The sequence below is a fragment of the Pseudophaeobacter sp. 1A09344 genome, from assembly GCF_041008745.1.
Lineage (GTDB): Bacteria > Pseudomonadota > Alphaproteobacteria > Rhodobacterales > Rhodobacteraceae > Phycobacter > Phycobacter gallaeciensis_A.
The window spans coordinates 54337-110705 of sequence record NZ_JAXGFS010000007.1 but is presented as its reverse complement, the minus strand read 5'-3'; the positions used below and the strand labels follow the sequence as shown (position 1 = coordinate 110705).

Annotated in this window: 58 protein-coding genes (2 of these 58 only partly in view); 16 read left to right on the top strand and 42 right to left on the bottom strand. The window is 61.3% G+C overall.

Features of this window, described 5'->3' with window-relative positions; genetic code table 11:
- From SM765_RS13645 to SM765_RS13625, 5 genes are all read right to left on the bottom strand, one after another.
- Positions 1 to 417 carry the beginning of a pyridoxal phosphate-dependent decarboxylase family protein gene (locus SM765_RS13645; RefSeq protein ID WP_274838226.1) on the bottom strand. 1008 nt of this gene lie to the left of the window's left edge, so the window shows 417 of its 1425 coding nt (coding positions 1-417); it begins with the start codon at positions 415 to 417; its stop codon lies beyond the left edge, outside the window.
- A gap of 104 nt (positions 418 to 521) precedes the next feature.
- Complete coding sequence (gene hpaD / locus SM765_RS13640) at positions 522 to 1502, bottom strand: 3,4-dihydroxyphenylacetate 2,3-dioxygenase (RefSeq protein ID WP_274838227.1); 981 nt, start codon at positions 1500 to 1502, stop codon at positions 522 to 524.
- Positions 1503 to 1527: 25 nt separating this feature from the next.
- Complete coding sequence (hpaD, locus tag SM765_RS13635) at positions 1528 to 2379, bottom strand: 3,4-dihydroxyphenylacetate 2,3-dioxygenase (protein ID WP_274838228.1); 852 nt, start codon at positions 2377 to 2379, stop codon at positions 1528 to 1530.
- Between the two features lie 42 nt (positions 2380 to 2421).
- Complete coding sequence (hpaE, locus tag SM765_RS13630; RefSeq protein ID WP_274838229.1) at positions 2422 to 3930, bottom strand: 5-carboxymethyl-2-hydroxymuconate semialdehyde dehydrogenase; 1509 nt, start codon at positions 3928 to 3930, stop codon at positions 2422 to 2424.
- Positions 3930 to 4322: a 5-carboxymethyl-2-hydroxymuconate isomerase gene (locus SM765_RS13625; protein ID WP_274838230.1), complete on the bottom strand. Its 393-nt coding sequence runs from the start codon at positions 4320 to 4322 to the stop codon at positions 3930 to 3932. Before SM765_RS13625 ends, hpaE begins: the two co-directional genes overlap by 1 nt.
- Before the next feature lie 119 nt (positions 4323 to 4441).
- Between SM765_RS13625 and hpaR the strand changes: the two genes are divergently transcribed.
- Positions 4442 to 4876 (top strand): homoprotocatechuate degradation operon regulator HpaR, encoded by a 435-nt coding sequence (gene hpaR / locus SM765_RS13620; RefSeq protein ID WP_065271606.1) that lies wholly within the window; start codon positions 4442 to 4444, stop codon positions 4874 to 4876.
- 27 nt (positions 4877 to 4903) lie between these two features.
- Here the strand turns inward: hpaR and SM765_RS13615 are convergent, their stop codons facing one another.
- Together SM765_RS13615 and SM765_RS13610 are read right to left on the bottom strand one after the other, a co-directional pair.
- A complete protein-coding gene (locus SM765_RS13615; protein ID WP_274838231.1) occupies positions 4904 to 6160 on the bottom strand; it encodes a glycerate kinase type-2 family protein in 1257 nt (418 codons plus the stop codon).
- 93 nt (positions 6161 to 6253) lie between these two features.
- Positions 6254 to 7804 carry a sulfatase-like hydrolase/transferase gene (locus SM765_RS13610; protein ID WP_368981547.1) on the bottom strand — a complete coding sequence of 517 codons (1551 nt, stop codon included), beginning with the start codon at positions 7802 to 7804 and terminating at the stop codon, positions 6254 to 6256.
- Between the two features lie 187 nt (positions 7805 to 7991).
- On the opposite strand from SM765_RS13610, the gene SM765_RS13605 reads away from it, so the two are divergent.
- From SM765_RS13605 to SM765_RS13570, 8 genes are all read left to right on the top strand, one after another.
- A complete protein-coding gene (locus tag SM765_RS13605; RefSeq protein WP_274833303.1) occupies positions 7992 to 8792 on the top strand; it encodes a DeoR/GlpR family DNA-binding transcription regulator in 801 nt (266 codons plus the stop codon).
- A 15-nt stretch (positions 8793 to 8807) separates the two neighbouring features.
- The gene (locus SM765_RS13600; RefSeq protein WP_274835539.1) at positions 8808 to 10484 is read left to right on the top strand and encodes a Na/Pi cotransporter family protein; all 1677 of its coding nucleotides are present in this window, start codon (positions 8808 to 8810) and stop codon (positions 10482 to 10484) included.
- Positions 10485 to 10542: 58 nt separating this feature from the next.
- On the top strand, positions 10543 to 11394 hold the full coding sequence (locus tag SM765_RS13595) for a DMT family transporter (RefSeq protein ID WP_065271602.1): 852 nt from the start codon (positions 10543 to 10545) through the stop codon (positions 11392 to 11394).
- Positions 11395 to 11684: 290 nt separating this feature from the next.
- On the top strand, positions 11685 to 12809 hold the full coding sequence (locus tag SM765_RS13590) for an extracellular solute-binding protein (protein ID WP_065271601.1): 1125 nt from the start codon (positions 11685 to 11687) through the stop codon (positions 12807 to 12809).
- 151 nt (positions 12810 to 12960) lie between these two features.
- Positions 12961 to 14073 (top strand): ABC transporter ATP-binding protein, encoded by a 1113-nt coding sequence (locus SM765_RS13585; RefSeq protein WP_274838233.1) that lies wholly within the window; start codon positions 12961 to 12963, stop codon positions 14071 to 14073.
- A 12-nt stretch (positions 14074 to 14085) separates the two neighbouring features.
- Entirely contained in the window at positions 14086 to 15006 is a 921-nt protein-coding gene (locus SM765_RS13580) for an ABC transporter permease (RefSeq protein WP_065271599.1), read from the top strand.
- Complete coding sequence (locus tag SM765_RS13575; RefSeq protein WP_274835537.1) at positions 15003 to 16283, top strand: ABC transporter permease; 1281 nt, start codon at positions 15003 to 15005, stop codon at positions 16281 to 16283. Before SM765_RS13580 ends, SM765_RS13575 begins: the two co-directional genes overlap by 4 nt.
- A gap of 152 nt (positions 16284 to 16435) precedes the next feature.
- Positions 16436 to 17395, top strand: coding sequence for a cation efflux transmembrane domain-containing protein (locus tag SM765_RS13570; protein ID WP_274835535.1), 960 nt, complete (start codon positions 16436 to 16438; stop codon positions 17393 to 17395).
- Positions 17396 to 17468: 73 nt separating this feature from the next.
- Here SM765_RS13570 and SM765_RS13565 read toward each other — a convergent pair whose 3' ends face one another.
- The 12 genes from SM765_RS13565 to dctP all read right to left on the bottom strand — a co-directional run bounded on the left by SM765_RS13565 (position 17469) and on the right by dctP (position 30440).
- Positions 17469 to 18242 carry a DeoR/GlpR family DNA-binding transcription regulator gene (locus SM765_RS13565; RefSeq protein ID WP_274833307.1) on the bottom strand — a complete coding sequence of 258 codons (774 nt, stop codon included), beginning with the start codon at positions 18240 to 18242 and terminating at the stop codon, positions 17469 to 17471.
- 48 nt (positions 18243 to 18290) lie between these two features.
- Entirely contained in the window at positions 18291 to 19184 is an 894-nt protein-coding gene (locus SM765_RS13560) for an HAD-IIA family hydrolase (RefSeq protein WP_274838234.1), read from the bottom strand.
- Positions 19181 to 20083 carry a glycerophosphodiester phosphodiesterase family protein gene (locus SM765_RS13555; RefSeq protein WP_274838236.1) on the bottom strand — a complete coding sequence of 301 codons (903 nt, stop codon included), beginning with the start codon at positions 20081 to 20083 and terminating at the stop codon, positions 19181 to 19183. Before SM765_RS13555 ends, SM765_RS13560 begins: the two co-directional genes overlap by 4 nt.
- 9 nt (positions 20084 to 20092) lie before the next feature.
- Positions 20093 to 21172, bottom strand: a complete 1080-nt coding sequence (locus SM765_RS13550) for a sn-glycerol-3-phosphate import ATP-binding protein UgpC (RefSeq protein ID WP_274838237.1) — start codon at positions 21170 to 21172, stop codon at positions 20093 to 20095.
- Positions 21173 to 22021, bottom strand: coding sequence for a sn-glycerol-3-phosphate ABC transporter permease UgpE (ugpE, locus tag SM765_RS13545; protein ID WP_274838238.1), 849 nt, complete (start codon positions 22019 to 22021; stop codon positions 21173 to 21175).
- Positions 22021 to 22902: a sn-glycerol-3-phosphate ABC transporter permease UgpA gene (gene ugpA / locus SM765_RS13540; RefSeq protein ID WP_065271591.1), complete on the bottom strand. Its 882-nt coding sequence runs from the start codon at positions 22900 to 22902 to the stop codon at positions 22021 to 22023. The genes ugpE and ugpA overlap by 1 nt, the downstream gene beginning before the upstream one ends.
- A gap of 81 nt (positions 22903 to 22983) precedes the next feature.
- Positions 22984 to 24297: a sn-glycerol-3-phosphate ABC transporter substrate-binding protein UgpB gene (ugpB, locus tag SM765_RS13535; protein ID WP_065273600.1), complete on the bottom strand. Its 1314-nt coding sequence runs from the start codon at positions 24295 to 24297 to the stop codon at positions 22984 to 22986.
- A gap of 447 nt (positions 24298 to 24744) precedes the next feature.
- Positions 24745 to 26262 carry a malonate--CoA ligase gene (locus SM765_RS13530; RefSeq protein ID WP_274833310.1) on the bottom strand — a complete coding sequence of 506 codons (1518 nt, stop codon included), beginning with the start codon at positions 26260 to 26262 and terminating at the stop codon, positions 24745 to 24747.
- Positions 26263 to 26265: 3 nt separating this feature from the next.
- Positions 26266 to 27522 carry a malonyl-CoA decarboxylase gene (locus SM765_RS13525; protein ID WP_274835530.1) on the bottom strand — a complete coding sequence of 419 codons (1257 nt, stop codon included), beginning with the start codon at positions 27520 to 27522 and terminating at the stop codon, positions 26266 to 26268.
- Positions 27519 to 28835 carry a TRAP transporter large permease gene (locus tag SM765_RS13520; protein WP_065271588.1) on the bottom strand — a complete coding sequence of 439 codons (1317 nt, stop codon included), beginning with the start codon at positions 28833 to 28835 and terminating at the stop codon, positions 27519 to 27521. Before SM765_RS13520 ends, SM765_RS13525 begins: the two co-directional genes overlap by 4 nt.
- Positions 28836 to 28838: 3 nt before the next feature.
- Positions 28839 to 29384 (bottom strand): TRAP transporter small permease, encoded by a 546-nt coding sequence (locus tag SM765_RS13515; RefSeq protein ID WP_065271587.1) that lies wholly within the window; start codon positions 29382 to 29384, stop codon positions 28839 to 28841.
- 69 nt (positions 29385 to 29453) lie between these two features.
- On the bottom strand, positions 29454 to 30440 hold the full coding sequence (gene dctP, locus SM765_RS13510; RefSeq protein WP_065271586.1) for a TRAP transporter substrate-binding protein DctP: 987 nt from the start codon (positions 30438 to 30440) through the stop codon (positions 29454 to 29456).
- 136 nt (positions 30441 to 30576) lie between these two features.
- Between dctP and SM765_RS13505 the strand changes: the two genes are divergently transcribed.
- Entirely contained in the window at positions 30577 to 31233 is a 657-nt protein-coding gene (locus SM765_RS13505) for a GntR family transcriptional regulator (RefSeq protein ID WP_274838239.1), read from the top strand.
- Between the two features lie 16 nt (positions 31234 to 31249).
- On the opposite strand, the gene speB is transcribed toward SM765_RS13505, so the two are convergent.
- From speB to hmgA, 10 genes are all read right to left on the bottom strand, one after another.
- Positions 31250 to 32206 (bottom strand): agmatinase, encoded by a 957-nt coding sequence (speB, locus tag SM765_RS13500; RefSeq protein ID WP_274830335.1) that lies wholly within the window; start codon positions 32204 to 32206, stop codon positions 31250 to 31252.
- Between the two features lie 52 nt (positions 32207 to 32258).
- On the bottom strand, positions 32259 to 32900 hold the full coding sequence (maiA, locus tag SM765_RS13495) for a maleylacetoacetate isomerase (RefSeq protein WP_274838240.1): 642 nt from the start codon (positions 32898 to 32900) through the stop codon (positions 32259 to 32261).
- 81 nt (positions 32901 to 32981) lie between these two features.
- On the bottom strand, positions 32982 to 33524 hold the full coding sequence (locus SM765_RS13490; RefSeq protein ID WP_274838241.1) for a VOC family protein: 543 nt from the start codon (positions 33522 to 33524) through the stop codon (positions 32982 to 32984).
- A complete protein-coding gene (locus SM765_RS13485) occupies positions 33521 to 33733 on the bottom strand; it encodes a DUF2783 domain-containing protein (RefSeq protein WP_065271581.1) in 213 nt (70 codons plus the stop codon). Before SM765_RS13485 ends, SM765_RS13490 begins: the two co-directional genes overlap by 4 nt.
- 5 nt (positions 33734 to 33738) lie before the next feature.
- Complete coding sequence (locus tag SM765_RS13480; protein ID WP_274838242.1) at positions 33739 to 35352, bottom strand: FAD-dependent oxidoreductase; 1614 nt, start codon at positions 35350 to 35352, stop codon at positions 33739 to 33741.
- 152 nt (positions 35353 to 35504) lie between these two features.
- Complete coding sequence (locus SM765_RS13475) at positions 35505 to 35759, bottom strand: hypothetical protein (protein WP_274838243.1); 255 nt, start codon at positions 35757 to 35759, stop codon at positions 35505 to 35507.
- A gap of 5 nt (positions 35760 to 35764) precedes the next feature.
- Positions 35765 to 36715, bottom strand: a complete 951-nt coding sequence (locus SM765_RS13470; RefSeq protein ID WP_274838244.1) for an MBL fold metallo-hydrolase — start codon at positions 36713 to 36715, stop codon at positions 35765 to 35767.
- 4 nt (positions 36716 to 36719) lie between these two features.
- Complete coding sequence (locus SM765_RS13465; RefSeq protein ID WP_274838245.1) at positions 36720 to 37076, bottom strand: VOC family protein; 357 nt, start codon at positions 37074 to 37076, stop codon at positions 36720 to 36722.
- Between the two features lie 3 nt (positions 37077 to 37079).
- Positions 37080 to 38336 carry a fumarylacetoacetase gene (gene fahA, locus SM765_RS13460; RefSeq protein ID WP_274838246.1) on the bottom strand — a complete coding sequence of 419 codons (1257 nt, stop codon included), beginning with the start codon at positions 38334 to 38336 and terminating at the stop codon, positions 37080 to 37082.
- A 68-nt stretch (positions 38337 to 38404) separates the two neighbouring features.
- A complete protein-coding gene (gene hmgA / locus SM765_RS13455) occupies positions 38405 to 39760 on the bottom strand; it encodes a homogentisate 1,2-dioxygenase (protein WP_274830328.1) in 1356 nt (451 codons plus the stop codon).
- A 71-nt stretch (positions 39761 to 39831) separates the two neighbouring features.
- On the opposite strand from hmgA, the gene SM765_RS13450 reads away from it, so the two are divergent.
- Both SM765_RS13450 and SM765_RS13445 read left to right on the top strand, forming a co-directional pair.
- Entirely contained in the window at positions 39832 to 40272 is a 441-nt protein-coding gene (locus SM765_RS13450; protein WP_065273598.1) for a MarR family winged helix-turn-helix transcriptional regulator, read from the top strand.
- Between the two features lie 89 nt (positions 40273 to 40361).
- Complete coding sequence (locus tag SM765_RS13445) at positions 40362 to 41588, top strand: adenylate/guanylate cyclase domain-containing protein (protein ID WP_274830327.1); 1227 nt, start codon at positions 40362 to 40364, stop codon at positions 41586 to 41588.
- A gap of 42 nt (positions 41589 to 41630) precedes the next feature.
- Here the strand turns inward: SM765_RS13445 and SM765_RS13440 are convergent, their stop codons facing one another.
- From SM765_RS13440 to rplS, 4 genes are all read right to left on the bottom strand, one after another.
- Positions 41631 to 42440: a division plane positioning ATPase MipZ gene (locus SM765_RS13440; RefSeq protein ID WP_065271575.1), complete on the bottom strand. Its 810-nt coding sequence runs from the start codon at positions 42438 to 42440 to the stop codon at positions 41631 to 41633.
- A 193-nt stretch (positions 42441 to 42633) separates the two neighbouring features.
- Positions 42634 to 44274 carry a tetratricopeptide repeat-containing sulfotransferase family protein gene (locus tag SM765_RS13435; RefSeq protein WP_274838247.1) on the bottom strand — a complete coding sequence of 547 codons (1641 nt, stop codon included), beginning with the start codon at positions 44272 to 44274 and terminating at the stop codon, positions 42634 to 42636.
- Positions 44275 to 44541: 267 nt separating this feature from the next.
- Complete coding sequence (rpmE, locus tag SM765_RS13430) at positions 44542 to 44763, bottom strand: 50S ribosomal protein L31 (RefSeq protein WP_065271573.1); 222 nt, start codon at positions 44761 to 44763, stop codon at positions 44542 to 44544.
- Between the two features lie 11 nt (positions 44764 to 44774).
- Entirely contained in the window at positions 44775 to 45146 is a 372-nt protein-coding gene (gene rplS, locus SM765_RS13425; RefSeq protein WP_065273597.1) for a 50S ribosomal protein L19, read from the bottom strand.
- A gap of 403 nt (positions 45147 to 45549) precedes the next feature.
- On the opposite strand from rplS, the gene SM765_RS13420 reads away from it, so the two are divergent.
- Positions 45550 to 47637: a coiled-coil domain-containing protein gene (locus SM765_RS13420; protein WP_274838248.1), complete on the top strand. Its 2088-nt coding sequence runs from the start codon at positions 45550 to 45552 to the stop codon at positions 47635 to 47637.
- Positions 47638 to 47676: 39 nt separating this feature from the next.
- Here SM765_RS13420 and trmD read toward each other — a convergent pair whose 3' ends face one another.
- Positions 47677 to 48474, bottom strand: a complete 798-nt coding sequence (gene trmD / locus SM765_RS13415) for a tRNA (guanosine(37)-N1)-methyltransferase TrmD (protein ID WP_274838249.1) — start codon at positions 48472 to 48474, stop codon at positions 47677 to 47679.
- A gap of 55 nt (positions 48475 to 48529) precedes the next feature.
- On the opposite strand from trmD, the gene SM765_RS13410 reads away from it, so the two are divergent.
- Positions 48530 to 49585 carry an aminoglycoside phosphotransferase family protein gene (locus SM765_RS13410; protein ID WP_274838250.1) on the top strand — a complete coding sequence of 352 codons (1056 nt, stop codon included), beginning with the start codon at positions 48530 to 48532 and terminating at the stop codon, positions 49583 to 49585.
- Positions 49586 to 49616: 31 nt separating this feature from the next.
- On the opposite strand, the gene rimM is transcribed toward SM765_RS13410, so the two are convergent.
- The 7 genes from rimM to ffh form a co-directional block, all read right to left on the bottom strand.
- Positions 49617 to 50120 (bottom strand): ribosome maturation factor RimM, encoded by a 504-nt coding sequence (gene rimM / locus SM765_RS13405; RefSeq protein ID WP_274838251.1) that lies wholly within the window; start codon positions 50118 to 50120, stop codon positions 49617 to 49619.
- A 129-nt stretch (positions 50121 to 50249) separates the two neighbouring features.
- Positions 50250 to 50906 (bottom strand): 5,6-dimethylbenzimidazole synthase, encoded by a 657-nt coding sequence (gene bluB, locus SM765_RS13400; protein ID WP_274838252.1) that lies wholly within the window; start codon positions 50904 to 50906, stop codon positions 50250 to 50252.
- Positions 50907 to 50910: 4 nt separating this feature from the next.
- On the bottom strand, positions 50911 to 51288 hold the full coding sequence (gene rpsP / locus SM765_RS13395) for a 30S ribosomal protein S16 (protein WP_065271568.1): 378 nt from the start codon (positions 51286 to 51288) through the stop codon (positions 50911 to 50913).
- Between the two features lie 58 nt (positions 51289 to 51346).
- Positions 51347 to 51646, bottom strand: coding sequence for a chorismate mutase (locus tag SM765_RS13390; protein ID WP_065271567.1), 300 nt, complete (start codon positions 51644 to 51646; stop codon positions 51347 to 51349).
- A gap of 1 nt (position 51647) precedes the next feature.
- Positions 51648 to 52250: a GNAT family N-acetyltransferase gene (locus tag SM765_RS13385; RefSeq protein ID WP_274838253.1), complete on the bottom strand. Its 603-nt coding sequence runs from the start codon at positions 52248 to 52250 to the stop codon at positions 51648 to 51650.
- Positions 52250 to 52795: a GNAT family N-acetyltransferase gene (locus tag SM765_RS13380; protein ID WP_274830319.1), complete on the bottom strand. Its 546-nt coding sequence runs from the start codon at positions 52793 to 52795 to the stop codon at positions 52250 to 52252. Before SM765_RS13380 ends, SM765_RS13385 begins: the two co-directional genes overlap by 1 nt.
- A 6-nt stretch (positions 52796 to 52801) precedes the next feature.
- On the bottom strand, positions 52802 to 54340 hold the full coding sequence (gene ffh, locus SM765_RS13375; RefSeq protein ID WP_274830318.1) for a signal recognition particle protein: 1539 nt from the start codon (positions 54338 to 54340) through the stop codon (positions 52802 to 52804).
- Between the two features lie 315 nt (positions 54341 to 54655).
- Here ffh and SM765_RS13370 point away from each other — a divergent pair, with 315 nt between their 5' ends.
- Positions 54656 to 55195 carry a prolyl-tRNA synthetase associated domain-containing protein gene (locus tag SM765_RS13370; RefSeq protein WP_274835517.1) on the top strand — a complete coding sequence of 180 codons (540 nt, stop codon included), beginning with the start codon at positions 54656 to 54658 and terminating at the stop codon, positions 55193 to 55195.
- 49 nt (positions 55196 to 55244) lie between these two features.
- Positions 55245 to 55694 carry a ribose 5-phosphate isomerase B gene (gene rpiB, locus SM765_RS13365; RefSeq protein WP_368981546.1) on the top strand — a complete coding sequence of 150 codons (450 nt, stop codon included), beginning with the start codon at positions 55245 to 55247 and terminating at the stop codon, positions 55692 to 55694.
- A gap of 98 nt (positions 55695 to 55792) precedes the next feature.
- Here the strand turns inward: rpiB and SM765_RS13360 are convergent, their stop codons facing one another.
- Positions 55793 to 56369, bottom strand: the 3' portion of a protein-coding gene (locus SM765_RS13360) for an FMN-dependent NADH-azoreductase (protein WP_065271562.1). Its footprint extends 5 nt past the window's final position; the window shows 577 of its 582 coding nt (coding positions 6-582); the start codon falls outside the window, past its right edge; its stop codon occupies positions 55793 to 55795.

Here is a 56369-nt window from a genome sequence, read left to right as displayed (position 1 = left end):
GCTGTCCTGAATGACGCCTTGATACGGCTCTGGCAGGTCCAGCGCCTGACGCAGCCAATCCATCATCCGGGTTTCCATCTCGGTCGCCGCCGGAGAGGTCTGCCAGAGCATGCATTGCGGCGCGATGGCAGAAACGAGGAACTCCGCCAATACCGAGGGCGCCGCGGCATTCGAGGTGAAATAGGCAAAGAAGCGCGGGTGCTGCCAATGGGTGATGCCGGGCATCACGATCTCTTCGAAGTCGGCAAAGATCTCTTCCATGCCGATCCCAGCCTCGGGCGGGCGGCTGGGCAGAGCGTTCAGCACTTCGCCCGGCTCGGTGCGGGCGCGCACGGGTTTTTCGCCCACGGTCAGGTGATAGTCCTGTGCCCAGTCGGCGACCTTGCGGCCCCAGTCTGAGAATTCATCCCATTTCATAAGTTAAGCTCCAATGTACGGGCCTTGGCCCGGACCGCGCCTGACCTTCCCTCTGGGAGGGCGCCTCTCGCCTCCCCAAGGTCAGACGCTGTCCTGATGTTGTTCTACGGTGCAATGATCGGCTGCGCGGTCAGGGCGCTGGGCTGTGGCTCTACCCCTTCAAAACTTGACCCTTCCTCGAACCAGCTGCGCGGCGCGGGGGCGCCCCAGAGGGTCTGACGCTGCGGATCCGTAAGCGACCATTTGATCGGCTCAAGGTCGGGATCGCAAGTCTGGTAATCCGAGCAATAGATCTCGATCCGGTGCCCGTCCGGGTCGCGCACATAGAGGAAAAACGCATTGGAGATCCCGTGCCGTCCGGGGCCACGCTCGATATTGTCCACGTAACCGGTGGTCGCCATCAGGTCGAGTAGGTCGATGATGGCCAGCGGGTTCGGCACCCAAAAGGCGGTGTGATGCAGGCGCGGGCCAAGACCATTGGTAAAGGCCACGTCATGCACGCCGCCCTTGCGGTGCATCCAGGCGGCCCAGACCTTCCCGCTGTCGTCATCTTCGGTGTATTCGGTGACGCGGAATCCGATCTCGTTGTAGAAGGCAACGCTGGCATCCACATCGGCCGAGAACATGTTGAAATGGTCGATGCGGAGCGGTTTTACCCCGTTATAGAGCCTGTATTTCTGGTGGATCGGCTCCAGCCGGTCCATCTTGACGTAGAACTCCAGCGGAATGCCCCAGGGATCGCGGGTGCGCAATGTGCGGCCCATATGCGGGCGCTCCACCCATTCCACAGGCAGGCCCTTGGCGGCGAAGAAATCCGCAGCCTTGTCCAGATCCGGCTCGTCAAACAGCTTGAACCCCAGAACGGCTACCGATGCGCTGTCTGCCTGCACCAGCACGATACAGTGATGACCGCGTTCCTCCATCGCGCGCAGATAGATGCGGGCGTCATCCTCATGCGTCACCTGAAGGCCCAGCGTGTCCACGTAAAAGGCGCGGCTGGCGGCAAGGTCCGTCACCGCATATTCCACATGGCTGAGGCGGACGATGTTGAAGGGCGGGTAGAGTACGGGGGCGGGAACGGGCATCTGTGCCTCCTTGTTGATCCGGCGTTCAGACCGGGAAAATCACGTTTGTCTGGCCGGTGCCGGAGCTGGGGAAATAGGGCGTCACCACCTCGCATTTGCCATCATAGGCATCCCATCCCAGCGCGCCATAGAGCATCGCCGTGTCATGCATCGAGCCTTCACCGCAGCAGAATTGCGCATATTCGCTGAGCATTTTCAGGAAGGTCGCGTGATCGCCGTTCTTCCACATCTCCAGCACATGCAGGTCCATCTGGCGGTTGAACTCCGAACTGATGGTGAAGGTGCCATTGTTGGCGGCGTAGTCCTTGTTGGCCCAAATCTTGTGGGACAAGGAGCCGGAGGCAACCAGCAACACCTTGCTGTTTGAGGCTTCAACGGCGGCGCGGATGGCTTCGCCCACGATACGGCTTTCGTCATGGCCATGAACCGTGGCCCAGGCCGCGACAGAGACGACCTTCATGTCGTGCTCGCGGCTCATGAACCGCATCGGGACAAGGGTTCCGTATTCCAGCTCCAGACTGTCCAGATGATGCGCCAGCGTATAGGCGCCCCGGTCCGAGGCTTCTTTCGCGATGGCATCACCCAGCTCGGGGTTGCCGTCATAGCCGTAAGGCAGATCCTGGATGAACTGCGGGAACTCGTTCGAGGTAAAAAGCCCCTCGAAGCGTTTGTTGGCGTTGATGTGAAAGCCCGCGTTGATCACCCAATGGGTGTCGCAGATCACCACCGTATCAGCGCCAAGCGCCTTGGCCCGGCGGGCGATCTCATAGTGCCCGTCGATGGCGGGCTGGCGGGTGCCTTTGATGGGGCCCTCCTGCTCGGACATGAGCATGGTGGGCACGTGGGTCATCTTGGCGGCAAGAACGATCTCTCCCATGGGTCTCCTCCCGAAAGGTTGCGCGCGTTTCCGAAAGGGTGATCAGGCGCCGAGGCGCGCGATCTTGTGCTGGCCGGTGGCGAAACCGATGTGCTTCTGCTCCATGTAGAACTCGAAACTCCAGTCGCCGCCGTCGCGGCCGATGCCGGAGGCCTTGACCCCGCCAAAGGGGGTGGGCAGGTGGCGCACGTTTTCGCTGTTCACCCAGATCATCCCAGCTTCAAGCCGGTCGGTAAAACGCAGCGCGCGCGTCAGATCGTTGGTCCAGACATAGCCGGTCAGCCCGTAGGGCGTGTCATTGGCGATCTCGAGCGCCTCTTCCTCGGTGTTGAAGGGGATTGAGGTCAGCACCGGGCCAAAGATCTCCTCGCGCGCGATGCGCATCTGGTTGTCGGCGCCGGTGAACAGGGTGGGGCGCACGAAATAACCTTCGTCGCCTACGGTCTCACCCCCTGCAGCAACTGTGGCGCCATCTTCGCGGGCGATGCCGAAATAGGAGGTTACCTTGTCGAAATGCTCCTTGCTGATCAGCGGACCGATTTCGGTGGTGGGGTCGAGCGGATGGCCCACCTTGATGCGATTGACGCGCTCCACCAGCTTGGCCTCGAATTCGTCGCGGATGCTGTCCTGCACCAGAAGGCGCGAGGAAGAGGTGCAGCGTTCGCCGTTGATCGAATAGATCATGAAGATCACCGCATCCAGCGCGCGGTCCAGATCGGCGTCGTCAAAGACGATGACCGGGTTCTTGCCGCCCAGCTCCAGATGCACCCGCTTCAGCGTATCGGCACCCTGCTTGGTGATGAGGCTCCCGGTGCGGCTTTCGCCGACAAAGGCGATGGCCTTGATATCGGGATGTTCGGTCAGGCGCTTGCCCGCGTCTTCGCCATAGCCATTGACGGTGTTGAGGACACCCGGCGGCAGGCCTGCCTCTTCGGCGATTTCGACCAGCAGGCGCGCGGTCAGGGGCGAATCCTCGGCCGGTTTGTGAACCACGGTGCAGCCCGCCGCCAAGGCAGGCGCGATCTTCCATGTGGACAGCATGAAGGGCGTGTTCCACGGCGTGATCACCCCCACCGGGCCAATCGGCACGCGGGTGGTGATATTCATCAGGGTCGGTGATTTCAGGTGCTGGCCATCGCGGGCCTGCACCACCTGATCGGCGAAATAGCGAAAGTTCTCAGCCCCGCGCAGGGCGGCCTTGGACATGAACCGCAGGGCCTGGCCGGTGTCCCAGCATTCGCAGAGCGCGATTTCCTCGGCGCGGGCCTCGATTGCATCGGCAATGCGCAAGAGGATCTTGCGCCGCTCGGTGGCGGGCATGTCGCGCCAGACCGGAAAGGCTGCCTTGGCAGCGGCAGCGGCTTGGTCCACGTCCGCCTCAGAGCCGCGCGCCACATCGCAGATCACGCTCTTGTCCACCGGAGAGGTCGACTGGAACACACCGCCGGATCCGGCGATATCCTGCCCGGCAATGCGGTTCTGGATACCGGTGTCCTTGAAACGCGCCAGATAGCCGCTGAGTTTCTCGATATTGCTGGCCAGATCGCTCATCACTGCTCTGCCTTCTTCATATGGTCGCGGATGGTGCCGCATTTGGGGGAAAGATCGGGGGCGATGTCGCGCATCTCAAACGACAGCGCGAGGGAGTGGGCCTGCATGGCGGGTTCCAGATAACGCCGCGCGGCCTCAAAAATCTCCGTCGTGGCCCGTTTACGGGTGTCCAGATCGCGGCCGCCGCGCAGGCGGACTGCAATGTCCACATACCCGTGCTGCGGATCGCCATCGGCAATCGAGACATGGGTCGCGGCAAAGGCGCGCACCCGGATCCCGGCAAGGGGCAGCACGCCGGTGTCCGCCGCCGCAAGGCGCAGCCGGTTGCACAGACCGGCAATATCCGCATAGCCTGCGACATTCGGGGAATAGTCCACCGTGATATGGGGCACTGATCCGTGCTCCTCCCTAGATCATTAACATGTGTAGCAAAATCCGCGCCGGTGGTCAACTGTGCGGGATATCGTCCATTCCAATTGCGTTTTGCCTGATTTTGAGGTGATAAACGCACATGACAAAAGCACTGCCATCCACCGACCGTTCGCTGCCGATTGCCTTGTTGCGGGCGCGTGAGCGGGTCATGGGCCCGATTCGAGCGCTCCTGAGCGACGTGAACCTCACTGAACAGCAGTGGCGGGTGCTGCGCGTGGTGCAGGAAAGCGGGCCTACAGACCCGACCCAGATTTCGGAAGAGGCCTGCCTGCTGCTGCCTAGCCTGACCCGCATTCTGCAAAAGCTTGAGGAAAAACAGTTGATCAGCCGCAGCCGCGACGAGAGCGACCGGCGCCGTCAGGTGATCACGATCACCGCAGCAGGAGAGCAGATCATCGATGACAATATCGGTGCCAGCATGGAACTGGCCGCCCGGACCCGGAACAAAATGGGTGAGGAGCGTTATGAGGCACTGCTCGACTTGCTGAACGATCTGGACAAGATCGACCTCTAGGGCGTCGTTAGGCCTTTGGGCCGAGGCTTAATCGGGCAGGCGCAGGAAGACCTGGACATCGGCGACATTGGTGCCGGTGCCGCCGGTCATCAGCAATGCATCTGCGGATTTGAGCGCGGCGTAGCTGTCGTTATTGGCCAGAAGCGCCTTGGGGTCCTGCCCGGCGTCCCGGATGGCCTGCCAGGTGCCGGGGCCGACAAGTCCGCCTGCTGCATCGGTCGGGCCATCGCGCCCATCGGTACCGCCCGAGAGGAACAGCCAGTTGCCAGAGAGCTGCGCGGCGCCCAGCTGCGCCACCCGCAGCGCGAGTTCTTGGTTGCGCCCGCCCAAGCCGTCACCGGCCAGCCGCACTGTGGTTTCCCCGCCAAAGATCATTGCGACGGGCAGGTCAGTTGCCGCCATTTGCGCGGCCGCGATAACGGTTTCGGCGGCTTCCGCCACATCTCCGGTCAGATGATCGCTGACGATCTCTGCCTGCCACCCCTCTGCTGCCTGTTTCATGGCGGCTAGGCTATGCCGGTTCGATCCGATCAGGATATTCTCAGCCTCTGGCAGGTTGGCAGGCGTTTCGGGAGCAGACAGATGCGCCTGTACCGCTGCAGGGCAATCCGTCCAGATGCCCGCCCGTTCCAGCACCGCGCGAGCGTCGCTCCGGGTGCCGATGGGGGACGCAGTCGGACCGGATGCAATGGCGCGCAGGTCGTCGCCAATAACATCCGACAGTAAGTAGGCCGTGACCGGGGCGGGTGCCGCATGGCGCAATAGCCCGCCGCCCTTCAGGTCTGACAGCTGCTGGCGGACCAGGTTCATCTCGTTGATCTCAAGCCCCGAGGCCAGCAGCAGACGCCCGACCTCTGCCTTGTCCGCGAGGGTCAGACCCGGTGCAGGCGCCACCATCAGGGCGGAACCGCCGCCCGACATGAGGGCAATCACCCGATCCTGTGGGGTGGTGCCTGCAAGAAAGTCGATCACCGCGCGGCCCGCTGCGGCGCTGGCCTCATCCGGGACGGGATGGCTGCCCGCCAGCACGCGCGCCCCGGGCAGATCGCAGATGTTTTCCGGGTTGGTCACCACAAGCGCCGCCCGGGGCTGCTGAATATGCTCCAGCGCCTCGCGCATCATCGGGATAGCGGCCTTGCCCACGGCGAGGATCAGGGTGCGCCCGCCCTCGGGGCAGGGCGGCAGCGGATGCGCGGTAATCTGACGGCGTAGGGCGAGCGCTGGATCGGCGCGTTCCACGGCGGCAGAGAATAGTTCCAGGGCGGTGTCACGGAGGTCGGTCATGGGCATCATCCCTGTCAGATCGCGGCATCCGGGCGGCACCGGGATGTTATCGCTAAATTCGCAAAATCTTCTGCCCGATAGATGCGGGCAGCGTCAACCGCCGGGGCGCTGACGCCGGTGCGCGCGCGGCCCGTTGGTGGTGATCTCGTGCAGCGACAACGTGTGGTCGGCGTTCTTCATCCGGTGGCGCAGCATGGTGCGGGTCAGCCGCGCCAGATCTGCCTGCAGGGCGGGATCCCCGGCGACATTTTCCATTTCCCCTGCGCCCTGGTGATCAAACAAGATGGGCGGCAGGTCGGCTGCGAACTCGACCAGGGTGAACCGCTCATCGCGCAGGATCGCGAGAGAGGCCTCCGATGGCCGGATGCCAAAGGCGCCTGCGCCGGTGGTGGCGGGGTCTGCGAAGTCCAGTTCGGAATAGGAATAGCGGCGCCAGTCCGTGGGTGCCTCACCCTGCAGCAGCGGCAACAGGGAGGTGCCGTCCATCGCATTCGGGATCTCCTGTCCGACCCAGTCCAGAATGGTGGGGGTCAGGTCGATCGACTCGGTGATCTCCTGCACCCTGCTCCCAGCGCGCGCGCCATTGCCCGGTAGGCGCACGATCAGCGGCGTCTGGTAGGCTGCGTCATAGACCGAGAACTTGCCCCAACTGTGGTGGTCGCCCAGCATCTCGCCATGATCGGCGCTGATGATGACAAGGGTGTTGTCCTCCTGGCCGCTGTCCTTCAGGAACTGCAGGACCCGTCCGATATGGGCGTCCACCTCGCTTGCCAGCCCCAGGTAGATCGCGCGCAGTGTCTGTACCACGTCGTCATCGTCGCCCAGATCGGGAAAGCCCAGCACGGTGGAGGCGGGCGTCACCGCATCGATGGCAGGGCCGAAAAACGGATGCAAGGCGCGCTCGGCCTCTGCATCGGCCAGCCGGTTGGGCAGGGGTAGCGCGGCGGGATCGTACATATCGTTATAGGGCGCAGGCGCCACCAGCGGCGGGTGCGGACGGATATAGGTCAGATGCGCGAACCAGCTTTGATCGCCATAGGCGGGCATGGTGGCCAGAAACCGGTCGGTCAGAAAGGCGGTGTCGCTGTCCTCGGCCCGGTAGGGGGCCGGATCGTTGAGGCGGGGCGCGCCGCCAGTGGGCGAGACGGGTTTGTAGAGATCCCAGTAGTCGTCAAAGGTGTAGCCCCTGTTCATCAGGTGGGAGCGCCACGGGTAGGACATTTCGAGCCGCATCTCCAACATCTCGTGGAAATCGGCCATGTGGTATTCATAGGTCTGCACCGCCGGGTCGTTCGGGTGATGCACCCGAGGATCGCGGGAGGTGTCGGTATAGCCGAACAGCATCGGCAGATAGCCTGCCTTGCGCATTTCTCCGGCCAGCGTCGGCGCATCGTGGCGCAGCGGCGTGCCATTGCGGACCGAGCGGTGGTTCATCGCGTATTGCCCGGTAAGGATCGAGGCGCGCGAAGGGCCGCAGGGGTTCACCACCGTGTAATTGCGCTCGAAGGTGACGGCGGTTTCCATGAAGGCGCGCAGGTTTGGCAGTTCCACATGCTCGGCCAGGGCGCCGGTCAGGGAATCGGCCCGCAGCTGGTCGATGAGGATGAACAGAACATTCTTCCGGGGTTGATCCGGTTGGGCCATGGCGCGTCTCTTCTCAGGCTGTCTTTTGCCAGATAATCCCGCCCTTCGGGGTTTGGAAAGTCTTTTCTGTACCACACAATCATGTGACTATTGACCGGTATTTGTGGAATTGTGTGGATTTAACTTGTGGTTTTGGCCATTTTGAGGTCTAAAACGCGCTCCATCTTGGGTATTGAGGCCGACCAGCATGCCGACTGCTCCGACTTTATCACGCCGCGAAGCCGAACTGATGGACGCCCTGCGCCATCTGGGCGGATCGGGGCGTAATGCTGAACTGGCGCGGGTGCTGGATGTGTCGGAAGAAACCGTGCGTCGCACGATCAAGACGCTGGCCAAGGCGGGGTTGATCGGACGGGTGCATGGCGGGGCGCATCTGACAGGCGCGCAGGCAGGCGCCAGTTTTTTTCGCCGCATCGGTGAAAACCCGGAGGAAAAGCTCCGCATCGCCGAGGCCGCGGCTGCGGAGATCGGTGATGGCATGACGGTGTTTCTGGATGTCGGATCCACCACTGCCTTTGTGGCGGAGGCGTTGCGGCAGAAGGTGGGGTTGACGGTGGTGACCAATTCCATCGGCGTGGCGCAGGTCCTGTCGAACCACAATGGCAACCGGGTGCATGTTCTGGGCGGCGAAATGCAGGGCGATGAACGGGGCACCTTCGGACCGGTGACAGAGCAGCAGGCCGGTCGGTTCGCGTTTGATGTGGCGGTTCTGTCGGCGGATGCCCTATCGGCCAAACACGGAGTTCTGTACCAGAACGCCCCCGAGGCACGGCTGGTTCAGGTGGCCGCAGAGGGTGCTGAGCGGGTGATCGTGGTGCTGGCGCATCCCAAATTCGGCAAGACGGCCCCCCATCGCGGCCCGGCGCCGGAGGAACTGGACCTTCTCGTGACCGACCTGCCGCCGGGGAAGAAACTGACAAAGGCGCTGGCGGACTGGGGGATCAGCACCGTCATCGCTGAGCAGGCAGATAATGAAAAAGAAGACTGAGGTACGAAGACAGACATGGCGATACTGACCTTTCTGATCAGCCTGGCCGGGGCGACGATGCTGCTGTTGTTTGCCGTGCGCATGGTGCGCACCGGCATCGAGCGCAGCTATGGCGCCTCTTTCCAGCGGCTGCTGACCGGCGCCGACAGTCAGGTGCAGGCCGGGCTGTCCGGGATCGGTTTGGCGCTGGTGCTGCAAAGCTCGGCTGCGGTGGCGCTATTGGTGACGGGATTTGCCGCCAGTGGTTATCTCGCCTTTCCGGCGGGTCTGGCCATCGTGTTGGGCGGCGATCTCGGTTCGGCGCTGATCATTCAGATCCTGTCGTTCCGGCTGGATTGGCTGGTGCCGGTGCTGCTGGCCATCGGTGGCTACCTGTTCGTGAAGACCGAAGCCAAGAAACCCCGCCAGTTGGGGCGGATCCTGCTGGGGGTTGCCTTTATCTTGATCTCTCTGCGTTTCCTGCGCGAGGCGATGGATCCGATCCGCGACAGCGCCTTTCTGCCTGCCATTGCGGGCTATCTGGCGCGCGATTACATCACCGCCTTCCTTGTGGGCGGGGCGCTGGCATTCGTGATGCATTCTTCGGTCGCGGCCATCCTGATGTGCGTCACGCTGGTGCAGATCGGAGCGCTGCCCTTTGCCGCCGGTCTGTCGCTGGTGCTTGGGGCGAACTTCGGCTCGGCCTTCATTCCGATCTGGCTGAGCCGGGGCATGGCGATCCAGGCCCGGCGGATCCCCTTTGCCAATCTCGGGCTGCGCGGCAGTTGGGCAGTGATCTGCCTTGTGGCCGCCAACGAAGCCCTGCGCGAGGGGCTGTTGGGCGATCTGCAAGGCGGGCAGACGCTGGTTTATGCGCATCTCGCCTTCAACGCATCGCTTCTGTGCGTGGCCCTGCCACTGTGCCGTCCCATGCAGGGGCTGATGATCCGGCTGCTACCTGAACCAGCCGCCCCCGAGGATGTGGTGCCGGGCCGTCCGGTCAGCGCGCTGGTGCCGGGCGATTATGCCTCCCCGGCGCAGGCGGTGGCCGATCTCAAGCGCGAGTTGCTGCGCATGTCTGGCCTGATCGAGTCGATGTTCCGCCCGCTGCCCGAACTTTACCGCAGTGGTGACGCTGCGCAGATCAAGGCAGTTCAGGCGCTCGATCATGAGGTCAACGCCTGCCTGTCCGGGATCCGTTCCTATGTGGCGGGCATCCCCGAGGACAGCTTTGACAGGGCCGAGCTGAAAACTGCACGGGAGATGGTCGAATATGCGATCCGTCTGGAAACCGCCGGCGATGTTGCTGCCGCGCGGCTGGCGGCGCTGGCCGGGGATCTGAACCGTAAGGGCCTACGGTTCTCCAGCGACGGTTGGAGCGAAATCACCCGCATGCATGAAGCCATCATGGCCAATCTGCGGCTGGCTTCGAACGTGCTGATCTCGGACGATCTGGAAAGCGCGCGGCTGCTCAACCTGGAAAAGACCGAGGTCAAGCGGATGGAGCGCGACAGCCGCAAACGGCACCTGAAACGGCTGCAACGCGGGGTGGCTGATAGTTTTGAATCCTCGGACATCCATCTGGAGACGCTGCGGGCGCTGCGGGAGTTCAACAGTCATATCGCGGCGGTGTCCTATCCGGTGCTCTATCGCAACGGGCAGCTGCTGGAGACGCGTCTGATCGAGGACATGACACCGGAACCGGCAGGCTGACAGTGATCGCCGCCGGAAATGCCCTGAACTCTCCTGTCATGAAAGGTGCCCTGCGGCCGTGACCCTATTCGTCGTATCGATCATCCTGTCTGCCGCCATGCTGCACGCGGTCTGGAACGCAATTGTAAAAACCGCCGCCGACCGCACCACAATGCTCGGGCTTGTGGCGCTGGGTCATGTGATCCCCGGCGCGGCGATGGTGGTGCTCCTGCCCTTGCCCGCGCCGGAAAGCATGCCCTACGTGCTGGCCTCCACGCTGATACATTTTGGCTATTTCTACATGCTTGGGCGGGCCTATGCCCATGGCGATCTGAGCGTCGTCTATCCCATCGCCCGGGGCATTGTTCCGGCGCTGGTGGCGCTTTGGGCGATGATTTTTGCTGGGGAGGTGCTGCCGCTGCAGGCCTGGGGCGGTATTGCGCTGATCGCCCTGGGCATCCAGCTCAGCAGTTGGCAGGCGCTGCGCTCGGGTGTCGAAAGCGGCGTGGGGAGGGCGGCGCTTGGCTATGCCGTTGGTACCGGGTTTTGCATTTCTGCCTATTCGCTGACCGATGGTCTGGGGGTGCGCCTGTCTGGCAATACGCTCAGCTACTGGGCCTGGGGCGCCTTTCTGCATCTCTTCGTTGCCGGTTTCATCGGGCTGCGCAAGCGGAACACTCTGGCAGCCCTGCGCCCGCGCACCTGGATCATCGGGATCGGCGGCGGTCTGGTGTCGATGACAGCCTATGGTCTGGTTCTTTATGCCAAGAATTTTGCCCCCCTCGGGGCGGTCTCGGCGCTGCGTGAAACCTCGGTCATCTTTGCCGCGCTGATCGGATTCGTTTTCCTGAAAGAGGGCAACTGGATCCGCCGTCTGGGAGCGGCTGTTCTGATGGCGGGGGGCGTTGCACTGATCGGAACGTCTTTGTGATGGGCATCAAGCCGCGCCGACTGCTCAATCTTCGGGCATGGGCGTTGACGCAACGCCGGGCGGCGCGCAAAGTGTTAGCGGCCACATTTCCAATGCGGCGCATTAAGATCAAGATAAACAGGGGCTTTTGGGCGAATCTGGACCCATTTGGGCGTCGCGCTGCGACATTCTGGCCTTATCAATTTTTGAAACTGTCACTGTCGACTGAGACAGGCCAACCGCAAGCTTTTGTTACTTGAGACAACGAAAATAAAAACACGACCAATAATCCAATAGGGAGTATCCAAACAATGACTGCAAAACACACCGTCACCCGGCGTTCCGTGCTGAAGACAGCAGGCGCAGCCGCGCTGGCCGCACCGCTTTATTCCAAGAGCGCGCTGGCCTCTTCGGGTGAAGTCAACATTCTGATGTGGTCGGATTATCTGCCGCCTTCCTTCCTCGAAGCCTTTGAGGCGGAAACCGGTATCAAGGTGAATTACACCGGTATCGGCTCGAACGAGGAAATCATCAACAAGATGAAGGCGACCAAGGGGCAGGGCTTTGACATCGTATCGCCCACCAACAACCGCTCGCTGCAGTGGGGCCCGCTGGAGTTGCTGCAACCTTTTGACATGAGCAAGGTGAACATCGACGCGGTGAACCCGGCGATGGCCAAGATCGGTACCGACGCCTGGAACTTTGGCGGCAAGGGCTCGCACTGGCTGCCGCATATCTGGGGCACCGAAGGTATCGCTTACCGTACCGACAAATGGCTGCCTGCGGGCGATGCGCCCTCCTATGGCGATGTCTGGAGCGAAGAGAACGCCGGCAAGACCATGGGCCGCGCGCATTCGATGATGCTGGGCGCCGGTCTGTACATGGAAGCTTCGGGTGAGATGGAGCCGGGTTCTGTCTGGGCCGCCTACGAAGACGAAGAGACCATGCGCAAGGTCTGGGGCCAGATCACCGACTGGTGTGTGGCGCGAAAGGACCGGATCAAGCTGATCTGGAACGATGCCGATACCCAGAAGAACGGTCTGCTGAACGAAGGCGTCGTGGTTGGTCAGACCTGGGACGGCCCGCCGCTGGCGCTGAAATCCGCGGGCGAACCGGTGCATTACCAGGCGCCGGTCGAAGGTGCGATGGCATGGGTCGATGGCATGTCGATGCCGGTTGGCGCGCAGAACATCGAACAGATCTATGCCTTCATCGAGTTCGCCTACCGCAAGGAGCCCGCGGGCGTGGCCATCGACAGCCATGGTTACAACTCGCCGGTTCTGGGCGCAGATGCCTACTCGGGCGACACCTACAAGAAGAACTTCGCCGAAGCCTATCCCGGCGACAGCCTGGCCAATCTCAACCCCTGGCCGGCCGAGGCGCCCTGGTACGCCGACGTGCGCACCGAGTTCGTCAACAAGTTCAAGAGCGCCTGATCCGCGCCTGATAAAACTGGCCTCCCGGTGCATCCGGGGGGCCAGCCGCGCGCCAGATGGCGCAAGACGCAATGACAATTGAACGGGTGCATCCTGCGCCGACCGGTGGTCTGCCACCGGACCGGAGGGGTGCAATCTGAGGAGAGGCCATATGAGTGCTGGGGTCGGTGTAGATCTTGAGAACCTCTGGATCCGATTTGGGGATTTCGTCGCGGTGCGCGACGCGAATGTGAACATCAACGGGGGCGATTTCTTCTCCTTCCTCGGGCCGTCGGGATGCGGCAAGACCACCATTCTGCGGGCGGTGTCGGGCTTTCTTGAGCCAAGCGAGGGCCGTGTGCTGATCGGCGGTAACGACATGAAGGGGATCGGCCCCAACAAACGTCCCACCGCGCTGATCTTTCAGAATCTGGCGCTGTTCCCGCTGATGAAGGTCTGGGAGAACATCACCTTCTCCATGGAGATAAAGGGCGCCTCGGCCCGCGAGCGGCGCAAACGCGCGGATGAGCTTTTGGACATGATCGCGCTGCCGGGGCAGGGGGATAAGCTGCCCTCGGAACTGTCCGGCGGTCAGCGCCAGCGGGTTGCCATTGCCCGCGCCCTGTGCGCCGAGCCGGACGTGCTGCTGCTCGATGAGCCGCTGTCGGCATTGGACCTGAAACTGCGCCAGCACATGCGCACCGAGCTGCGCGAGATCCAGCAGCGGGTCGGCATCACCTTCATCTACATCACCCACGATCAGGGCGAGGCCCTGACCATGTCCGACAATATCGCGGTGATGCGCGCTGGCGTTATCGACCAGATCGGCGATGGGAAATCGGTTTACAACGACCCCGCCACAGCCTTTGCCGCCTCCTTTGTCGGGGAAAACAACGTCTTTCGCGGCAAGGTGAAACAGGTCTCGGGCGAGACGGCCCTGATCAGCACCAACCGCTCCGGCGATCTGCTGGCCCGCATCTCCACCGCCAATCACGGCAAGATGCAGCCGGGTGACGATGCCATGCTGTTCATCCGCCCCGAAGCCTTTGCCCTCGCGCCTGCGGGCGCCTCTGGTGATCACTTTGTCACCGCCACCGTCACCAACGAGGAATTCGAAGGCAACGTCTTCAACATCTTCATGGAAGGCGACGGTGGCAAGGAGTTGAAGGTGTCGCTGCCCAACCTTGGCCAGTCCTTTGACAGCCACAAGGGCGAGGCAATGACCCTGCAATATGATGTCCAGAACGCCGTGGCTTTGCCTGCTGGCGAACTGGCCACGGAATAGGAGGCGATCGTGATGCCTCGTTTTCTGAGGGAATTCTTCAACCGCAACGGCGTCGGCATGGGGTCTTTGATGCTGGGTCTGGTCCTGTTCTGGACCGTGGGCCTCATCATCCTGCCGCAGCTGTCGATGCTCGACTTCTCGTTCCGGCCCAACCTGCCACCGCCGGAAATCGGCGGACCTAAGGATGTCTATACTGTCGAGAACTATAAATACCTGATCTACGGCCCCGAGGGCGGCAGTCAGGACTATAACGCAGTCGATCTGCGGGTGTTCTACCGGACCCTGATCGCAGCCGTATTCGTGACCCTGTTCAACCTGATCCTGTGCTATCCGATTGCCTATTATCTGGCGCAGACCAAGGGCAACCACATCCGCATCTTTGCGCTGATGCTGATCATTCCCTACTGGATCAATGAGATCCTGCGCGCCTTTGCCCTGCGCATCATCTTTGGCGAAACCGGGGTTCTGAATAACGCTTTGGTGGGGCTGGGAATTTTCGATACGCCCTTTGATTTCATCCGCAACGATATCGCGCTCTATGCGGGCCTTGGCTATGCCTACATCCTGTTGATGATCTTCCCGATCTACAACGTGATCGAAAGCCTTGACCGCAACCAGATCGAGGCAGCGCGGGACATGGGGGCCAGCTGGCCGATGATCCATCGCCGCGTGGTCATCCCCTATGCCAAACCGGGCATTTCCTCCGGCTGTACCATGGTCTTCATGCTGTCGGCCGGGGCGCTTGCGGCGCCGCAAATCCTGGGTGGCCCATCGTCGCTCTGGTTCACGCAGCTGATTTATCAGCAGTTCAATGACAACAGTGACTGGCCACAGGGCGCGGCCTATGCGGTGGTGCTGCTGGTGACCTGTATCCTGCTGGTGCTGGCGATCATGCGCCTGTTCAAGGTCAACATGGGAGATATCGGCAAATGAAGTCCTTCTCCTTGATGCGCGCCAGCCTCTGGATCTATCTGGCGATCTTCTTTGCCTATCTGCTGGGCCCCTTGGTGATCATGTCGGTCACCGCCTTCAACAGCCCCGAATTCCCGCGGGCCACGCCCTGGGAATGCCTGACCTTCGAATGGTTCTCGGCCTTGTTTCAGGACGAGCGTATCCTCAACGGGATCAAGAACTCGATTCTGGTAGGGGCTGGCACGGTGGTACTGTCGGTGGCGATGGGGCTTGCCGGGGCACTGATGCTGACCCAGATCTGGCCCAAGCTGCGCGCCACATACTACACCATCATCATCGCGCCGATCCTGATCCCTGGCGTTGTCATCGGTATTTCGACGCTGGTGTTCTGGGACCGGATCAATCGCATGGTGGGTCTTGGCGCCGACAGCTTCCTGTCAAACGGGCTGTTCCTGACGGTGATCGGTCAGTCCACCTTTATCGCCAGCTATTGCATGCTGGTGCTGGTGGCGCGGCTGCAACGCTATGACACGGCCCTGACTGAGGCGGCGCTGGACCTTGGCGCCACCCATGCGCAGGCGTTCCGCAAGGTGCTGCTCCCGTTCATGAAACCGGCGATTGCCTCGGCTGCGGTTCTGGCCTTTCTCGCCAGTTTCGAGAACTACAACACCACTACCTTCACCTTTGGCGAATATCCGACGCTGACCATCGAACTGGCCCAGAAGGTGCGCTATGGCATTACGCCTGCGATCTCGGCCCTGGCCTTTATCATCGTGGTGCTGACCGTCTTTGCGGCGCTCTTCAACGAGGCGAACATCCGCCGCAAGGAACTGGTGGCCACGGCCCGCAAGGACGCTACGGTGGAAGAGCTGGAAAGCGGCAAGTTCCGCGTTCCGGGTTTTCTCAGCTCGAACTGGGCGGCGGTGGTACTGGTGGTTCTGGCCTGCGCTACGGTTGTCGTTGTCGGCACCGCCACGGTCTACAGCCCCGCGCAATGTATTGCCGATGTGCAGGAGCAAAAGCGCATCGAGACCGAGCTGCGCATCCAGGAACTCCGCCAGCGCCGCGCCGAGGAAGCGGCCCGCAAGGCGGCGGAAGAGGCCGAAGCCGCGCCGAAATCTCAGGCAGCGCCCTCTGGCAACAACTCCGGCTTTGGCGGGGTCTTCAGCCCCAATGCCCTGACCGGCGGCGACGAGGAGGAAGAAAGCAAGGCGCCCGCGGCGGAGGACAGCAACAACTCCGGCTTTGGCAATGTCTTTGCCCCCAGCACGCTGAGCGGCGAGGGCAGTGGCGACTGACCTTGCTCTGAAGCGAAAATGAAAAGGCGGCTCTAAGGGGCCGCCTTTTTCTATGGTTGTGCGGAAGGCAGGAATGCCTTGCGGGTGTTGGCAGACATTCGATGGCAGGATAGGGATGCAGCGAAACGGGTGTCACATTGGGAAAGCGCGATATGGCTACGCAGAACGGCGACAACACAAAGCGCCTTGAAAGCCGTTCGCTGGGCGTGGCCATGTGGGGCAACCTGTTCATGGCCGCAGCAGGGTTGGTGGCGGGTGTGCTATCGAACTCCAACGCGATCATGATGGACGGTCTGTTCTCCCTGATCGGATTCGGTTCCGCGCTTCTTGGACGGCGGATCAGCCGCCGCATTGATGCAGGCCCCGACAAGGCCCGCCCCTATGGCTATGCTGCGGACGAGGCGATCTTCTCAACCTTCCGGTCGCTGTCCCTTCTGGGACTGGTCCTGTTCGCCATCACGAATGCGATCAAGAACGTTTACAACTACCTCAGTGGCATGACGCCTGAGCCGCTGAATTTTGCCCCCATGATCATCTACTTTGCAGGGATCGGGCTGGTCTGCGCGATCCTGTGGGGATTCCATCATTTTACCTGGCGCCGAACGGGGAAGCGCAGCGCGATCCTGCGGCTTGAGGCAAAGGCCGCGATGTTTGACGGGCTGATCACGGCTGCTGCGGGTGCCGGTCTGGGCGCCATCTATATGTTCCGGGATGGCCCGCTGGCACCGGTTGCGCCGGTTGGCGATTCAGTGATTGTACTCTTGCTCTGTCTGCTGGCCATCGGTTCCTATGTGCGTGAATTCCGGGGTGGGCTGGGCGAATTGGCCGGCGCGAGCGCGCGACCGGAGTATGTCGCGAGCGCCCGGCGCAGCCTGCGGTCCGCGATCGCCGAGGATGGCGGCGAATTGCAGGACATGTCGGTGACCAAACTGGGCCGTACGTTCCTGGTGACTGTCTACTACGATCCTCGCCGTCCTATGTCAGCATCAGACATCGACAAGCTGAACCTGCGCATGATCGAGGATGCGCGCAAGACGCTGACGGGGGCGGACGTGCTGCTGTTGATCACCGAACATCCCCGGCGCTGGCCCGATGCTCTGAATCCGTTCTGAAGCCTGAGCTCCCGGTAAAACGGCCCTGCATGTTCGCCGGGATGCCTCTCAGGCTTGTCTTTGTCCGTTTTGCTCAGCCAGTCCGGCTGTGACCCGTCCCGCTGGCCAGCGTCACGGGCGGGCCGGACCAATCGACGTTCTCGGGCAGGCGGTCGGTGATGAAATGATCCATCGCATCGAACCCCGCAACGCGGTGGGCGGCAGAGCGGCTCCATTTCGTATGGTCGGCCACCAGCAGCATCCGCCGCGCGCTGGCGCGGATCGCGTTGCTGACCTCGGCGTCGAAGTGTTTGAAATCGAGGATACCGTATTCGGGATCCAACGCCCCGGCGCCGATCACACCGAAATCTGCGACGAACTTCCGGTAGCCTTCCAACGCCTGCGCACCAACCAGATCGCGATCCTCGGGGCGCAGCTGCCCGGCTACCACATGCACATCGCAGGAGGGCGCGTTGCACATCAGCCGGGCAACTTCCAGATTGTTGGTGACGATGGTGATGTCGGGGGTCTGGGTCAGCGCCTCGGCGACGTATTGCACCGTTGTGCCGATGCCCAGAAGAACGGTCGAGCCTTCGGGGATCAGCGCCGCTGCGGCATTGGCGATGGCGCGTTTGCGGTCCTCGTTCAGCGTGGCGCGGGCGTGAAAGTTGAGGTTCAGCGGATTGGACGGCGGCGCCACCCCGCCATGCACCCGCCGCGCCAACCCCTGGTCGCACAGATCGTTGATATCGCGGCGGATGGTCTGGGTGGCGACACCGAATTCAGCAGCCAGCTCATTGATGGATTGCTGCCCCGAAGCGCGCAGCTGTTCCATGATCTGACGTTGACGGTCGTTGAGGTCGCTCATCCGGGCTTCCGTTCCTGTTGCCGCCGTCCGAGGTCTTCCACTGTTGGATCAGATCGACGGCGCGATCCAGTCCGGGACAATTCCGCTGCGCTCGATGTAGCCGGTGACATCGTGACCGGCGAACAGCCCGTGCGCTGTGATCAGGGCGGTGTTCCAGCCCTGCGCCTGCGCCCCTAACACATCGGTGTGCAGGGTGTCGCCAACCATGGTGATCCTCTGCGGCGCTATGTCACCAAGCCGGGCCTGCGCTGCGGCATAGACCGACGGGAAAGGCTTGCCATGAAATACCGGCGAAATGCCCAGCTGATCGCGCAGTGCGACGGCGTAGAACCCTGGCTCCAGTGTCAGTCCGGTTTCGCGCGGGGCGACCAGATCTGGGTTTGCCACCACAAGCGGGCGGGGATTGCGCGCCAGGCTGTCGTGCAGCATGCCCTGTTGCGCCTCGGTCCAGTCCGAGGTGCTGAGCAGCAGGAAGGCATCTGCGGCATCGTATGTGTCGGACGTATTCCCCAGCGCCACGGCGGCCACCGGCAGCTCGGAAGCTTCAAACCCAGCTGGCGCCATCACGCCCCAGGTGCCGTCCGGGGCGATGTCGGTCAGGCAGGTCTCGCAGACCTCGCGGCTTGAGATGATCTCTTCCGCGGCAAAGTCAAAGCCGAGGCGGGCGAATTTCTCTTCGGTCTGGGCACGGGTAAAGCTGGCTGCATTGGTCAGAACCAAGAGCGCCTTGCCTGCATCGCGCAGCTGCTGCACGCGTTCGTGCGCGCCGGGGATTGGGCTGTCGCCAACGTTGAGCACCCCATAGGCGTCAAAGACGAAGGCATCGGTCTGATCCATCACCTGGTCAATGCCCGATACCGGCAGCGCCTTTCCCTTGTGATTGCTGACGGGCAGATGGGCGCGGATTTCCTCGTATCTGGCAAAGGCGGCTTCGGGGGTCATGCTGTCGTGGCCTCTGCTGCAAGGAGTTCGTCGCGTAGCCGCACGGCCAGCGCGGGATCATCGGTTATCACCCCGTCCACATCCGCCAGCAGACCTTTGCGGATCGCATCTGCGCCGCGCATGGTCCAGACCATGACCTGCAGGCCAAGGCTCCGGGCCAGCTCCCGATGGTCAGGCGTCAATTCCCAGAACAGCGGGCTCCAGACAGTCGCGCCGGTGTCGGCAAGATGGCGCAGCATCGCCTCTGGATCGGCAGGGGCGCCGTCCAGCCAGGGCGAGCCGTCGTAGAGGTTGCCAGAGGCGTGGATTTCGCGGCTCATCGACAGGTGCGAGCGGCGGAACTGCGGTGCTACGCGTTTAGCCGCCGACAGGATCTGCCAGTCAAACGCATGGATCAGGCAGTGATCCTGGGTTCCCGTGGCGGTGATGACATCGACCGCAGCGCGCACGAAATCCTCGGGCGCGGGTTCTGCGGCGTCTTCGGGGTCGTGCTTCAGCTCGACCAGAACATCGACGGGACGGTCGGCCTTGGCCACCAGATCCAGCACCTCGGACAGGCGGGGCACACGGGCGCCGGGCAGGTCCTGCTGCTGCGGGTGCTTCTTCGCGTACTCCGAACCCGGACGAATACCGCCCACGTCAAAAGCGCAAAGCTCCTCGTAGGTCAGCGCGCCGATGGCCGGGCCTTCCTCTGACAGGAACACACCCGCGCTGTCGCGGGTGGTGTCGGCCAGAAGATGGTGATTGTGGGTGACGACGGGCACGCCGTCGCTGGTCAACAGCACATCCAGCTCGATCCCATCCGCGCCGGAGGCGATGGTATGCGCGAACCCGTCCAGAGAGTTCTCGGGGAGAACATCCGGGGCGCCGCGATGTCCGAATATCTTGGGCAACTGCATGATCCGTCCTCAGGCCAGTCGTTTGCCAGAGGCCAGATCGAACAGGTGTAGCTGATCGGCGCCACAGCCCAGTTCCAGCGTCTCGCCGCTGTCATGCTGCTGCACGCCGGGCAGGCGCACGGCCAGCGGGACCGAGGTGCCGGAGACCTTGCCGTGGACCACGGTATCTGCGCCCAGCTGTTCGACGAAATCGACTTCCAGATGGAATTGCGCCGCACCCGATGCATCCATGGACAGGTGTTCGGGGCGAATGCCCATGGCGACCTTGGCACCTGCCAGGGCGGGGATTTCACCGGCAAAGCGGATGTCACGGCTGCCATCGACCAACAGGCCGCGGCGATCCTCGGTGACGGTGCCTTCGACTACGTTCATGGCGGGGCTGCCGATGAAATCGGCGACGAACCGGCTGGCCGGACGCAGGTACAGGTCCATCGGCGTGCCGATCTGCTCGACCCGGCCTGCGTTCATGATGATGATCCGGTCCGCAAGGCTCATGGCTTCGACCTGATCGTGGGTCACGTAGATGAAGGTGGCGCCCAGACGCTGGTGCAGGGCCTTCAGCTCGGCGCGCAATTGGGTGCGCAGCTTGGCATCGAGGTTCGAGAGCGGCTCGTCGAACAGGAACACCTTGGGGTCACGCACGATGGCGCGGCCCATGGCGACCCGCTGGCGCTGACCACCCGAGAGCTGCGCCGGTTTGCGGTCCAGATACTCCTCAAGCCGCAGGGTGCGGGCGGCCTCGGCGATGCGCTCGGCGATCTGGTCCTTGGGCAGGCCTTCGTTCTTGAGGCCGTATTCCATGTTGCCGCGCACCGACATATGCGGATAAAGCGCGTAGTTCTGGAACACCATGGCGATGTCGCGCTCGCCCGGCTCCAGATCGTTCACGCGGCGCTCACCGATGTTCAGATCGCCGGTGGTGATGCTTTCAAGACCCGCAATCATCCGCAGGATGGTGGACTTGCCGCAGCCCGAGGGGCCGACCAGCACGATGAACTCTCCATCCGCGATATCCGCGTTGACGTCGGACACGGCGGTGACGCCGCCGGGATAGGTCTTGCCCAGGGATTTGATGTTGAGAGTAGCCATTTATTTCTCGCTTTCGACCAGCCCTTTGACAAAGAGCTTTTGCATTAGAACGACGACCAGAACCGGGGGGATCATGGCAAGGACGGCGGTGCCCATGATGTAGTGCCAGACCGGCAGCGCCTCGCCCGAGTTGACCATGCGCTGGATGCCCATGACGACGGTGTAGAGGCTTTCGTCGGTGGTGATCAGGAGCGGCCAGAGATACTGGTTCCAGCCGTAGATGAAGAGGATGATGAACAGCGCTGCGATATTGGTGCGCGACAGCGGCAGCAGGATATCCTTGAAGAACCGGATCGGCCCTGCGCGGTCGATGCGGGCCGCCTCGACCAGCTCATCCGGGATGGTCAGGAAGAACTGGCGGAACAGGAAGGTTGCCGTGGCCGAGGCAATCAGCGGCACGGTCAGACCCGCGTAGGTGTTCAGAAGACCCATCTTCACCACCACATCGAATGTGGGCAGGATCCGCACTTCGACCGGCAGCATCAGGGTGACGAAGATCATCCAGAAAAAGCCCATGCGGAAGGGGAAGCGGAAATAGACGATGGCATAGGCCGACAGGATCGAGATGATGATTTTGCCGAAGGTGATGACCAGCGCCATGATCAGGCTGTTGAACATCATCATGCCGATGGGCACGCCGCCGGCCTCGGGTAGGCCACCGGCCAGAAGCTGGGAATAGTTTTCCCAGGCCTGATCCCCGAACCACAGCGGGATCGGCGATTGCGACAGTGCGCCGGGACCGTGGGTCGAGGCAACCAGCGCCATCCAGACAGGAAAGCACAGGAACAGGACGCCGGCGATTAGGATGGCATGGGTAAAGAACGTCAGAATGGGGCGATTTTCGACCATCAGTATTGCACCTTGCGCTCGACGTAACGGAATTGGATGAAGGTCATCAGGATCACCATGCCCATCAGGATCACCGACTGAGCAGCCGAGGAGCCGTAGTCCTGACCAATAAAGCCAGTGTTGTAGACGCGGAACACCAGGATCGAGGTGGCGTCTGCGGGGCCACCTTCGGTGGTGGCGTGGATCAGGGCGAAGGTGTCAAAGAAGGCATAGACGAGGTTGACGACCAGCAGGAAGAAGGTGGTGGGCGTCAAAAGCGGGAAGGTGATCGACCAGAAGCGGCGCACCGGCCCGGCCCGGTCGATGGCGGCTGCCTCGATCAGGGACTTGGGAATGCTTTGCAGCCCGGCAAGGAAGAACAGGAAGTTGTAGCTGACCTGTTTCCAGGCGGCGGCCACCACGACGAGCAACAGGGCCTGATCACCGTTCACATAGTGGTTCCATTCGATCCCGATCCCTTTCAGCCAGTAGGCAACGATGCCAAGCGAGGGGTTCATCAGGAAGTACCAGATCACACCGGCAAGGGCGGGCGCGACGGCGTAGGGCCAGATCAGCAGGGTCCGGTATCCGGTCGCGGCCTTGATCACGCGGTTGGCGGCAACCGCCAGGATCAGGGAGATGGCCATGGCGAGGAAGGCAACCGAGAAACCGAACAGCAGCGTCGTGCGGAAGGACTTCAGGTAGCCGGGATCGCTGAACAGTTCGTAATAGTTGTCCAGCCAGACCCATTCACGGGAAAACCCAAAGGCGTCTTCGATGAAGAATGAACTTTCAAGCGCCTGATAGGAGGGCCAGAAGAAGAAGGCGATGGTGATCGCGATTTGCGGCAGTACCAGCAGGTATGGCAGCAACCGGGAGCGGAAGACGACACGCTTTTGCACGGGCAGGAACCTTTGGGGTGGTCTTTTTCAAAAAGGGGAGGCCCCGCCAGGGACCTCCCTATAGCCAACATGTGGGGATGATCAGTCGTTGGCTTTTTCAAACTTGCGCAGCAGGGCATTGCCGCGCTCTACAGCTTCGTCCAGGGCGGTCTTGGCGTCTTTGTCGCCTGCCCATACGGCTTCCAGCTCTTCGTTGATGATGTCACGCACCTGCACGAAGTTACCGAAACGGACGCCTTTGGAGGCCGGTGTCGGTGCGTTCAGGGACAGCTGCTTGATCGCGGTGTCGGTCAGCGGATCGGATTCATAGAAACCCTGTTCCTTGGACAGATCGTAGGCCGCGGTGGTGATCGGAACATAACCGGTGTTCTGGTGCCAGTAGGCCTGCTGCTCGGGGGCAGAAACGAACTGGAAGAAGTCGGCGACACAGCTGTATTCCGCCTGCTCGTGACCGTTCAGAACCCACAGGGTTGCACCGCCGATGATCGAGTTCTGCGGCTTGTCCGCCACTGCGGTGTCAACCGGCAGCATGGTCTGGCCGAATTCGAAATCGGTGATGTCTTTCTTGAAGCCACCGTAATAGGCCGAGGAGTTGATCCACAGCGCGGTTTCGCCGTTCACGAACTGACCACGGCTGTCACCGCGACGGCCGCCGTATGCGAACAGGCCTTCTTTGCCCATGTCGGCGATACGCTGGATGTGGTTCACAACCGCGTCGTTGTTGAAGCTGAACTCGGTTTTCAACGAGGCAAAGCCGTTTTCCTCGGTGCCCATGGGCAGGTTGTGCCATGCCGAGTAGTTTTCGATGTTCGACCAGGACTGCCAGCCAAAGGAGAAGGGCTTTTCAACGCCGTTTGCCTTCAGGGCGCGGGCGGCTTCTTCGACTTCGTCCCAGGTGGTGGGAACGTCAACACCGGCAGCGTCCAGCGCGGTCTTGTTGTACCACAGAACCGGGGTGGAGGAGTTAAACGGCAGCGACAGCAGGTTGTTGTCGGTGTCGGTGTAGTAGGAGATCACGGCAGGCAGGTAGGCAGAGGGATCAAAATCGACGCCTGCGTCTTCCATCAGCTTGTAGACCGGGTAGATCGCGCCCTTGTCACCGGCGGCCATCATGGTGGCGGTGCCAACTTCGAAGACCTGCACAACGTGGGGCTGCTCGCCTGCGCGGAAAGCAGCAATAGCGGCGGTCATGTTCTCGGTGTAGTTGCCTTTGTAGACAGCGTTGATGTGGCAGCTGTCAGAACCGGCGTTGTATTCGGATGCGAATTTGTCGACGATTTCGCCCAGCTGACCGCCCATGGCGTGCCAGAACTGCACTTCGGCCTTCTCGGCGAATGCGGTGGTGCCGACCATGGCAAATGCAGTGGTCGCCGAAAGAATGGATTTGAGTTTCATGTTCATCTCCTGAGGCCACGGCAGATCAGTCCTGTCCGCAGCGATTCCCCGTTATTGATTCCGTATGAGTTCAATCACTCACATGAGGCGCATTATTCTGTCTTTGTAACGCTCATATGAATTCACTTTGCGTTCAGGTGAACATTTCGTCAAGACGGACATAGTCTGCCCAATTAATAATCTTTCACTCCGAACCGGCCTTGCGGCGGTGGTATATGATTGAAGTTTTTAGAATTTTATGTGCCAAAATCTGCGGCTGAGGCAGGGCTGACGATGTCGTGAGCAGGCCCGGGAGCCGTTATTTTCTGTTGAAAAGCGCCATCTGAGATCGTCAAAAAGTACAACACCCCGGCGCCGTTGGGGCGGCCGGGGTGCGTTGCAAAAGATCTGATTCTGCCCGACAACCCCGCAAGATTGGGGCGCATATCCGGGTCATCTTCCGTGGCGTCAGGAAGCCTTGAAGGTGTCCTGGTACTGCTCTCTCAGGATATTTTTCTGCACCTTGCCCATGGTGTTTCGGGGCAGCTCATCCAGTATCACCAGCTTGCGCGGGTGTTTGAACCGGGCCAGAACGTCACGCACCGCGTCCATGATCGCATCCGTGTCGGGGGTTTCGCCCGGCGCCGGGACCAGAACGCCCAGCACGGTTTCGCCGAAATCCGGGTGCGGTACGCCGATCACCGCGCTTTCCAGCACGCCGGGCTGTTCATCCAGCACCAGTTCGATTTCCTTGGGGTAGATGTTGTATCCGCCCGAGATGATCAGGTCCTTGTTGCGGCCGACGATATGGACATAGCCATCCGCGTCCACCATCCCGAGATCCCCGGTGATGAAGAACCCATCGCTGCGCAATTCGGCTGCTGTCTTCTCTGGCATCTGCCAGTAGCCCTTGAAGACGTTGGGACCGCGCACCTCGATCTGGCCGACCTCGCCTGCGGGCAGGGTGTCGCCCGACGCCGGATCGGTGATCTTCAGCTCCACCCCCGGCAGCGGGAAGCCGACGGTGCCCGCGCGGCGCTCGCCCTCATAGGGGTTGGAGGTGTTCATATTGGTTTCAGTCATGCCATAGCGTTCAAGAATACGGTGGCCGGTACGTTCTTCGAATTGCACGTGGGTCTCCGCCAGCAAGGGCGCAGAACCGGACACGAACAGCCGCATATGCCGGGTCAGATCTCCGGTGAACCGCGCATCTCCCAGAAGCCGGGTATAGAAGGTCGGCACCCCCATCATCGTGGTCGCGCGCGGCAGGTTCTCGATCACCGCATCAAGGTCGAATTTCGGCAAGAAGATCATCGCGCCCCCCGCCAGCAGCGTCACATTGCTGGCGACAAAAAGCCCGTGGGTATGAAAGATCGGCAGCGCGTGCAGCAGCACATCATCCGCCGTGAACCGCCACTCGGCCGCCAGCGTTTCCGCGTTTGACAGCAGGTTGTTCTGCGTCAGCATCGCCCCCTTTGAGCGTCCGGTGGTGCCAGAGGTATAAAGGAAGGCCGCCAGATCCTCGCCTTCCCGGTCGACCGTGTCATAGGAGGTCCGCATCGCCGCCGCCTGGGCCATCAGGGTGCCAGAGCCATCTGCGTTCAGCGTCTCCAGCGCAGCGCCGAGAGGTTGGGTGATGGGGGCGACGGTCGCCTCCTTCCCGGCATCGCAGACCACGACCGAGGCGCCGCTGTTTTCGATGAAATAGGATAGCTCATCCGCCGTATAAGCGGTGTTGAGCGGCAGGAACACCAGACCGGCCTGCGCACAGGCCGCATATAGGGCCAGCGCCTCTGGGGATTTTTCCACCTGAACGGCAACGCGGTCGCCGGGTTGCAGCCCTTTGCCGGTCAGGACATGGGCGATCTGCGCTGCGGTGCCAAGAAACTCCTGATGGGTGATCACCTGCCCGTCCGGGAGATACAGAAACGGGGTGGATTTTCCGGCATGGGCACCAAACAGCCCGTCATAAAGAGGATTTGCCATGGGCTAACTTTCTTCTGATTTTTGCAGCTTTGATGCGGCGGCGAGGGCGCGCACCTCTGCCGTTGCGGCCACCTTTTGGCTGGTGGCGAATTGTTCGTGGTTCTGTGCGACTTTCTTCAGGTCATATAGGTAGTTGACCATCGCGCCGCCGGACTGTGCCCGGCCCTTGTCCGAGGTATCCGCGTCGGCGTGCACCGCGTGGACAATGGCGCCGTTGCCCAGATGAAACCGTGCGACGGGATCAAAGGGCAGGCCACCGCGCCCTTTGGCGTTAAGCAGATAATGGGCGGCGTCCGATTTCATCCGGTCCGGGTCGGAGGGAGCCCAATCCAGACCCTCCTGCTCGATCCAGCCCGCAAGCCCTGGAATGGGGGAGAGGGTAACAAAGGTTTTGAGCCCCGCCAGTTCCGCCGCCAGATCGGCGGCCACCTGCTTGATCAATGAATTGCCAAAGGAAATGCTGGCCAGACCCGACTGGCAGTTGGAGATCGAGTAGAACACCGCCGTATCGGCCTCGTCCGCGGTCATCGGGGTGCGGTCTTCGGCCAGAAGCGCCTGAATGGATCCCGGTGTGCCCTTGGTCAGTGCCACTTCGACAAAGATTAGCGGCTCATCCGGCATCGCGGGATGGAAAAAGGCGAAACAGCGCCGGTCTGCCGGTTGCAACCTGCGGCGCAGATCGTCCCAGCTGTGAATGGCGTGCACGGCCTCGTAGGCGATGATCTTCTCCAGAATGTTCGCCGGGCTTTGCCAGTTGATCGGGCGCAGCACCAGAAAGCCTCGGTTAAACCAGGAGGCAAAGAGATGCCGGAAATCCTGATCCAGTGCTTCAAGTTCGGGAATGCCCCGCCCAAGGCGCAACAGATCCGCGCGCATCCGCACCAGCGCACCGGTGGCGCCCGGCACCCGGTTCAGGCGGCGGATCAACTCTTGCCGCCTGGGTTCGACCGCAGCCATGAAGGTACGGTAGGTCGCCTTTGACGGGCTTTGCTCATAGGCATCCAACCCGCTGCGCACCGCCTCGGGGTCGATGTTCAGCTTGGTGGCGATATGGGTGAAGAACGCCAGTTTGTCCGCGTCCTCCAGTTGCTCAAAGCCCGAAATCACCTCGCGTGCCAGCATCAGCTCAGACGTCTCGCCTGCCGACCCAACCAGATCTTCGGCCAGTTCGGCGATGGGCCGGTTGTCCTGTCCCGCCGCGCCCGACCAGCGGTAGCGGCGTTCAAAGACGGTGGAGAGGAGATCTGCGAGAAGGGTCACATTGCACCTCCCATCACAAGGTTGGGTAGCCAGGTCGCCAGACCCGGGAACAGACACAGAAGCACGATTGCCAGCACCATGCAGGCCACGAAGGGCAGCGAGCCGGTGAGGATGGTCTTCAGCGAAATGTCCGGCGCGATGCCGTTGATGACGTAAAGGTTCAGACCCACCGGCGGAGAGATTAGCCCGATCTCCATATTGATGGTCAGCACCACGGCAAACCAGATCGGATCGAAACCGGCGGTTGTAATGATCGGCAGCAGGATCGGTGCCGCCATCAGGATCACCGCGACGGGCGGCAGGAAGAATCCCGCGATCAGCAGAAAGACGTTGACCGCCCCCATCAGCACCCAGCGGTTCACATCCAGCGTGCCGATCCATTCGGCAATCGACTGGGTGATGAAGAGCGAGCTGAGCATGTAGGAGAACACCCCGGCGGCGGCGATGATGAAGAGGATCATCACCGATTCCTTGGTGCTGTCGCGCAGCACCACCCAGAGATCGCGCGGGTTCCACAGCTTGTAGATCACCATCGCGATCAGCAGGCACAGAAGTGCTCCGACGGCAGCGGTTTCCGAAGGCGTCGCGATGCCGCCATACATGGCGTAAAGAACCCCAAGGATGATCAGCAGGAAGGGCACCACGCGAGGCAGGATCTCGAACCGTTCGGCCCAGGTATAGCTGCCCGAGCCAAGACGCTCGGTGTCGCCCGAGCGCCAGGTTGAATAGAGCGACCAGGCCATGAACAGACCCACCAGCATGAGACCGGGAATGACACCGGCCAGGAACAGCCGCCCGATCGAGGTTTCGGTGGCAATGCCATAGACGATCATGGTGACCGAGGGCGGGATCAGGATGCCAAGAGTGCCACCGGCGGCGATGGAGCCTGCGGCCACGCCTTCGGGGTAGCCGCGTTTGCGCATCTCAGGGATGCCCATCTTGCCGATGGCGGCGCAGGTCGCAGGCGAGGATCCCGACATGGCAGCAAACAGCGCGCACGCGCCAAGGTTCGAAATCACCAGCCCGCCGGGAATGCGGGTCAGCCAGCGTTCCAACGCCTCATAGAGATCCGCTCCTGCGCGGGTCGAGGCGATAGAGGATCCCATGATGATGAACATCGGGATCGACAACAGGGCGAAATTATCCAGTTTCCCGAACAGGATTTCCGGCATCAGCTCAAGGCTGCGCATCCCGTCAAAGATCATCAGGAAACCGGCCGAAACGATTAGCAGCCCCAAGGCGACCGAGACGCCAGAAAACAGCACGAGGATTGTGGAAAGGGCAACAATGCCCCCAAGAACAAGTGGGTCCATAGGTCAGAGATCCAGGCCAAAGGGTTTGTCGGCGCCGGTCAGAAGCGCCACGAAGTCAGCAATCAGTTGCAGCAGGAACAGGGCAAACCCGACGGGAATAGCCAGATAGGGGATCCACAGGCGCACGCCCCATACGGTGTCCGAGCGCCAGCCGCGATCCCAGGCGAAATGCCAGTACTCGAACCCGTACCACAGCATTATCGCCATGATGCTGATCGACAGGAGTGAGGTCAGAACCGCCAGCCCAAACCGCGCGCGCGGCGGCAACGAAATCGGGATCAGATCGACGTTCACATGGCCGCGCAGCCGCTGCACATAGGGTAGGCCGATCAGGGTGGCCGAGATGACCAGATAAATCACCGCCTCGGTCTGCCAGACAGTGGATCCGTTCAGCACAAACCGGATCACGATCATCTGGCAGGTAATCGCAACCGCTGCCATGATCATGGCAGCCGCGCACCAGCCGGCAAGTGTGGACAGGCCCGCAACGGCCCGCAGGAACGGATTGTTCCCGGTTTTTGCGATCGTGGCCGCACTTTGTCCTGCCATTCCCGCCTCCTGAAGTTCTGAGAAATTCAAAAAAGGCGGGGCAGCTTCAGGCCACCCCGCCGGGTGTTATCACTCGACTGCGAGCGCCAAATCGAGAAGCGCCTGACCGTCCGAAACCTCATCCACAAATTTCTTGTAGGAGGTTTCCATGGCCAGCTTGCGCCATGCGTCGAAGTCATCGGCGCTCATCTGGGCGATTTCCACACCGGCGTCGGCAAAGACCTTGGCCGAGGCGGCGTCCTGTTTCTTGGCTTCTTCCAGGTAGTAGGCTTCGGCCTTTTCGGCAGCGGCCAGCAGCGCGTTTTGCTGTGCTTCGCTCAGACCCTCAAAGGTGCTCTTGTTCATCAACAGAGGCTGGTACATGAACCACAGGGCTACATCGCCCGCCGGGGTGTAGCAGCTGACCTGTTCGTAGATCCGGTAGGACACGAAGGACGATGACGAGGTATTAGCAGCCTGCAGAACGCCGGTTTGCATGGCGTTGTAGATTTCCGAGGACGCCATCGAGGCGATGGAGGCACCGGCGCCCGCCAACATCTGTTCGAAGGCTTTGCCGGCCGCGCGGGTCTGCAGTCCTTCGATGTCGGAGGGTTTGGTGATGCACTTGTCCTTGCCTGCGAAACCGCCGGCCAGATAGCCGTGCACCAGAACCATCACGTCGTCGTCGGCCATCTTGGCCTCAAGCGCTTCCATGAAGGGCGAGTTGCTGAGCCGCGCGGCGTGGTCGTGGTTCTTCACCAGGCCGGGCATCAGCGTCAGGTTATAGGCGGGCTGCTGGCCGCCAGCATAGCTGAGCGGTAGAACGGTCATGTCCAGCTGGCCGCGGCTGAGCGGTTTATACTGCTCGCGCGGTTTGAACAGCGATTTGGAGCCGAAGATCTTGATGTCCAGATCGACATCGGCGGCGGCCACCTCATCGGCGACGATCTGCGCGACCTTGTGGCGGATGTCCTTGTTCGACCACTGGTGCGACAGGCGCAGTTCGGTGGCATTGGCTAGCGCGGCCGACGACAAGAGCGCCGCGGCAGCGACCGCAGCTTTCAGCATGGTTTTCATTTTTTCCTCCCAGAAATTCCAACCTTTGATGGCTGGAGATGCCCGAACGTAAACATCAGGTGTTTTTCAAGTCAATATTTTTGTATACAAGAATAGTCATGTTGAATTTTCAAAACCGGAGTGCTACTGAAAATCCATGGGGCAACGTCGTGCAGATAGTATCGCTGAAGAGCTGGAAGAGCTGATCTTTGACGGCACTTTTGCGGATGGCGACCGCTTGGACGAGGTGCGCCTGGCCGAACAGTTCGGCGTTTCACGCACGCCGCTTCGTGAGGCATTTCAGCGGCTTGCCCTTTCTGGTCTGGTACAGCTGATCCCGCGACGCGGCGCCTTTGTACGTCAGCCCGGCCCGGTTGAACTGATGGAAATGTTCGAAGTCATGGCCGAGCTGGAAGCGGTCTGCGGACGGCTGGCAGCCAAGCGGATTTCGGATCAGGCGCTGGATGAGCTGAACGATGCCAATGCTAAATGCCAAGCAGCGGTCGATGCACAAGATTCGGATGCCTATTACGTGGAGAACGAGCGTTTCCACCGCATCCTCTACCGCGAATCCGGCAATGGGTTTCTGGAGCAGGAAGCCTGCAAGTTGCACAAACGCCTGAAGCCCTTTCGCCGCCAGCAGCTGCGGTTTCGCGGGCGTTTGGCGCAGTCCATGGATGAACACAAGGCCGTGGTGCAGGCGCTGGTCCGGGGCGACGGCGAAGCCGCTGCCGAAGCCCTGCGCGATCACGTCGCGGTGCAGGGCGAGAAGTTCCACACTCTGATGGCCAGCCTCAAAAGCGCCGCAGAATAAAGCCGCCGCAGCAGGTTCAATCGCGGTGGTGCAGGATGCGCCCGATGGTGTTCATCAGCAGTTGCGCCGCCAAAATGGATGTGCAGCCGGTGGTATCATAATCCGGCGCCACCTCCACCAGATCAAGCCCGACGATATCGCCCCGCTGCGCCAGCGCGTCGATGATCTCCAACACCTCGTAATAGAGAAACCCGCCGTGGCTGGGAGTGCCGGTGCCCGGTGCGATTGAGGGGTCGAAGGCGTCGATATCTACCGTCAGATAATAGCGCTCTCCTTGCGGGATGCGGTTGATCAGCGCCTCGGTGCCCATCTTGCGCACATGGCGGACCGACTGGATGTCCGACCCCATTGAGCGGGCGGCATCATAGCCGTCCTTGGCGGTGGAGGAGACGTTGCGGATGCCGATCTGGGTCAGCCCGGTGACATAGGGTTTTTCAGCGGCGCGGCGCATCGGGTTGCCATGGCCATAGCGTACCCCGTGACGTTCGTCGACGAAATCGAGATGCGCGTCGATCTGCACCACGTGGATCGGCTCCTGATCGTCAAAGGCGTTGATGCAGGGGATATTCACCGAGTGATCGCCGCCCAGCACCACCGGCAGGGCACCGGCCTTCAGGATCTTACGCACGCCGTATTCGATATTGGCGTGGCTCTGCAGGGTATCGGTATGAATGATATCCGCATCGCCAATGTCTACGATGGTCACCTTGGCCGGGTCCAGATAGGTGACGTCATCCTCGAAATCATAGGCGCCCGCATGACCAAAGCTGAACAGGGTCGAGGCTTCGCGGATGGCGCGCGGCCCCATGCGTGCGCCCGACCGCCACTGGGCACCGAAATCAAAGGGTGCGCCCAGAACGGCCGCATCCGCATCGATGGCGTCCCAGTCTTCCACGTAAGGGTATTTGCCAAAGGTGCAGATGCCGACGAAAGGCAGGTTCAGCCGCCCGCTGTCATATCCGTGTTTGCTCATTCTGCGCTCCCCGTTGTTGTTGCCGACAGTAAGGGGAAGCGGTGGGGCGGGGTCAAGCGGTGGGTTGCACCGCATCCGGATGGGCAGCAGCAAAGGCCGGATGCTGGGCGCAGGCTTCCTCAACCGCCAAAAGGCGTGGCATGTCGGAGATATCTACCTCCCAGCGGCGGGCATTGTAGATCTGCGGCATCAGGCAGATATCAGCCAGCCCCGGCGCATCACCAGTGCAATAGGGGGCCTGTTCAAACCCCGCCAGCAGCGCCTCGAACGCCTGCAATCCGGGGCGGATGAAATGCTGCATCCAGGCCTTGGGCATATCCTCGCGCCCGCCGCCGAGCTGCGTGGCATGGCGGGCGACAGCCAGATTGCACACCGGATGCAGGTCCACCGCGATGGATTGCGCCAGTGCCTGCGCCTTGGCCCGCTCTGCCGGGGCTTTCGGGAGAAGGTTCAGATCACGGGTCTGGTCCAGATAATCCAGGATCGCCAGCGACTGTGTCAGCCGCAGCCCATCGATCTCCAGCACCGGCACGAAACCCTGCGGGTTGCGCGCCAGATGTTCGGGGCTCCGCTGCTCTCCCTTTACCAGATCGACGGGGATGGACTGGTATTCGATCCCGGCAAGGTTCAGCGCGATGCGCAGCCGGTAGCTGGCCGACGACCGCCAGTAATCAAAAAGCACCACATCCGTCATCAGTCTCTCCCTCTTGTGCCTGCCTGATATGAAACCGCACCCGGGATCCCCGGATGCGGTCTTTGTGTTTCGGTCTGTTGTTCAGACGTTACTCAGTTCCTTGGCGTGCAGCCAGTCTGCGTGTTTGGGCGCCTTCTTGGTCTTTGACCATTCCTCCAGCATCTCCCATTTCACGGCGTCCAGTTTTTCCAGCAGCGCCTCTTCCTTGGGATCTGGGCAGGCCAGTTCCACCCGGTGGCCGTTCGGGTCGAAGAAATAGATCGAGTGGAAGATCGAATGATCCGTCACACCCAGCACCTCGACGCCGTTCGCCTCAAGATGCTCCTTGAATTCGATCAGCGTGTCGCGGTCCTTCACCTTGAAGGCGATGTGCTGCACCCATTCCGGTGTGTTGGGGTCACGGCCCATTTCCTGCTTGGTCGGCAATTCGAAAAAGGCCAGGACATTGCCGTCCCCCGCATCCATGAAGACATGCATGTAAGGGTCGGGTTCATGTGTGGACGGGACGTGATCCTCGGCAATGGCCAGGACAAAGTCCATCTTCAGCATCTTGTTGTACCACTCCACCGTTTCCTTGGCGTCCTTGCACCGATAGGCGACGTGGTGGATTTTCTCGATTTTCACTTGCTCTCCTCCGAAGGCTGAAGCGCGGCAGCCGCCAGCGCCTGTTTCAGGATCGCGCGTTTCCCAATGTGGTTGGACAGGACCAGCACCAGCCGCGCATTGAGCGCGTCGCTGTCGGCCTTGGAAAGGCCCTCGTGTGCGGCCAGAAGATCGGCGTAGAAATCGTCGGCGCCGTCGATGTTCGGGGTCAGGATCAGTTGGTCGGACATCCGTGTTACTCCTTGCCCACGGCGCGGCGGATGGCGGCGCGGAACTGGTTGTCGTCATAGGAGGGGCGGCGGGCGGCCACGTGCTGATCCGGGCGGATCAGGTAGACGCCGCTGGCATTGTCGCCGAGGTAACGTTCCTTCAGGGCCAGGGTGCGGTCGTCCTTGACCGACAGCGCCAGCCGGGTGACTTCGATGCCGCCTTCCTCGATCATGTCGGGGGCCTCGGCGTCGATGGTCAGCAGAGTGAACTTGTCCGCCAGTTTCGGCAGCAGGAACTCATCACCAAGCGGTGCATCGGGGCAGGGCGATCCGGGGCGGGTGCGCTCCGGCCCATTGGGCAGCGCATCGGCGGAATTCAGGTGCGATCCGTCATAGGTACAAGGCACCGACAGGCGGCCCGAGTTCACCAGCGGGCGGGCGAATTCGAAATGTTCGCTGAGGTCCAGAACCGCATCGCGCAGCACGCGGGACATTTCCGATTTCGGGGTGATGAAATCGGTGGAGCGGCTGGAGTTCAGGATATTCTCGTCGGCGCCATAGACCCGTTCCTGATCGTAGCTGTCGAGCAGGCTTTCGGGGGCCTTGCCCTCCATCACCAGTTTCAGCTTCCAGCACAGGTTATCGGTGTCCTGCAGACCCGAGTTCGCACCGCGCGCCCCGAAGGGAGAGACCTGATGCGCTGCATCGCCCGCAAACAACACGCGGCCATGGCGGAAGTTCTCCATGCGGCGGCACTGGAAGGTATAGATCGACACCCATTCCAGTTCGAATTTCACATCTTCGCCCAGCATTTCCTTGAGGCGGGGAATGACGTTCTCGGGGCGTTTCTCGCGCTCCTTGTCGATGTCCCAGCCCAGCTGCAGGTCGATGCGCCAGACGCCATCAGGCTGTTTGTGCAAGAGTGCCGACTGGCCTTTGTTGAAGGGCGGGTCGAACCAGAACCAGCGTTCGGTGGGAAAGTCGGCCTCCATCACCACATCGGCGATCAGGAAGTTGTCCTCGAACACGCGGCCCACGAAATCGAGCCCCAGCATCTGCCGGGTCGGAGAGCCGGCGCCATCGCAGGCGATCAGCCAGTCTGCCTCGATATTGTAAGACCCTTCGGGCGTATCGATTTCCAGCGTCACGTGATCGGGGTGGGTGCCGATGGCGGAGACTTTGTTGCGGCCACGGATCTCGATCGGGGCGCCTTCGGCCTGCAATTCCTTGACCCGGTTCACCAGGTACTCTTCGAAGTAATACTGTTGCAGGTTGATGAAGGCCGGGCGCTTGTGGCCTTCCTCCGGCAGCAGGTTGAATTCATAGACCTGACGATCATCGAAGAAGACCTTGCCGATGTTCCACTGCACGCCCTTGTCCACCATCGGCTGACCGCAGCCCAGGCGGTCAAGGATCTCCAGCGGCCGTTTGGCGAAACAGATCGCGCGCGAGCCGAAGCTGACCTTGTCGTTGTCATCCAGGATCACCGCCTCGATGCCCTGCTGGGCCAGGTCGATGGCTGCGGCAAGGCCGACCGGGCCTGCGCCAATGATCACCACCTTGCGCCGCACCGGCGCCGGGGCGTCCTGATCCGCATGGCGTTCATACGGGTACAGGGGCACTTCAAAGATCTTGTTCATCTGGTGTCCTCCCAAAGGGTGCCGCTTGGCACAGCTTCTCCGGTTCCCGGCCATGGGGTTGGCCGGGAGGTTAGGTTAGCATTCCATTTCAAAAGCGGGAGCAACACGACCTAGGTCAAAAAAGCCAAACCTTGTTGGGCTGGCGAAAGGTTCTAGTTGCTCCCTGTTTCCACCGACATGCCTTCAGCGTGGTTTTGATTGGCATGCTCGGTATGGCTTTCGAGATCTTCTTCAACGTTTCTGGCAGCATCTTCCGATTTGACGCCAATCGTTGCAGCGAAAAAGCTTGAAGCTGCGAGTGTCGGCACGACCCAAACCATTTTGTCGCTCAAGAATGCCGCCAGATACGAGGGCACTAAAACTACAGCTGCTTTCATCGCCGCTGACTTAAAGTGCGTTATTTTCATGCATCTTAGCCTTGTAGTGAGTCCCACATTTCAAGGTCACGTTGTGCGGTCCAGATGCGGGGGGTGTCAATACCGCGGGCCTCGTCATAGGCGCGGGCGACGTTGAAGGGCAGGCAGTGCTCGTAGATCGCGTAGTCTTTAAACTTGGGATCGCACTCTTGGCGCACCGCGTCCCAGGCCTCTTTCAGGGTGCCGTTGCGGGCAGCCACGCGGGCGGCGGGGCGATAGGTGCTTTCGACGAAGTCGCGGGTGTTCTCGATGGCCGCGTTGACCATTTCCTTGCCGACCAGCGCATCCCCGCGACCCGGCGCGATGGCGTCGACGTCAAAGGATTTGATCGCATCCAGCGTATCACCCCAGTCGCTGAAGTGACCGTCGCCGCAATAGCAGGCTGAGTGGTATTCCACGATATCGCCGGTGAACATGACGTTCTGATCCGGCACGTGGATCACGATGTCGCCTGCGGTATGGGCGCGGCCCAGGTGCATCAGGTCGACGCGGCGGTTGCCCAGATAGACGGTCATGTCTTCCGAGAATGTGGTGGTGGGATAGGTCAGGCCCGGGATGCTTTCGTGACCTTCGAACAGGCGCGGGAAGCGCTGGAATTCGCTGTCCCAGTCTTCCTGACCGCGTTCAACGACCATGGCGCGGGCAGCATCACCCATGATGATCTGCTGCGCACCAAAGGCGGAGGCGCCCAGAACCCGCACCGCGTGATAGTGGGTCAGCGCGACATGGGTGATCGGCTTGTCCGTCACTGAACGCACGCATTCGATCACCTTGTTCGCCAGACGCGGGGTGGCCTGCGCCTCGACGATCATCACCGAGTCATCGCCGATGATCACGCCCGAGTTTGGATCGCCCTCGGCGGTGAAGGCGTAAAGGCCCTCGCCCACTTCGGTGAAGCTGATCTTCTTTTCCGTCATGTCGCCTTGCGACGCGAATGCCTTTGCCATGTGTTCAGTCCTTTTGCAGAAACTCAAGCCGGTTGCCGAATGGATCTTCGGCGAAGAACCGGCGTCGGCTTTCTATGGTGTCATCCCAGCGCGGTGATTGGCCGGTGGCCGTGATCCGTGCCGCGATGGTGTCGATGTCGTCTACGGCAAAGCCCGGATGGGCTTTGCGCGCAGGGGTGAACCCCTCTTCCACGCCCAGATGCAGCTCGGAACCGGCCAGGGACAGCCACAGGCCGCCACGCGCTTTCAGCGCTTCCGGCTTTTCGATCTCGGCCAGCCCAAGGCCCTCACACCAAAAGGCGCGGGCTTTGGGCTCTCCATCCTTGGGGATGGCAATCTGGATATGGTCGAGGGCGATCACAGCTTAGCGCTTATAGGGATCGTCCAGCGCGGGCAGGATCTTACCCGCACATTCGCCGAACCCGATGGTGTAGCCGTCGCCCTTGGCCGCGCCTTTCAGCGTCAGCGTGTCGCCATCGACGATAAAGGAACGTTCCTCGCCCGTCTTCAGCGTCACCGGCTCCTTGCCGCCCCAGCTGAGTTCCAGAAGCGAGCCGCGGCTTTCCTTGGTTTCGCCCGAGATGGTGCCGGAACCTAGCAGGTCACCCGCGTTCATCGGGCAGCCAGATGTGGTGTGATGGGCCAGCTGCTGCGCGGCGGAATAGTACATTTCCTTGTAGTTGGTGCGCACGATAGTGCTGGCGTCCTTGCCCTCTGGCGCCATGGTCACCTCCAGATCGATGTCATAGAGCATCGGTCCGCAGTCCTTGAGGTGATCGAGGAGCTCAACTTCGCGCGTGGGCGTGTCGCAGCGGAAGGGTTCCAGCGCCGCCTTGGTCACGATCCAGGGGCTGACGGTGGTGGCGGTCGCCTTGGCCTGAAACGGGCCAAGCGGCTGGTATTCCCAGGCCTGGATATCGCGCGCCGACCAGTCGTTCAGCAGTACGTAGCCAAAGATATTGTCGTCCGCTTCCTGCACGGTGATCGGACCTTCGGAGGGGACGCCGACGATGGCACCCATTTCCAGCTCGATGTCGAAACGCGCGCAGGGCGCCCAGCGGGGGGCGTCGTCATTCGGGCCTTTCAGTTGGCCCCAGGGGCGGCGCACATCGGTGCCGGACACGACAACCGAGGAGGCGCGACCGTTATAGCCGATCGGGATGTGCAGCCAGTTCGGCGGCAGCGCGTTTTCCGGGCCGCGGAACATGGTGCCGACGTTCATGGCGTGATGCTTGCCGGCGTAAAAGTCGGTGTATTCGCTGACCATGAAGGGCATATGCATCTGCGCATCGGCCTGCGGCACCAGCAGCGGTTCGACCTTGGCCTGCTCGGCGGCGCCTTCGGACAGAAGCGCGGTCAGACGGTTGCGCAGGGCGGTCCAGACGGCGGGACCTTCTTCCATCAGGTCGTTCCAGAAGGGGACCTCGAACAGGGCGTAGTCGGTCAGGTCGATAAGGCCTGCCTCTTCGGCGGCCTGCATATCAAGGATCATGTCGCCGATGGCGACGCCGCAGCGCGGGTCTTCGTCACCGACAGAGAAGACGCCGTAGGGCAGGTTGTTCAGCGGAAAGGGCGTGTCGGCGGAATTGGCCGAGGCGACCCAGGATTTCAAAAGGGGCATGGTGTCTCCCAAAACGTTATGTGCAAGCGCCGGGATCACCCCGGCGCAAAACGGCTGTGGCTACAGGCTTACTTCAGGCCCGGCGTGCCGTCGAATTTCTTTTCGATGTCGGACCAGCAGTCGATGTAATCGTCCTGCAGCGGCGCCTCCTTGGCGGCGAATTCGGTCAGGTGCTGCGGGAAGCGGGTTTCGAACATGAAGGACATGGTGTTCTCCAGCTTCTCCGGGCCGAGGTTCGAATTCGACGCGCCCTCAAAGGCGTTCTTGTCCGGTCCGTGCGGCAGCATCATGTTGTGCAGCGACATGCCGCCGGGGATGAAGCCCTGCGGCTTGGCATCATACTGGCCGTAGATGTTGCCCATCAGCTCGGACATGATGTTCTTGTGATACCACGGCGGGCGGAAGGTGTTCTCGGCCACCATCCAGCGTTCGCGGAACAGCACGAAATCGATATTTGCGGTGCCCGGCTGGCCCGAAGGTGCTGTGAGCACGGTGAAGATCGAGGGATCCGGGTGGTCGAACAGGATGGCGCCGACCGGGCAATAGGTGCGCAGGTCGTATTTCACCGGCGCATAGTTGCCGTGCCAGGCGACCACATCCAGCGGCGAATGGCCGATCTTGGTCTCGTGGAACTGACCGCACCATTTGATGGTCACGGTCGAGGGCACTTCGCGGTCCTCAAACGCCGCCACGGGCGCCTTGAAGTCGCGCGGGTTGGCCATGCAGTTTGCGCCGATCGGGCCACGGCCCGGCAGTTCGAATTTCTGACCGTAGTTTTCGCAGACGAAACCGCGTGCGGGGCCTTCCAGAACCTCGACCCGATACAGCAGGCCGCGCGGCAGGATGGCGATTTCCTTCGGCTCCAGATCGATGATGCCCAGCTCGGTGCAGAAGCGCAGACGGCCCTCTTGCGGGACGACCAAGAGCTCACTGTCGGCCGAGAAGAAATAGCTGTCTTTCATCGATTCTGTGACCAGATAGACATGGCTGGCCATGCCGACTTGCGTATTCACATCGCCTGCGGTGGTCATGGTGCGCATGCCGGTGAGCCAGGTCAGCGGCTCGCCGCTGTGGGCCACCGGATCCCAGCGATACTGACCGAGCGAGGTCACATCGGGGTCGACACAGGGCGCGGATTTCCAATAGGGCAGGTCGATTTTTTCATAGCGGTGCGAGTGCTTCACTGAAGGGCGGATGCGGTAGCACCAGGTGCGCTCGACGCGCTCGGCGGTGAAAGCGGTGCCGCTCAGCTGCTCACCATAAAGACCGTAATTGCATTTCTGCGGGCTGTTCATGCCCTGGGGCAGGGCGCCGGGCAGAGCCTCGGTTTCATAGTCGTTGCCAAAGCCGGGCATATAGCCCTCGTGCGGGCCAGCAAGCGAAGGGGCCTGGATCATCTCATGGGGATTTGTGGGTCGATTCATGGCGCGTTCCTCCTTTTCCGCTTGCCGGGGTAATAGTTGATTTTGTAACTAACAAGGGTATGGAGGGGCAAATGACCGAAAAAGATGATTTCGCTTTGCAGGATTTCCTGCCGTTCCTGCTGAACCGTGCGGCCGAGGAAAGCTCGCTTGCCTTTCAGTCCTATTACAAGAACCGCTATGGGATGCTGCGCAACGAATGGCGGGTACTGTTCCACCTTGGCACCTATGGCACCATGACGGCCAAGGAGATCGGTCAGCGCGCCAAGATCCACAAGACCAAGATCAGCCGGGCGGTGGCAAAGCTAACCGAGCGCCGCTTCATCACCCGCAACAGGGATACGGCGGACCGGCGGTCGGAGCACCTGAAGCTGACCCCGGCGGGGGAGGCGGCCTATCGCGACCTGCGCGGGCAGGCGGCAAGCTATGACAAGCAGTTGGCGGCCCGGTTCAGCCCAGAAGAGGAACAAACCCTGCGGCGCATGTTGCGTCAGTTGGCTGGAATCGAGGAATAGACATTCGGGCTTCGGCACCCCAGATACTGCCGGACACAGAGAGTGCCGGATACTGGCAAAACACCCGCGCAAACCGAGGACCCTTTCCCGTGGATCAGACAGACAGCCGAGCCCCCGCCCTGATCTCCTGGCTGACCGAGCAAGGGCTGCGCAGCCATGAGCGCGAAGGTTTCCTGCAGGCGTTTTGCGAGCAGATGGTCGCCCTCGGCATGCCCCTGTGGCGGTTTCATCTGGCGCAACGCGCCTTTCACCCGCAGTTCGGCGGGATCGGGTTCAGCTGGACCCGCACTGGTGGGATGTCTCAGGAACGCTACGAGCACCGGCAGGCGCCGCGCGATGCCTGGCTGCAAAGCCCGCTGTTCCATCTTCTGGCAGAGGATCTGGAGGAGTTCCGCTCGGATCTGAATGATCAGCATGTCGTCCGTTTTCCGATGCTGGGGGATCTGCGGGCGCAGGGCGTGACCGACTATTTCGCCTTTGGCCTGCGTTTTTCCGACGAAAAGGTTCCACTGGATCCCAGCAGGCCGTCCGAAGGCGTGTTGATTTCCCTGAGCAGCGATCACCCGGACGGTTTCAGCGAACGCGATCTGTCCTTGCTGCGCAGTATCGCGCCGCATCTGGGTCTGGCGCTGAAATCGATGTCAAACCAGCAGATGGCCAAGGATCTGCTACAGGTCTATCTGGGGCGGGATGCCGGGAGGCGAGTGCTGTCCGGTGAAATCCAGCGCGGGTCGTCGGACCGGATCAACGCGGTCATCTGTCTGTTCGATCTCAAAGGCTTTACCAGCCTCGCCGAGCAGGTGCCGGGCCCCGAGGTGATCGACATGCTGAACGATTATTTCGGCATTGCCGTGACCGTGATCCAGTCCCACGGGGGCAATATCCTGAAGTTCATGGGCGATGGGATGCTGACGATGTTCAACCTCGGCTCGCTTAGCAAGGACGCCAAGGCGGCGCTGGATGCGGCGAGTGAGCTGCGTCAGAAGATCCGCCTGCGCAATATCGAGCGGGCCGAGGCAGGACTGCCTGCGCCGGGGTTCACCCTGGCGCTGCACGCCGGGGACATTCTTTATGGCAATATCGGTTCGGAAAACCGACTGGATTTCACCGTGATCGGGCCGATCGTCAACCAGACGGCGCGGATTTCCGGCTTGCACCACTCGGTCGGGCAAAGCGTGATCCTGTCACAGGAGGTGCAGCGCGCCGGGGCAGAGGCGGGGCACGATCTGGTGTCTCTCGGCCGCTACATGCTGCGCAGCGTCGCCGAGCCGATCGAATTGTTCACCATCTACGAGACGCCGGATCAGCCTCGGTAAGGACTGATCCGGCGCCAAAGAGGGGAGCGAGCCGGGCAGGACTCAGATATTGATCTCGACGCCCGGCAGGTTCAGCTCTTTCATCATGTCCCGCAGCTCTTGCCGGGCCGCGATGTTGGAGATGTTCAGCTGTTTGACGCCCACGTCCTTGAGATCCAGCAGAGTCAGGCCGCGCGGGAAGAGTTCGCGGAAAATCACCCGCTCTGAAAAACCGGGGGCGACGCGGAAGCCGATCCGTTTGGACAGCATGTTGATGGCGCGCTCCATCTTTTCCTTGTTGACCATGCGCTGGGTGCCGACGCGGTTGCGGATGACGATCCAGTCGATGGGTTTCAGCCCGGCCTGCGCCCGCAATTGGCGCGCATTCCAGACCATTTCCGAATAGACCGAGGGGCCGGTGATCTTGTCGCCCTTGTCATCGGTATGGGCCAGCAGGTCGAAATCGACGAAACTGTCGTTCAGCGGCGTGATCAGCGTATCGGCCAGCGAATGCGCCACCTGGCTCAGCCGGGTGTGCGAGCCGGGACAGTCGATCAGGATGAAATCATTGTCCGGCTCCAGGCTGGAGACGGCCGCCGACAGACGGTGATCATAGATGTTTTCACCCGGTTGCAGGCTGTCGGGGTCAATGTCCGGCAATTCGTGCAGATCGACAATCGGCAGTTCCAGCCCGGCCTGGGTCATGAAGGCCTTGCGGTTCTCCAGATACCGGCCAAGCGAGCGTTGCCGCAGATCAAGATCCAGCGCCGCCACCTTGTGCCCCAGCCGTGCCAGAGCGGTTGCCACATGCATGGAGACGGTGGATTTCCCCGCACCACCCTTTTCGTTGCCGACGACAATGATATGCGCCATTCAATGATCCCTTTGGTTCCCCGCGCCGCGGGAGCGATTTTCTGCGGACTATAGACAGAGCCCGAATCAATGAAAAGCACTGAACCACCCGAATTAGAGCCTGATTTTTGCCGCATCAGGCGGGGGCAGCAGTGCAGCTGATGCACTGCCGCAGGATGCCATGTGTTAATTGGAACACTTCGTTCCGGCGCTGCTACAGCCCCAATTGGTTCAACTGCTCGAATGCCGAGGAGAGACGTGCCTCGTGGGGCAGCCAGTCCGGGGTCGAGCGATGATAGATCGGCTGTCGCGCCTGCTGCAACGATGCCGTTTGAATGGCGCTCTCACGGTTTTCTGGATGCAGGCAGTCATCGGACCATTCCAGCCCGCAGAAATCCACCAATGGCCGGATGTGCTCTTCGGGATCTTTCGTGAGCGCGTGATAGTCCAGTTGATGGATCTGGTCCGGAAACAGCCGCATCCAGTGTTGCATCAGGTCCCGCGTTAGAGCCTGATATTGGGCAATGTCGCTGAGATCATAGCTGAACCCATTGCCACTACCCGCCATGCAAACCTGATAAAGAGACCAGAGCTGATCGCGGGGCATGCGCGTGGTGTAGACGATCCGCGCCTCGGGGAAAGCTGCCAGAAGGCCGCCGACCCAACGAAAGTTGAGCGGCATCTTGTCGATTACAACAGGTGCGCCATTGGCGTGACCCTGCATGGCCTGCCCAACTGCGTCTCGCAGGGCCTGTGCGTCGGCTTGTGTGAATTTCGTTTGCTTCTTTGTTGCCATCTGCTGCATCAGCTTGGACATGGCAGTTGTGGAATACTGCAATTCGCCAGCGCCTGTCACACCTTCGCAGCCGCATAGGATGCGTTCCGTTACCGTTGTGCCTGAGCGCGGCAGCCCGACGATGAAAATTGGCCGAAAGCCGAGCTCAGATGTGGCAACCGGTGCCGGTTCAGCAAAGGTATGCTTCAGGTACGCAAATATGCCTTCGTCCTTCTCGATCGAATATCTGATCGTTTGCTTCTTGAGGGTGTTGCCCTGTTCCAGATGCTCAAATGCGGCGTCGTACTGCCTGGTATCATTCAGAGCTTTGTAGAGCGCAAAACGCAGTTCGCTTTCTGCGCTGGGCTGCAGGTCGCCCTCGTTGAGGAGTTGTTGCATGTCTCTCAGGTGGGGATGATCCTTGTCATAGGTGATCACCAGGGACATGTTGCGGTGCACGGGCGTCAGCCGGGGATTTAGGTCCAGAGCGTTCTGGAAATGCTGCTTTGCGGTGTCATTTTTGTTTTCGGATAATGCAATGAGGCCAAGCTGATATTGGGCTTCTCCACCAGCTGGTGAGGTCGGGGTCACCGAATTATAGCAGGCCTTCGCCTCTGTCAGACGGTTAAGGCGGCGTAGTGATAGGCCCAGTACGTTGAGCAATTCATCGGTAACCGGATTGTTCTCGATAAGAGCTGAGATGATATGCACGGCTTCCGCATAGTGGCCTTGTTCGTTCAGGGACATGGCCAGTGCTCTGCTCGCCGCCGGGTTTTTCGGATCTAGGACGACGGCCTTGCTCAGGTGTTCGGTTGCGAGATCGAGGTAATTGAGTTGAAGAAGTATAGCGCCGATATTGAAATGCCCGATGGCGGGATTGCCTCCAGCCTCCAGGCTGCGTTTGAAGAAATCCAGAGCGCCTGACAGGTCGCCTTGGGCCTTCAGGCACGCGCCCTGCAAGTCCAGCAATGGGACCAAGTCGGGGGAGCGTTTCGCCAGAGCTTGTGCTGTGGACAGGGCGTCTGAGATCCTGCCTTCACGGAACAGAGTAACAGCCGCAGTGACTTCCGATTGGCTCACGGGGGTTCCATGCCCTCGATTCCCCGCCAAAGCCTCGGGGAGGTTTTTGATGCGGGAAGGGCTGGCTTGGGAGAGCATTGGCTGCGGCCTTTCGTTTCAGTGTATCCACGATTTCGAAAAACTGTGCCCCAAAAAGCTTGTCAATTTGAAAAGATTTTACAATTTTCGCTCGGGCTATGCATGGCCTCTATCTAATTTGTGCTTGCGCCAAAAATAAAAAAACCGCCCCGAATGGAGCGGTTTTCGTTTCGAAATCGATAATTGGTCTTAGAAGCCCAGACCTTCGTATTTCTTTTTGAACTTGGACACGCGGCCACCGGCGTCCATCAGGCGGGTCGAACCGCCGGTCCATGCGGGGTGCACGGAGGGGTCGATGTCCAGCGACAGCTGGTCGCCTTCTTTGCCCCAGGTGGAACGCATCTTGATGATGGTGCCATCGGTCATTTTGACGTCGATGAAGTGGTAATCGGGATGGGTGTCGGCTTTCATGATACCACTCCTTACGCTTTAGCTTTGTAGTTTGCGTCTTCAGCGATACGGGCGGATTTGCCGCGACGCGAACGCAGGTAGTACAGCTTGGAACGACGCACGCGGCCACGGCGTACGACGGTGATGCTGTCGATGTTGGTCGAATGCAGCGGGAACACACGCTCCACGCCTTCGCCAAACGAAATCTTGCGGACGGTGAAGGAACCGGCGATGCCAGAACCGTTCTTGCGGCTGATGCAGACGCCTTCGTAGTTCTGAACACGGCTACGCGAGCCTTCGGTCACTTTGTAGCCGACGCGGATGGTGTCACCGGCTTTGAAATCGGGGATCTCTTTCCCCAGGGCGGCAACTTGTTCCGCCTCCAGCTGTGCGATCAGGTCCATCTGATCTTCTCCTATTTTGCTCGTGGTTGTTCCACGAAGTTTTGCGCGGATATGAGAGCTCTTGGTCTTCACCGGGTCCCGCTTGTGCAGCCCGCCAGAGATCACACCGATCGTTCCTGAGTGCCGATCCGCGCCCTGTCAGATGACCGAAGAAGGTCAGCCAGGATATGCGCACATAGGCAAAACGCCCGGAACCGAATCCGGTACCAGACGAGCGGCTTTTAGGCCTGTGGCGCCAATGTTTCAAGGGAATTGTGCCGTAACCCCACTTCTTCGCAACGCTTTTGTTTTGCTCGCCGGGGCTTATGGGGCTACCGTTTGGGGGAATTGATAGATCAAGTTGTTGCGGCGGCTCTTTCTGGCCGTGCTGTTTAAATGTGCCTCATGGGTAGGAGGAATGACCATGCCTTTCAAAAAGCTGGATATTTTCAATAGTGAGCAAGGCTACAAGGCGGAGCTTAAGAAGGAACTCAAAAAGCTCGACGCGAGCCTGAGTGAGTTTCATTACTACGATCAGGTGGCGCTCAATGGCGCGCCGCAGACTATTCTGGTGGTCGGAGAGACCGCCGCGCCGTTGCTGAAAGAGCTGAAAGCCAAGGCCAAGATGCACGCCGTCGGCCGCTGTTTTGTCGAGGATGGCACCCTGAAGCTGAGCCCCGTCAAGGGCAAGATTCTGGAAAAGAATCTGAAGCCGGTCATGAAGGGCACGCAGTTCGCCTATAAGATCGTGGACGCCGATGTGGACGCAGGCGGGGCGGACAACGCCGATGGTAAGTTCGAAAAACGGCTGCAGGCGGTGGTGTCGCGGTTTGACAAGATCAAGGGCAAGATCACCGACGAGGAACGCAAGGAGCTGCGCATCCTGTTCGGCCAGATTGAGGAGCAGAAGGACAGCGCGGTGGACAAGGCAGCCGCGATCTTGAGCAAACTCAACACCCGGATGGAAGAGCTGATTGGCCTGATCGGCGGCGGATCGGAGGCGTCGCGCGAAGAGGTCAACGCCAAGACCCGGCTGAAGGCGACCACGGCCCGCTTTGACAAGGTCAAAGGCAAGATCATGGATGACGAGCGCAAGGCGCTGCGTCAGCATTTCGCCGCCGTCGTCGAGCATTTCAAAAAGGGTGAATGGGCCGACGGACAGAAACGGTTGGAGCAGCTCGACAAGGAAATGGTCGGCTATGTGAAGGAGGCGCTGGCTTCTGAGGAGCAGAGCGCCGAAAAACGCAGTTCTGACTTTGACAAATCCGAAGCGGGTCAGGCTGCCAAGGTGCTCGCCTCGCGCATCAAATCCGAAGCGGAAAAGTTGAAGAAACTGGAGGCCGCCGTGACCCGTGAGGCGGGCGTGCTGAAGGATCTGCAGGACACCCTTTCGGGGCTGACCAAGCCAAAGGACATCGCCTCCAAGCAGCGTCAGGTCGATGCCAGTTCAGATCGGCTCGACAAGGCACGTCAGGTGTTGGAGACCTCGCGCAGCGAGCTGCTTGAAAACATCGAAAAGATGAAAAGCGAGAAGCTGGAGAAGGAAAAGGCATTCGTCACCGCGCTGGGCAATATCAAATCACGCATCTCGGCGCTGGATGAGATGCTCGACAGCGTACCGGTGGATCAGGCCCGGGCCCAGATCGAGGCGCTGATCAAGAAACAGGCCGAGGCGCAGGCCTGGCAGGAGGAGCGGCTAAAGGCCGAAGAGGGTGGCGAGGGACATGGCACCGGTCGCCACGGCGCACAGACCGGGATGGAGCGCCAGGCGATGCGCGCCTCAACGCAGGATGGCGTCACCCCGGATCAGGATGGCAATACTTCGGGCGTCAGCCGTCAGGAAAAAGGTGTGACGCAGACGGAAACCTGGAACCAGGTCAAGGTCACCTACACCGAAGAGGACGGCAAACGCGTGATCGCCGATATCGACAAGACCGCGCAGAATATCGTCAACAAGTTCGACAGGACCCAGTACAGCGGCGGCAAAGGGTCGATGTGGGCCACGCCGGTGCTGGAAAAGGAAGCGGTAGAGGCGGCGCTGGACGTGGCCAACAAGCTCAAGGATTTCACCCATTGGGCCGAGGGCAACACCTCGGACCACACGGCGGTCACCACCGAGTTCAAGAATCTGACCGTGCTCTTGGGCAAGCCATCCAGTTCGGTCGGCTGGGGCTACGCGGTGCAGCGGGATGGTGACGCTGTCGATGTGTCCACCGTGAAGAGCGAACTGGAGAAATTTGAAACCGGCGCACAGACCATGGACCAGCTGTTCAAGGCGCTGAACGTCAAGTTCATCGAACGCGATGGCGGGGTAAAGATGATCCCGCATTGCCGGGTGGTGCTGGAGCGCGGCGCGGGCGGCGGCGCCTGGAAGCTGAAGACGCATTATCCCGACAATGGCATTTCTTCGGAGCAACTGGGTTGGGAAACCCGGCGCAATCAGCCCAAGGGTGACATCACCTTCCGGAAAGGGACGGACCTGACCGTCAAGAAGAACAACGCCGCGCCCTGACGGGGTGGGGCCGGGGGCTATATAGGTTCCGTCCCCGGATCAGTCCTTCTTGGTCTCGCAATAGGCGTCCCATAGGTCCGGGCGGCGCGCCTTGGTGATTTCTTCACTCATCTGGTGACGCCATTCGGCGATCTTGCCGTGATGGCCGGACATCAGGATCTCGGGGATCTCGCGGCCCTTCCATTCGGCGGGGCGGGTGTATTGCGGATGCTCCAGCAGCCCGGAGGAAAAGCTTTCCTCCTCGGTTGAGGCCTGGTTGCCCAGGACGCCGGGGATCAGTCGCACGGTGGCGTCGATCAGGGCCTGCGCCGCGATTTCGCCGCCGGTCATCACGAAATCGCCGAGGCTGACTTCCTGAATGCCATAGTGTTCCAGCACGCGTTCATCGACGCCTTCGAACCGCCCGCACAGCAGGGTCATGCCGTCGCAACGCGCGAGGTTCTGCATCATCTTCTGATCCATGCGCCGCCCACGCGGCGACAGGTAGATCAGCGGCCAGTTGCCCTGCACCCCATCCATGGCATGGTCGATTGCCTCGCCCAGCACATCGGGGCGCAGCACCATCCCGGCGCCGCCGCCTGCGGGGGTGTCATCCACGTTACGATGCTTGCCGACGCCGAACTGGCGCAGGTCGATGGTCTCCATCTGCCACAGCCCTTCCTGCAGGGCCTTGCCGGTCAGGCTTTCGCCCAGCACACCGGGAAAGGCGGTGGGAAACAGGGTCATGATCTTGACCTTCCACACCCCGGCCAAATCCGGAGTCGGTGTCATCAGTTCACGCGGTTTCAGCGTTGGGCGGATCGCCTTGCGGCCATGGGATTTTGTCGGGTTGCTCATATCCCGTTGTTTAGTTGAAACTGGGCCGGTCGCAACAGAAAGCTTTGCCCCTGCCATGCCCGATGAAATGATGAACCGGCTGCCTGCCTTCCACCAGAAGCCATCCGTGGCAGAGGTGGAGCAGCGTGCGATGGCGCTTTGGCCGCAGATCGCTGCAGAAACCGGCCTGCCGCCGGATGGGGCCGCTTTTAGCATGATGCAGGTGAATTCGTCCCGGCAGGACAGCCGCGCGGTGCTGGGGATCCGGACGGCGGACGAACGGCGTTTCGTGCTGCGGGCGGATTTTGCTGAGGCCAATCTGGCGGCCTTGCGCGCCCACCACGACCGCCATCGTGCGGCGGCGCAGGCGCTCCGAGAGGTTCCGGGCGTCAATGTGCCGGACTTGATCTGGCTGGATCCGGAGCGCCCCATCGCGCTTTTTGAGTTTGCGCCCGGCGAAACGGCTTATCGCGAGCTGTCCTTTGCGGATCACGGTCTGGGCAATAGGGCGGTTCTGCTGCGCCGGGTTGGCCGTGCCGTGGCGCAGTTGCATGCGGCCGGGGCGGTGGAACAGCGCCGGTTCTGGCCAAAATCGCATCTTGAGCGGGTGCAAGACCGCGCTGCAAAGGTGCGGGCGGGCGATTTGCAGATCCGAAGGCCAAACAGGTTTCTGGGGCTCTGTGCGATGCTGCACCGCTTTGCCAGGGAGGCGCGGGGGTTGCCCTATCAGGCGGCGCTGCAGCATGGGGATCTGCATTTCAGGAACATCCTGATCACCGAGGATCTGGTCTCGTTCATCGATTTTTCCAATGCCCGGTTTTCCCTGCCGCATTCGGATATTGCCAACCTCTGGCTGGCGAACCTGCCGGACCATCTGGCCACAGGGGACGGGGCGCAGGGGGAGGCGGTTGGATTTGGCGGCGTCGCGCAGAGCGACTGGGCCGCCTTTGAAGCGGGTTATGGTGCCGGGCTGACAGAGGACCCGGTCTTCCGGTTCCTGTTTCTGCATCGCCTCTACCGCTCATGGCTGCGCCTGCCTGCGCCGGGGGCCGATCTGCAGGAGCGGGACAGCAACCTTCTGGCCGGGGTCGAGACGGTTTTTGACTGGTTTCAGAAAAACGATCGTGGCTGAATCATAAGGGGCGGGGAGCGTACAGCCCGGCTCAGAACAGTCCTTCGGGTGGGTCGGCTATGATCCGGCCCTGTTCCAGATCCACTGTCGGGACTGCCGCAAGGGTAAAGGGCAGCAGAACCGTGTTCTTCATCCCCGGGCCGTGCAGTTCCAACAGATCGGCAGCGCCGTGGTTCTGTACCGATTTCACCTGCCCCAGCAGGGTGCCGCCGGTATCATAGACATCAAGACCGATCAGGTCGGCATGATAATACTCATCATCGGGTAGGCTCGGCAGACGGTCGCGCGGAGCAAACAGGCGCAGCCCCTTCAATGCATCGGCCTGTTCCTTGGTCTCCACCCCGCCCAGCCGAGCGGCAAAACCGTTCTTGACCACCGATGTCAGGGACACGGTGTAGCTCTGGCTGCCGTCCTCAGAGCTGAGCGGGCCATAGGTTTCGATGTCCTCGGGATTGGCGCAAAAGCTTTTCAGGCGGACTTCACCCCGTACCCCGAAGGCGCCGGCCACCGCGCCGATGCAAATCAGATCGCTCATGGCAGTATCCTGTGTAACTGTTGATCGCAGACCGGTTTCATCCAACCCTATCTGAGCCATTGGGGTGTTCATGACAAGGCGAAGTTTCGCTGGCCGCCTCCAAGAGGTCGGCAGATGCCGTCTTGCGGATCAGCGGGTTTCGATCGGCAGGCCGTCCCGGCGGCTTTCCCAGCCTTGCTGTTCCAGTTCCGGGGTCTCGTCCTCGGTGACTTCGGGGTGGCCAATGCAGAAATAGCCGATCAGCCGCCAACCTTCCGGGGCCTCCAGGTCACGGTTCAGCTGCTCGGGATCCAGCACCGAGACCCAGCCAAGGCCCAACCCTTCGGCGCGCAGCGACAGCCAGAAAAGGGTGATGGCGCAGACCACGGAATAACGCCGCATTTCCGGCATGCTGCCCGCACCCAGACCGTGCCCCTTGCTGGTGGCATCGTCGCAATAGATCGCCAGTTGCACCGGCGCTTCCTGCATGCCCGAGAGTTTCAGTCCGGCGTAGCGTTCGGCTTGTGCGCCAGAGTAGCCTTGCAAAGCTTCGGCGTTGGCGGCCTTGAAATTCTCAAGGGCTGCGGCGCGGGCGGTATCGCTTTCGATACGTAGAACGCGCCAAGGTTCGCTGAGCCCCACCGAGGGCGCCAGCAGAAACGCAGAGAGGCAGCGCGCAAGCACTGCCTCGTCCACAGGGTCCCTGCGGAATCGGCGCACATCGCGCCGAAGCCGCATCAACCGGTCCAATTCGCTGCGAAAGCCCTCAGGGAAGGCGCCCTGATCACGGGTCTTTCGCAGCGTCATGGTCTTATTCCGCGTCTGCGGGTGCTTCAGCGGCTTCAGCAGCTTCGGCGGCCTTGGCGGCTTTCTCTTCAGCGCGCTCCTGAGCTTTCTTGCCGGGAACAGCTTTCTTGGGGTTGTTGCGCTCGGTTTTGGCGCGCACACCGGCGGCTTCCAGCATCCGGGCGATACGGTCGGTGGGCTGGGCGCCCTTGTCGAGCCATGCCTGAACGCGTTCCATGTCCATTTTCACGCGCTCTTCGCTGTCTTTCGGCAGCAGCGGGTTGTAGGTGCCGAGCTTCTCGATGAAGCGACCGTCACGGGGCATGCGGCTGTCAGCAGCCACGATGCGGTAGAAGGGACGCTTTTTAGAGCCGCCGCGGGCCAGACGAATTTTCATTGCCATGGTTTCATTCTCCTTTGATGGCGTTGAACGGGATTTCCGGTAGTCGGTTCGGTCCCGCTTATTCTTGGTGTTTCTTGTGGTGGCGAATGACCTCATCGATGATGAAGTTCAGGAACGCCTTGGCAAATTCAGGGTCGAGGTCCGCCTGAGTTGCCAGGTCTTCAAGCCGTGCGATCTGCTTTGCCTCGCGGGCCGGATCGGACGGGGGAAGGTCGTGTTCGGCTTTCAGCTTGCCCACTGCCTGGGTGTGCTTGAAGCGCTCGCCGAGGGTATAGACAAGGATCGCGTCCAGCCGGTCGATGCTTTCGCGGTGCCCTTTCAGGATTTCGGCGGCGCGTGCAACAGGATCATTGCTCATGTCAGTCAATGGCCCATCCTTTCGGTTTGAACAGCGGGTCGGCGTAGTGGCTGATTTCCATCTCGATGCCATGGGCGATCTGGCTGCCTTTCAGTGCCGCGGGCGAGGGATGCCGGTAGACGGCGTCGCTGCCGTCGATCGTTTCGGCATCATGGTCTTTCTTGGCGCCAAGGCGTTCGGCCAGGCGGATGGAATCGAGGTTCTTGGGGTCGATGTAGCTGACCGCCCCATCCCAGCCCAATGTGTCGTAGAAATAGCTCCGCGCGGCGCTGGTCGCCTCCAGCGCGTAGCCTTTTCCAGCCTTTTCGGGCCAGATGATCCAGGCGATTTCACGCTCGGGCCAGCCTGCGGGTTTCCAGCCGCCCGCCATGCCGTAGGTCTCGTCCGTGACCTTGTCGTGGATCATCCACATGCCAAAGCCGCGGATCTGCCAGTGGCCGATTTCAGCGGCATAAAGCATCCAGGATTCATACGGGTTCAGCGGCCCGCCCATGAAACGCGCGCGATAAGACGAAAATGTCGCCTTAAAGTTCGGATAATCCTCGGGCTCGGGGCCGCGCAGGATCAAACGTTTGGTTTCAATGGTCGGGATGGAGGCTGGCATCAGGCATAAGCCTCCATGCCGCCGTCGGTGACCTCTGCCGGGGACAGGTGACGCCAAAGCTCCAGCGTGCCAAGGCGCGGATGGGTGTAATCACCATCGCGGCGCGCACCAAGGCGTTTTGCCACCGCGCGAGAGGCGTGGTTTTCCGGGTTCACCAGGCTGATCACGGTGTCCCAACTCAGAACGTCATAAGCAAAAGAGCGCGCAGCTGTTGCCGCCTCGGTGGCGTATCCCTTGCCGCCGAAACCTTCGAACAGGTCCCAGCCGATTTCCGGCTCGGGCCAGCCATGCGGGTTCCAGAGGCCAATGTTGCCCGCAACCTTGCCAGTGGATTTCTCATCCACCATCCAGCGGCCATAGCCCAGCATGTGCCAGTGACCGATCTCGCAGGCGAGGTGGCGCCAGACTTGCTCGGGCTTCATCTGGCCACCGACGTAGGTGGCGCGTTCGGACGCGTAGAATTCGCACATCACGTCGAAGTCCGACAGTTCCGGCGCGCGCAGGATCAGGCGTTCGGTTTCGATGGTGGGAATGGTCACGGTCATGAGCTGTTACTTCTTCTTGCCAAAACCGGAGAGACCACCGGGTAGACCGCCCATGCCGCCCAGACCCGGCAGACCGCCGGGCAGGCCACCCTTGCCGCCCATCGCCTTGGCCGCGGCTTCCAGCGCCTTGGGGTCCATCTGGCTGGGATCCATTCCGCCGGGCATGCCGCCTGCCATATCGGGCATGCCGCCGCCTTTGCCGAACATGCCTTTCATGGCCTGTTTCAGCATCTTGCCTTTGCCCATCTTGCCCATCTTCTTCATCACGTCCGCCATCTGGCGGTGCATCTTCAGAAGCTTGTTGAGGTCGGAGACCTCCATGCCGGAGCCGGCGGCGATGCGTTTCTTGCGCGAGGCCTGCAGCAGCGCGGGGTTGGCGCGTTCTTTCTTGGTCATCGACTGGATCATGGCGATCTGGCGCTTCAGCACCTTGTCGTCCATGCCGGAATCCTCGACCTGTTTGGCCATCTTCGCCATGCCCGGCATCATCTGCATCATGCCCTGCATGCCGCCCATCTGGAGCATCTGTTCCAGCTGCATCTTCAGGTCATTCATATTGAAATGACCCTTCATCATGCGCTTCATCATACGCTCGGCCTGTTCGGCCTCGATGGTTTCCTGGGCCTTTTCGACCAGGGCCACAATGTCGCCCATGCCCAGAATCCGGCCCGCGATCCGGTCCGGTTCAAAGGTTTCGATGGCGTCCATCTTCTCGCCCAGACCGACAAAGCGGATCGGCTTGCCGGTAACGGCGCGCATCGACAGGGCGGCACCGCCGCGTCCGTCGCCATCCATCCGGGTCAGGACCACGCCGGAGATGCCGATCTTGGCATCGAACTCCTCGGCGACTTCGACCGCGACCTGACCGGTTAGACCGTCGACGACCAGCAGGGTTTCACGCGGCGAGACGACATCGCGCACGTCTTCGACTTCCTGCATGAGGACTTCGTCGATCTGCAAGCGGCCGGCGGTATCCAGCATATAGACGTCATAACCACCCAGCGCCGCCTGCTGTTTGGCGCGCTTGGCGATGTCGACGGGTTTCTGGCCCGGTACGATGGGCAGGGTGTCGACGCCGATCTGGGTGCCCAGAACGGCCAGCTGGTCCATCGCTGCGGGGCGATAAACGTCGAGCGAGGCCATCAGGACCTTCTTGCCGTCTTTTTCCTTCAGCCGTTTGGCCAGCTTACCGGTGGTGGTGGTCTTACCCGAGCCCTGCAGACCGACCATCAGGATCGGTGCGGGCGGGTTGTCGATTTTCAGCGCACCGGGATCGCCTTCGCCCTGCAGAGTCTCGACCAGCGCATCGTGCACGATCTTGACGACTTGCTGGCCGGGGGTGACCGATTTGGTCACGGCCTGACCGGTGGCCTGGTTTTGCACCTTCTTGACGAACTCGCGGGCGACCGGCAGCGAAACGTCTGCCTCCAGCAGTGCGACGCGCACCTCGCGCAGGGCGGTCTTGACGTCTTCCTCGGACAGGGCGCCCTGTTTCGTCAGCCGGTCAAATACACCGGAAAGGCGTTCGGATAGATTTTCAAACATGCCTTGCGGCCTCCTTGAGCCGGTTACGGTTTCCTGCCCCCGTATGTAGGGGCCATGACGCCCATGCACAAATGCCCCCACGGGCGTAACACGCTGGTGGAGGGCGATCCCCGGCAAATGCACGGGGACCGGAAGACTCGGGCGATCTTCCGGAAAGTTGGCTGTCGATACGCCGGATGGGGGCAGGAGTCAACCGCGCGGGCCAGAGCAGACCGGTGCAGAGCGCGCCTTCGATGGGGCCGCATTGTGCCTGCGGCCGATTTGCGGCAATAGAGGTGCCAACTGGACAGTTCAGATAGAGCGGAATGCGAGCCTATGGAAGCGAAAGCGGACGCCACAGTCGATCAACATGATGACATGCCTGTTTCCTCGGACGCGCTCTTGGCGCGGCTGGAGGATTGGGGGCTGACCTACAGGCTGCATGAACATGTGCCGCTCCGGACCGTGGAAGAGGCCAAGACGGTCGAGGCCGACATGGCCGAGCCGGGTGTCTCGGCGCTGAAGATCAAGAACCTCTATTTGCGTGACCGCAAGAAGCGGAATTATCTGATCTCGGTCGAGCAGGACCGCGAGGTTGACCTCAAGGCACTGGGCAAGGAGATCGGCGCGCCCGGGCTCAGCTTTGGATCGGCAGACCGGTTGATGGAGCATCTGGGCATCCGGCCCGGCGCTGTCAGCCCGCTGGCGATGATCACCGGCGTCGAAAAGAACGTGACATTCTACCTGGATCGCGCCGCGCAGGACGTGGATGTGATCAACATGCATCCGCTGGTCAACGACCGCACCGTGGTCATGCCGCGCGGCGATCTGCTGGCATTCTTCGACCGCATCGGGGTTGCGGTAAACTGGATCTGAGGCACAGCCGCCGTCTGATCCGCAACATCATCAAGGGAACACCTTCATCATGGCAGACACCAAACGTATCGTTCTTTCCAGCGATCATGCCGCGATCGACATGCGGCAGGCCATCGCCGAACATATCGAGGCACAGGGCTGGGAGGTGGTTGACATCGGCCCGACCACGCCGGAAAGCACGCATTACCCCAAGCACGGCGAAGCAGCGGCGCAGAAAGTGGCTTCGGGCGATTGCGACCTGGGCATCATCCTTTGTGGCACCGGGCAGGGCATCATGATGGCCGCGAACAAAGTCAAAGGCATCCGCTGCGGCGTTTGCTCTGACCCGTTTTCGGCCCGGATGATCCGCGAACACAACGATGCCAATATCCTGTCGATCGGTGCCCGCGTGGTGGGTGAAGGTCTGGCGCTGGAGATCGCTGACGCTTTTCTGTCTGCCGAATTCGAAGGTGGCCGCCACGCAACACGCGTCGACATGATCAAAGAGATTGAGGCCTGATCGCCCGGCCTGTTGCCATTCAGGCAGCATTTTAAACGCAAAGAGCCCCCGATGCGGGGGCTCTTTTGTTTTTTGTGTGTCCCGAGAAGGGCCGGGGATCAGGCTGCCAGCGACTCGATCTGGGTGTTGGCGCGCGCCAGGGCTGCATCCGCATCGACGGCCAGCGTGTCAGCTGCCACGATTTCGACGTCGGTGATGCCCATGAAGCCCAGCATGTAGCGCAGGTAACCCGAGGCGAAGTCGATGGAGGAGCCGATTTCGGTGCCGCCGGAGGCGAGGGCGATGATCGCGCGCTTGCCTTCCAGCAGGCCAACCGGGCCTTGATCGGTGTATTTGAAGGTCACGCCGACGCGGGCAACCAGATCGATCCAGGCCTTGAGGCTGGAGGCAACGGCAAAGTTGTAGATCGGCGCGCCGATGACCAGTGTGTCAGCGGCTTTCAGTTCTTCCACCAAGGCATCGGACTGGGCCAGAAGCTGTTTCTGCTCGTCGCTGCGCTGATCGGCCGGGGTGAAGTTGGCATTGATCCAGTCCTCGCTCAGCATCGGCAGCGGCGTGGCCAGATCGCGGCGGACAACTGTGTCTGCTGCCAGGCGGTCAACGATCTTGGCGCTGAGGTCACGGGACACCGAACCTTCGCGGCGGGCCGAGGAGTCGATATGCAATACGGTCTTG

Coding starts and splice junctions, on each gene's coding strand:
- SM765_RS13515 (WP_065271587.1), bottom strand. CDS start 29,384: ATGGCAGGACAAAGTGCGGCCACGATCGCAAAAACCGGGAACAATCCG.
- trmD (WP_274838249.1), bottom strand. CDS start 48,474: ATGAGCAACCCGACAAAATCCCATGGCCGCAAGGCGATCCGCCCAACG.
- maiA (WP_274838240.1), bottom strand. CDS start 32,900: ATGACGGATGTGGTGCTTTTTGATTACTGGCGGTCGTCGGCCAGCTAC.
- SM765_RS13550 (WP_274838237.1), bottom strand. CDS start 21,172: ATGGCTACTCTCAACATCAAATCCCTGGGCAAGACCTATCCCGGCGGC.
- SM765_RS13520 (WP_065271588.1), bottom strand. CDS start 28,835: ATGGACCCACTTGTTCTTGGGGGCATTGTTGCCCTTTCCACAATCCTC.
- SM765_RS13505 (WP_274838239.1), top strand. CDS start 30,577: ATGGGGCAACGTCGTGCAGATAGTATCGCTGAAGAGCTGGAAGAGCTG.
- rpmE (WP_065271573.1), bottom strand. CDS start 44,763: ATGAAAGCCGACACCCATCCCGATTACCACTTCATCGACGTCAAAATG.
- ugpE (WP_274838238.1), bottom strand. CDS start 22,021: ATGGTCGAAAATCGCCCCATTCTGACGTTCTTTACCCATGCCATCCTA.
- SM765_RS13385 (WP_274838253.1), bottom strand. CDS start 52,250: ATGCCAGCCTCCATCCCGACCATTGAAACCAAACGTTTGATCCTGCGC.
- SM765_RS13440 (WP_065271575.1), bottom strand. CDS start 42,440: ATGGCGCATATCATTGTCGTCGGCAACGAAAAGGGTGGTGCGGGGAAA.
- SM765_RS13590 (WP_065271601.1), top strand. CDS start 11,685: ATGACTGCAAAACACACCGTCACCCGGCGTTCCGTGCTGAAGACAGCA.
- hmgA (WP_274830328.1), bottom strand. CDS start 39,760: ATGAATCGACCCACAAATCCCCATGAGATGATCCAGGCCCCTTCGCTT.
- SM765_RS13390 (WP_065271567.1), bottom strand. CDS start 51,646: ATGAGCAATGATCCTGTTGCACGCGCCGCCGAAATCCTGAAAGGGCAC.
- SM765_RS13565 (WP_274833307.1), bottom strand. CDS start 18,242: ATGAGCGACCTCAACGACCGTCAACGTCAGATCATGGAACAGCTGCGC.
- hpaD (WP_274838227.1), bottom strand. CDS start 1,502: ATGCCCGTTCCCGCCCCCGTACTCTACCCGCCCTTCAACATCGTCCGC.
- ffh (WP_274830318.1), bottom strand. CDS start 54,340: ATGTTTGAAAATCTATCCGAACGCCTTTCCGGTGTATTTGACCGGCTG.
- rpsP (WP_065271568.1), bottom strand. CDS start 51,288: ATGGCAATGAAAATTCGTCTGGCCCGCGGCGGCTCTAAAAAGCGTCCC.
- SM765_RS13615 (WP_274838231.1), bottom strand. CDS start 6,160: ATGACCGACCTCCGTGACACCGCCCTGGAACTATTCTCTGCCGCCGTG.
- SM765_RS13485 (WP_065271581.1), bottom strand. CDS start 33,733: ATGTCCGACCAACTGATCCTGACCCCGAACATCGACGGCGCCGACGAT.
- SM765_RS13480 (WP_274838242.1), bottom strand. CDS start 35,352: ATGAACAAGATCTTTGAAGTGCCCCTGTACCCGTATGAACGCCATGCG.
- rplS (WP_065273597.1), bottom strand. CDS start 45,146: ATGGACCTGATCGCACAGCTGGAGGCGGAACAAGTTGCCGCCCTGGGG.
- dctP (WP_065271586.1), bottom strand. CDS start 30,440: ATGAAAACCATGCTGAAAGCTGCGGTCGCTGCCGCGGCGCTCTTGTCG.
- bluB (WP_274838252.1), bottom strand. CDS start 50,906: ATGACGCTGCGAAAGACCCGTGATCAGGGCGCCTTCCCTGAGGGCTTT.
- SM765_RS13380 (WP_274830319.1), bottom strand. CDS start 52,795: ATGACCGTGACCATTCCCACCATCGAAACCGAACGCCTGATCCTGCGC.
- SM765_RS13370 (WP_274835517.1), top strand. CDS start 54,656: ATGGAAGCGAAAGCGGACGCCACAGTCGATCAACATGATGACATGCCT.
- rpiB (WP_368981546.1), top strand. CDS start 55,245: ATGGCAGACACCAAACGTATCGTTCTTTCCAGCGATCATGCCGCGATC.
- SM765_RS13420 (WP_274838248.1), top strand. CDS start 45,550: ATGCCTTTCAAAAAGCTGGATATTTTCAATAGTGAGCAAGGCTACAAG.
- SM765_RS13530 (WP_274833310.1), bottom strand. CDS start 26,262: ATGGCAAATCCTCTTTATGACGGGCTGTTTGGTGCCCATGCCGGAAAA.
- SM765_RS13560 (WP_274838234.1), bottom strand. CDS start 19,184: ATGACCCCCGAAGCCGCCTTTGCCAGATACGAGGAAATCCGCGCCCAT.
- SM765_RS13580 (WP_065271599.1), top strand. CDS start 14,086: ATGCCTCGTTTTCTGAGGGAATTCTTCAACCGCAACGGCGTCGGCATG.
- ugpB (WP_065273600.1), bottom strand. CDS start 24,297: ATGAAACTCAAATCCATTCTTTCGGCGACCACTGCATTTGCCATGGTC.
- rimM (WP_274838251.1), bottom strand. CDS start 50,120: ATGAGCGATCTGATTTGCATCGGCGCGGTGGCCGGCGCCTTCGGGGTA.
- SM765_RS13600 (WP_274835539.1), top strand. CDS start 8,808: ATGGCGATACTGACCTTTCTGATCAGCCTGGCCGGGGCGACGATGCTG.
- hpaR (WP_065271606.1), top strand. CDS start 4,442: ATGACAAAAGCACTGCCATCCACCGACCGTTCGCTGCCGATTGCCTTG.
- SM765_RS13410 (WP_274838250.1), top strand. CDS start 48,530: ATGCCCGATGAAATGATGAACCGGCTGCCTGCCTTCCACCAGAAGCCA.
- speB (WP_274830335.1), bottom strand. CDS start 32,206: ATGAGCAAACACGGATATGACAGCGGGCGGCTGAACCTGCCTTTCGTC.
- SM765_RS13575 (WP_274835537.1), top strand. CDS start 15,003: ATGAAGTCCTTCTCCTTGATGCGCGCCAGCCTCTGGATCTATCTGGCG.
- hpaD (WP_274838228.1), bottom strand. CDS start 2,379: ATGGGAGAGATCGTTCTTGCCGCCAAGATGACCCACGTGCCCACCATG.
- SM765_RS13585 (WP_274838233.1), top strand. CDS start 12,961: ATGAGTGCTGGGGTCGGTGTAGATCTTGAGAACCTCTGGATCCGATTT.
- SM765_RS13610 (WP_368981547.1), bottom strand. CDS start 7,804: ATGGCCCAACCGGATCAACCCCGGAAGAATGTTCTGTTCATCCTCATC.
- fahA (WP_274838246.1), bottom strand. CDS start 38,336: ATGCCCCTTTTGAAATCCTGGGTCGCCTCGGCCAATTCCGCCGACACG.
- SM765_RS13450 (WP_065273598.1), top strand. CDS start 39,832: ATGACCGAAAAAGATGATTTCGCTTTGCAGGATTTCCTGCCGTTCCTG.
- SM765_RS13605 (WP_274833303.1), top strand. CDS start 7,992: ATGCCGACTGCTCCGACTTTATCACGCCGCGAAGCCGAACTGATGGAC.
- SM765_RS13570 (WP_274835535.1), top strand. CDS start 16,436: ATGGCTACGCAGAACGGCGACAACACAAAGCGCCTTGAAAGCCGTTCG.
- SM765_RS13475 (WP_274838243.1), bottom strand. CDS start 35,759: ATGAAAATAACGCACTTTAAGTCAGCGGCGATGAAAGCAGCTGTAGTT.
- SM765_RS13555 (WP_274838236.1), bottom strand. CDS start 20,083: ATGCAGTTGCCCAAGATATTCGGACATCGCGGCGCCCCGGATGTTCTC.
- SM765_RS13470 (WP_274838244.1), bottom strand. CDS start 36,715: ATGGCAAAGGCATTCGCGTCGCAAGGCGACATGACGGAAAAGAAGATC.
- hpaE (WP_274838229.1), bottom strand. CDS start 3,930: ATGAGCGATCTGGCCAGCAATATCGAGAAACTCAGCGGCTATCTGGCG.